Annotated in this window: 49 protein-coding genes and 1 pseudogene (1 of these 50 running past the window's edge); 24 read left to right on the top strand and 26 right to left on the bottom strand. The window is 42.1% G+C overall.

Annotated elements, in window-relative coordinates:
• From H6G86_RS27055 to H6G86_RS27035, 5 genes are all read right to left on the bottom strand, one after another.
• Positions 1 to 512, bottom strand: the 5' portion of a protein-coding gene (locus H6G86_RS27055; RefSeq protein ID WP_190936906.1) for a WD40 domain-containing protein. The gene continues 4,414 nt to the left of window position 1, outside the view; 512 of the gene's 4,926 nt are visible here — the first part of the coding sequence; its start codon is at positions 510 to 512; its stop codon lies off the left edge, out of view.
• 43 nt (positions 513 to 555) lie between these two features.
• Complete coding sequence (locus H6G86_RS27050; protein WP_190936905.1) at positions 556 to 762, bottom strand: hypothetical protein; 207 nt, start codon at positions 760 to 762, stop codon at positions 556 to 558.
• Between the two features lie 368 nt (positions 763 to 1,130).
• Positions 1,131 to 2,435 (bottom strand): P-loop NTPase fold protein, encoded by a 1,305-nt coding sequence (locus tag H6G86_RS27045; RefSeq protein WP_190936904.1) that lies wholly within the window; start codon positions 2,433 to 2,435, stop codon positions 1,131 to 1,133.
• A 410-nt stretch (positions 2,436 to 2,845) separates the two neighbouring features.
• Positions 2,846 to 4,201: a (Fe-S)-binding protein gene (locus H6G86_RS27040; protein WP_190936903.1), complete on the bottom strand. Its 1,356-nt coding sequence runs from the start codon at positions 4,199 to 4,201 to the stop codon at positions 2,846 to 2,848.
• Positions 4,202 to 4,255: 54 nt separating this feature from the next.
• On the bottom strand, positions 4,256 to 5,593 hold the full coding sequence (locus H6G86_RS27035; RefSeq protein ID WP_190936902.1) for an FAD-binding oxidoreductase: 1,338 nt from the start codon (positions 5,591 to 5,593) through the stop codon (positions 4,256 to 4,258).
• A gap of 437 nt (positions 5,594 to 6,030) precedes the next feature.
• Between H6G86_RS27035 and H6G86_RS27030 the strand changes: the two genes are divergently transcribed.
• Complete coding sequence (locus tag H6G86_RS27030) at positions 6,031 to 6,456, top strand: META domain-containing protein (protein ID WP_190936901.1); 426 nt, start codon at positions 6,031 to 6,033, stop codon at positions 6,454 to 6,456.
• Between the two features lie 471 nt (positions 6,457 to 6,927).
• Here H6G86_RS27030 and ssuE read toward each other — a convergent pair whose 3' ends face one another.
• From ssuE to H6G86_RS27010, 4 genes are all read right to left on the bottom strand, one after another.
• Entirely contained in the window at positions 6,928 to 7,494 is a 567-nt protein-coding gene (ssuE, locus tag H6G86_RS27025) for an NADPH-dependent FMN reductase (RefSeq protein ID WP_190936900.1), read from the bottom strand.
• A 64-nt stretch (positions 7,495 to 7,558) separates the two neighbouring features.
• Positions 7,559 to 8,716, bottom strand: a complete 1,158-nt coding sequence (ssuD, locus tag H6G86_RS27020; protein WP_190936899.1) for an FMNH2-dependent alkanesulfonate monooxygenase — start codon at positions 8,714 to 8,716, stop codon at positions 7,559 to 7,561.
• Positions 8,717 to 8,984: 268 nt separating this feature from the next.
• Positions 8,985 to 9,563 carry an rRNA large subunit pseudouridine synthase E gene (locus tag H6G86_RS27015; RefSeq protein ID WP_190936898.1) on the bottom strand — a complete coding sequence of 193 codons (579 nt, stop codon included), beginning with the start codon at positions 9,561 to 9,563 and terminating at the stop codon, positions 8,985 to 8,987.
• Positions 9,564 to 9,844: 281 nt separating this feature from the next.
• Positions 9,845 to 10,519 carry a LuxR C-terminal-related transcriptional regulator gene (locus tag H6G86_RS27010; protein ID WP_190936908.1) on the bottom strand — a complete coding sequence of 225 codons (675 nt, stop codon included), beginning with the start codon at positions 10,517 to 10,519 and terminating at the stop codon, positions 9,845 to 9,847.
• A gap of 107 nt (positions 10,520 to 10,626) precedes the next feature.
• On the opposite strand from H6G86_RS27010, the gene H6G86_RS27005 reads away from it, so the two are divergent.
• Positions 10,627 to 11,283, top strand: a complete 657-nt coding sequence (locus H6G86_RS27005; RefSeq protein WP_190936897.1) for a DUF3386 domain-containing protein — start codon at positions 10,627 to 10,629, stop codon at positions 11,281 to 11,283.
• 185 nt (positions 11,284 to 11,468) lie between these two features.
• On the opposite strand, the gene H6G86_RS27000 is transcribed toward H6G86_RS27005, so the two are convergent.
• From H6G86_RS27000 to H6G86_RS26985, 4 genes are all read right to left on the bottom strand, one after another.
• Positions 11,469 to 11,759: a hypothetical protein gene (locus H6G86_RS27000; RefSeq protein ID WP_114085735.1), complete on the bottom strand. Its 291-nt coding sequence runs from the start codon at positions 11,757 to 11,759 to the stop codon at positions 11,469 to 11,471.
• Between the two features lie 5 nt (positions 11,760 to 11,764).
• Positions 11,765 to 12,271 (bottom strand): hypothetical protein, encoded by a 507-nt coding sequence (locus H6G86_RS26995; protein WP_190936896.1) that lies wholly within the window; start codon positions 12,269 to 12,271, stop codon positions 11,765 to 11,767.
• A 391-nt stretch (positions 12,272 to 12,662) separates the two neighbouring features.
• On the bottom strand, positions 12,663 to 13,304 hold the full coding sequence (gene tmk / locus H6G86_RS26990) for a dTMP kinase (RefSeq protein WP_190936895.1): 642 nt from the start codon (positions 13,302 to 13,304) through the stop codon (positions 12,663 to 12,665).
• Positions 13,305 to 13,364: 60 nt separating this feature from the next.
• Entirely contained in the window at positions 13,365 to 14,546 is a 1,182-nt protein-coding gene (locus H6G86_RS26985) for an RNA-guided endonuclease InsQ/TnpB family protein (protein WP_190936894.1), read from the bottom strand.
• 391 nt (positions 14,547 to 14,937) lie between these two features.
• Here H6G86_RS26985 and H6G86_RS26980 point away from each other — a divergent pair, with 391 nt between their 5' ends.
• From H6G86_RS26980 to H6G86_RS26955, 7 genes and pseudogenes are all read left to right on the top strand, one after another.
• A complete protein-coding gene (locus H6G86_RS26980; RefSeq protein WP_190936893.1) occupies positions 14,938 to 16,506 on the top strand; it encodes a GMC oxidoreductase in 1,569 nt (522 codons plus the stop codon).
• Positions 16,507 to 16,672: 166 nt separating this feature from the next.
• Positions 16,673 to 19,486, top strand: coding sequence for an ATP-binding protein (locus tag H6G86_RS26975; protein WP_190936892.1), 2,814 nt, complete (start codon positions 16,673 to 16,675; stop codon positions 19,484 to 19,486).
• A 105-nt stretch (positions 19,487 to 19,591) separates the two neighbouring features.
• Positions 19,592 to 19,729 (top strand): hypothetical protein, encoded by a 138-nt coding sequence (locus tag H6G86_RS26970; RefSeq protein WP_190936891.1) that lies wholly within the window; start codon positions 19,592 to 19,594, stop codon positions 19,727 to 19,729.
• Between the two features lie 97 nt (positions 19,730 to 19,826).
• On the top strand, positions 19,827 to 20,516 hold the full coding sequence (locus tag H6G86_RS26965; RefSeq protein ID WP_190936890.1) for a leucine-rich repeat domain-containing protein: 690 nt from the start codon (positions 19,827 to 19,829) through the stop codon (positions 20,514 to 20,516).
• Between the two features lie 12 nt (positions 20,517 to 20,528).
• Positions 20,529 to 21,140, top strand: a pseudogene (locus H6G86_RS39670) (leucine-rich repeat domain-containing protein); the annotation flags it as partial.
• A gap of 183 nt (positions 21,141 to 21,323) precedes the next feature.
• Positions 21,324 to 23,639, top strand: a complete 2,316-nt coding sequence (locus H6G86_RS26960; RefSeq protein WP_313931462.1) for a COR domain-containing protein — start codon at positions 21,324 to 21,326, stop codon at positions 23,637 to 23,639.
• Between the two features lie 59 nt (positions 23,640 to 23,698).
• Positions 23,699 to 25,789: a hydantoinase/oxoprolinase family protein gene (locus H6G86_RS26955; protein ID WP_190936888.1), complete on the top strand. Its 2,091-nt coding sequence runs from the start codon at positions 23,699 to 23,701 to the stop codon at positions 25,787 to 25,789.
• A 5-nt stretch (positions 25,790 to 25,794) separates the two neighbouring features.
• Here the strand turns inward: H6G86_RS26955 and H6G86_RS26950 are convergent, their stop codons facing one another.
• Positions 25,795 to 26,277, bottom strand: a complete 483-nt coding sequence (locus H6G86_RS26950; RefSeq protein ID WP_190936887.1) for a GNAT family N-acetyltransferase — start codon at positions 26,275 to 26,277, stop codon at positions 25,795 to 25,797.
• 54 nt (positions 26,278 to 26,331) lie between these two features.
• Between H6G86_RS26950 and H6G86_RS26945 the strand changes: the two genes are divergently transcribed.
• Positions 26,332 to 27,918, top strand: a complete 1,587-nt coding sequence (locus H6G86_RS26945) for a hydantoinase B/oxoprolinase family protein (RefSeq protein WP_190936886.1) — start codon at positions 26,332 to 26,334, stop codon at positions 27,916 to 27,918.
• A 322-nt stretch (positions 27,919 to 28,240) separates the two neighbouring features.
• Here H6G86_RS26945 and H6G86_RS26940 read toward each other — a convergent pair whose 3' ends face one another.
• Positions 28,241 to 28,456, bottom strand: coding sequence for a hypothetical protein (locus H6G86_RS26940; RefSeq protein ID WP_190936885.1), 216 nt, complete (start codon positions 28,454 to 28,456; stop codon positions 28,241 to 28,243).
• Between the two features lie 153 nt (positions 28,457 to 28,609).
• On the opposite strand from H6G86_RS26940, the gene H6G86_RS26935 reads away from it, so the two are divergent.
• Entirely contained in the window at positions 28,610 to 30,193 is a 1,584-nt protein-coding gene (locus H6G86_RS26935; protein WP_190936884.1) for an aminotransferase-like domain-containing protein, read from the top strand.
• Between the two features lie 207 nt (positions 30,194 to 30,400).
• A complete protein-coding gene (gene ygfZ / locus H6G86_RS26930) occupies positions 30,401 to 31,396 on the top strand; it encodes a CAF17-like 4Fe-4S cluster assembly/insertion protein YgfZ (protein WP_190936883.1) in 996 nt (331 codons plus the stop codon).
• Positions 31,397 to 31,401: 5 nt separating this feature from the next.
• Here ygfZ and H6G86_RS26925 read toward each other — a convergent pair whose 3' ends face one another.
• The 3 genes from H6G86_RS26925 to H6G86_RS26915 all read right to left on the bottom strand — a co-directional run bounded on the left by H6G86_RS26925 (position 31,402) and on the right by H6G86_RS26915 (position 33,845).
• On the bottom strand, positions 31,402 to 32,346 hold the full coding sequence (locus H6G86_RS26925) for a DUF5331 domain-containing protein (RefSeq protein ID WP_190936882.1): 945 nt from the start codon (positions 32,344 to 32,346) through the stop codon (positions 31,402 to 31,404).
• 56 nt (positions 32,347 to 32,402) lie between these two features.
• Complete coding sequence (locus tag H6G86_RS26920) at positions 32,403 to 32,735, bottom strand: (2Fe-2S) ferredoxin domain-containing protein (protein ID WP_190936881.1); 333 nt, start codon at positions 32,733 to 32,735, stop codon at positions 32,403 to 32,405.
• 135 nt (positions 32,736 to 32,870) lie between these two features.
• A complete protein-coding gene (locus H6G86_RS26915; protein WP_190936880.1) occupies positions 32,871 to 33,845 on the bottom strand; it encodes a cysteine synthase A in 975 nt (324 codons plus the stop codon).
• A gap of 248 nt (positions 33,846 to 34,093) precedes the next feature.
• On the opposite strand from H6G86_RS26915, the gene H6G86_RS26910 reads away from it, so the two are divergent.
• A complete protein-coding gene (locus H6G86_RS26910) occupies positions 34,094 to 34,288 on the top strand; it encodes a DUF433 domain-containing protein (RefSeq protein ID WP_190936879.1) in 195 nt (64 codons plus the stop codon).
• On the opposite strand, the gene H6G86_RS26905 is transcribed toward H6G86_RS26910, so the two are convergent.
• The 5 genes from H6G86_RS26905 to H6G86_RS26885 form a co-directional block, all read right to left on the bottom strand.
• Positions 34,256 to 34,489: a DUF433 domain-containing protein gene (locus H6G86_RS26905; protein ID WP_190936878.1), complete on the bottom strand. Its 234-nt coding sequence runs from the start codon at positions 34,487 to 34,489 to the stop codon at positions 34,256 to 34,258. The genes H6G86_RS26910 and H6G86_RS26905 overlap by 33 nt on opposite strands.
• 120 nt (positions 34,490 to 34,609) lie before the next feature.
• Positions 34,610 to 35,008, bottom strand: a complete 399-nt coding sequence (locus H6G86_RS26900; protein WP_190936877.1) for a type II toxin-antitoxin system VapC family toxin — start codon at positions 35,006 to 35,008, stop codon at positions 34,610 to 34,612.
• A 17-nt stretch (positions 35,009 to 35,025) separates the two neighbouring features.
• On the bottom strand, positions 35,026 to 35,277 hold the full coding sequence (locus H6G86_RS26895) for a hypothetical protein (protein ID WP_190936876.1): 252 nt from the start codon (positions 35,275 to 35,277) through the stop codon (positions 35,026 to 35,028).
• Positions 35,265 to 35,549 (bottom strand): DUF433 domain-containing protein, encoded by a 285-nt coding sequence (locus tag H6G86_RS26890; RefSeq protein WP_190936875.1) that lies wholly within the window; start codon positions 35,547 to 35,549, stop codon positions 35,265 to 35,267. Before H6G86_RS26890 ends, H6G86_RS26895 begins: the two co-directional genes overlap by 13 nt.
• 89 nt (positions 35,550 to 35,638) lie before the next feature.
• On the bottom strand, positions 35,639 to 40,081 hold the full coding sequence (locus H6G86_RS26885) for a tetratricopeptide repeat protein (RefSeq protein ID WP_190936874.1): 4,443 nt from the start codon (positions 40,079 to 40,081) through the stop codon (positions 35,639 to 35,641).
• A 541-nt stretch (positions 40,082 to 40,622) separates the two neighbouring features.
• Between H6G86_RS26885 and H6G86_RS26880 the strand changes: the two genes are divergently transcribed.
• The 11 genes from H6G86_RS26880 to rppB all read left to right on the top strand — a co-directional run bounded on the left by H6G86_RS26880 (position 40,623) and on the right by rppB (position 55,763).
• The gene (locus tag H6G86_RS26880) at positions 40,623 to 41,015 is read left to right on the top strand and encodes a hypothetical protein (RefSeq protein ID WP_190936873.1); all 393 of its coding nucleotides are present in this window, start codon (positions 40,623 to 40,625) and stop codon (positions 41,013 to 41,015) included.
• A 216-nt stretch (positions 41,016 to 41,231) separates the two neighbouring features.
• Positions 41,232 to 41,558: a DUF3040 domain-containing protein gene (locus H6G86_RS26875; RefSeq protein WP_190936872.1), complete on the top strand. Its 327-nt coding sequence runs from the start codon at positions 41,232 to 41,234 to the stop codon at positions 41,556 to 41,558.
• A 16-nt stretch (positions 41,559 to 41,574) separates the two neighbouring features.
• Positions 41,575 to 43,656 carry a dynamin family protein gene (locus H6G86_RS26870; protein WP_190936871.1) on the top strand — a complete coding sequence of 694 codons (2,082 nt, stop codon included), beginning with the start codon at positions 41,575 to 41,577 and terminating at the stop codon, positions 43,654 to 43,656.
• 506 nt (positions 43,657 to 44,162) lie between these two features.
• On the top strand, positions 44,163 to 46,385 hold the full coding sequence (locus H6G86_RS26865; protein WP_190936870.1) for a dynamin family protein: 2,223 nt from the start codon (positions 44,163 to 44,165) through the stop codon (positions 46,383 to 46,385).
• 108 nt (positions 46,386 to 46,493) lie between these two features.
• Positions 46,494 to 47,192, top strand: coding sequence for a DUF305 domain-containing protein (locus tag H6G86_RS26860; RefSeq protein ID WP_190936869.1), 699 nt, complete (start codon positions 46,494 to 46,496; stop codon positions 47,190 to 47,192).
• A 333-nt stretch (positions 47,193 to 47,525) separates the two neighbouring features.
• Positions 47,526 to 49,091 (top strand): efflux RND transporter periplasmic adaptor subunit, encoded by a 1,566-nt coding sequence (locus tag H6G86_RS26855; RefSeq protein WP_190936868.1) that lies wholly within the window; start codon positions 47,526 to 47,528, stop codon positions 49,089 to 49,091.
• 58 nt (positions 49,092 to 49,149) lie between these two features.
• The gene (locus H6G86_RS26850; RefSeq protein WP_190936867.1) at positions 49,150 to 52,266 is read left to right on the top strand and encodes an efflux RND transporter permease subunit; all 3,117 of its coding nucleotides are present in this window, start codon (positions 49,150 to 49,152) and stop codon (positions 52,264 to 52,266) included.
• Positions 52,267 to 52,326: 60 nt separating this feature from the next.
• Positions 52,327 to 52,812: a hypothetical protein gene (locus tag H6G86_RS26845; protein ID WP_190936866.1), complete on the top strand. Its 486-nt coding sequence runs from the start codon at positions 52,327 to 52,329 to the stop codon at positions 52,810 to 52,812.
• A 277-nt stretch (positions 52,813 to 53,089) separates the two neighbouring features.
• Positions 53,090 to 53,566 carry a hypothetical protein gene (locus H6G86_RS26840; protein ID WP_190936865.1) on the top strand — a complete coding sequence of 159 codons (477 nt, stop codon included), beginning with the start codon at positions 53,090 to 53,092 and terminating at the stop codon, positions 53,564 to 53,566.
• Between the two features lie 114 nt (positions 53,567 to 53,680).
• Entirely contained in the window at positions 53,681 to 54,385 is a 705-nt protein-coding gene (gene rppA / locus H6G86_RS26835) for a two-component system response regulator RppA (RefSeq protein WP_190936864.1), read from the top strand.
• Positions 54,372 to 55,763 (top strand): two-component system sensor histidine kinase RppB, encoded by a 1,392-nt coding sequence (gene rppB / locus H6G86_RS26830; RefSeq protein ID WP_190936863.1) that lies wholly within the window; start codon positions 54,372 to 54,374, stop codon positions 55,761 to 55,763. The genes rppA and rppB overlap by 14 nt, the downstream gene beginning before the upstream one ends.
• A 7-nt stretch (positions 55,764 to 55,770) precedes the next feature.
• Here rppB and H6G86_RS26825 read toward each other — a convergent pair whose 3' ends face one another.
• The 3 genes from H6G86_RS26825 to H6G86_RS38410 all read right to left on the bottom strand — a co-directional run.
• Positions 55,771 to 56,355, bottom strand: coding sequence for a Uma2 family endonuclease (locus H6G86_RS26825; RefSeq protein ID WP_190936862.1), 585 nt, complete (start codon positions 56,353 to 56,355; stop codon positions 55,771 to 55,773).
• Between the two features lie 116 nt (positions 56,356 to 56,471).
• Positions 56,472 to 57,110 (bottom strand): peroxiredoxin, encoded by a 639-nt coding sequence (locus H6G86_RS26820; protein WP_190936861.1) that lies wholly within the window; start codon positions 57,108 to 57,110, stop codon positions 56,472 to 56,474.
• Positions 57,111 to 57,475: 365 nt separating this feature from the next.
• Positions 57,476 to 57,671, bottom strand: a 196-nt coding sequence (locus H6G86_RS38410) for a hypothetical protein (RefSeq protein WP_206758448.1), incomplete at its 5' end; no start/stop codon positions are given.

The following is a 57,671-nucleotide window of genomic DNA, read 5'->3' as shown; positions in this document are numbered from 1 at the left end:
ACTTGAGCAAAAACTGATTCAGCAGTTTGTTTGATAAATTGAACTAAATCAGCAGTTGCGATCGCAAAATGAATTATTGTGGCCCAATTCTCAAAATCTGTCGCTAATCTGATCAGCTTTTGCAGAACTTGGTCATTAACCAGTAACATGACTGGGAACGGGAAGTTTTTTCTAAACTCCTCCCGTACTTGGTTAGCTGAAGTTAGAACTGTATCAATATCTTTAACCGATTCCAAACCAAAAACCATTAACGCTGATGGCTGTTCATCTCCCAATTTTTCACCTATAGACGTGTAAAGAGTTTTCACGGACACGGGTAAGGTAATTTCACGGATTTTAACAGGAGATAGTTGGTGTAGACGTTGTACTATATCTTGACGGAAAGCTGCATAGTTACAGCGCAGCAAAGTTAATGAAAATTCTCCCTGAGAAAGGTTAATTGCTCGCACCAAAGTTTGCAATGAACGTTCATTGTCAAAGGGTAAATTTTCTGGCTCTTGCTGATTACTCATAACATAAATAATTTACCTTATAATAGCCGTTTGTATAATTACATCATCTAAGTAGAGGGCAGTAGGCAAGAGAATAATTTTTGCTAATTTTAAAAGCTGTAGCTGCTCCCGTCACGATTGACATCGCTCCCATCACTACTGACATCGTTCCCGTCACGACTGACATCGTTCCCGTCACGACTGACATCACTCCCGTCACGATTGACATCACTCCCGTCACGACTGACATCACTCCCGTCGCGATTGACATCGCTCCCGTCACGACTGACATCGTTCCCGTCACGACTGACATCACTCCCGTCGCGATTGACATCGCTCCCGTCACGACTGATATCGCTCCCGTCACGACTAAGATGCTTAACGTTATACAATTTTACAAAATACTTGATAAGTAAGTCGGTGCAAACATTTCAAGCTATGTTAATAATTTTAATGTAGGGTGTAAGTAGAACTACTGAAAAAAACCAAACTATGTTAAGCAATGTAAAAATAATAGGATTCAGTTCGTAGTAAGGACTTTAGTCCTTTTATGAGAACTAAAGTTCTCACTACAAACCTTTAATTATTTACCTTGTTCTACTTATTGTCGCGTAGGGCAACGCACATTAATACCCCGATTCATAACCTAAATTCCTTGGCTTCAGCCAAAATCGGATTGACATCAAACCAAGAACCATCTTCATTCCGGTATTCAAATACAAACATACTGCGGAGCAAAAGTTCGTATCTTTCGTGACCTCTCAAGCTTTTCTCTTGCGTCACCTCACGTAGTAATTCCCATTCATCGGGCGTAATTGCCAAAGTTAGCTCATTGCGGCGTTGTTTTATCACCCTATCCACACATTCCCGCGACAGAGGTGGGTCTTCTTGCTGAAGACAGCGAAATAATAACATCAGCAAATTACGCAAATGACCGCCGCTAACTCGGCAAAGTCGCTCTAAAGTATCAGGACTATCAAAAACCTCGGTAATTAAATTTTGACTTTGTTCCCAACTGACACCAGGAAAAGCCCTCGTCATAACCATCTGTTGCAGTAGCGTGATTCCTTGTGAAAATTGCGAACCATCTTGCAATTGCACAGGAACCATCGGCAAAACCTTGGGGTCTACGCCAAAGCGATTTGTTAACCTTCCTAAAGCGTTGGAAAAAATCAACACTAGGGGAATTGTATAAACAACATGACAATTTAGCTGGTTTAACTGTTCACCACGTTCTACAAAAAGATATTCTGGCTGGTAATAACCCGAAGGCTTCAAAGAATTATCCACTCTGTCGAGATTATCTATAATTACTACCAGTCCTTGTTTACTTTGCTGCTTGAGTTTTTCTATAGCAGGCTTGAGCAATTCTTTGTTAATTGATTCTAAAATGCCATTGGTACGTGGTTCTAAATATTGCCGCAACTGACCGCGAAGTTTAGGACTATCTTTAGTTTTGGCAGTAATTTTGGCAATACCTACAGATAATTCAGCCTCCACCCCAATGTCTAGCGGCGTTTGCAAAAACTCTGAAATTTCGGTAAATAGATTTTTAAAGTATCCTGGTTTAAGGTTGATTTTTATTGCTTCTAGACTTTGACTGACTTCACGAGCTACTGCTAGTAAAATATCTGTAACATCAATATCAGCCATATCCAGGCTTTGGCTAGACTCAAAATAAACCACATGAAATCCCTGCTGCTCTAACTCTGCCTTTAGCCGCAGTAACTCAGTGGATTTACCACAGCCAATATGTCCGGTAAATAATTGACAGGTAGGTTGTTCTGGTGCAAGGCGGGTGATAGTTCGCCCAAGTTCTTCAATAATCTTGGCACCACGAACTTTAGAGAAATCAATATAATATTGTCTATCCTCCGGTTTGCTCACAACCAGAGTTTTACTGGGGTTGCAAGCTTGAAAAAACCTGACTAAATCTAGTTTCATCACAAATCACCTGAAATTAGCCTGATACTCTTGCCATTTCAGTGATTATACAGATGATAAAGCGGCTATTTCGGAAAAAACTTCTTTAAGGCTACTGATTAAGGACTTCCATAAAAAACGTGAGTTCGACAGACCTCTCCCTGGTTTTGCGTAGTAAAACCAGGGAGAGGTCTTTTGGATGGATATGATATGACCCAATACGGTTCAGTTAATGCTAAAACTCTTTGTCAAAGTCAATTTTTTTAACGAACCACAGAGGCGCAGAGGGCACTGAGAGAAGAAAGAAATGCTGTATTGTGATATTACCATTCGAACTCACGTTAAAAAAATATCCAAATAGTAGAGGCGCACAACTGTGCGCCTCTACCTGTAATTTTCTGGCTTTACCAAAAGATGACAAAAGCAAATGTCTACAATTTCAACTTTTCACCCCGAATTGAATAATCTAACAACTCCATCGGGTGAATGACTGAAATATTCTTACCTTGTAACTGCAAATGCTTTGTAATTTGCAAAGTACACCCCGGATTAGCAGAAGCAATTAACTCAGCACCAGTATTCAACAAATTCTGTACTTTTTGCTGACCCAATTCTTCAGCAACTTCTGGTTGCAGCATATTATAAACCCCAGCACTACCACAACATAAAGCCGCATCTACAGGTTCTCTCAACTTCACCCCTGGAATTTGTCGCAATACCTGACGCGGTTGGACGCTAATCTTTTGACCATGCAATAAATGACAGGCATCTTGATAAACTAAATTCAAGGGTTTATCAGTGAGTGGCGACAGTTTCGCTGTTATACCAACAGTTGCCAAAAACTCTTGAGCATCTTTAACTTTAGCTGCAAAATCCTTCGCTTTTTCCCGATATTCGAGGTCATCTTCTAAAATATGACCGTATTCTTTTAAAGTATGACCACAACCAGCAGCATTGATAATGACAAAATCGACATCAGTGTTAGCAAAACTATCAATCATCTGTCTTGCTAAAGCTTTCGCCTGTTCTGTTTGTCCTTGGTGTTCAGGAAGCGCTGCACAACAACCTTGAGATTTGGGAATCACTACTTCACAACCATTCGCTGTTAAAACCCGCACCGTTGCTTCATTAACTGGGGAGAAAAACAGTCGTTGCACGCATCCCAAAATTACCCCGACTCGATAGCGCTTCTCACCTTTAGCAGGAATCACACTAGGCAGATTATCTTTAAAAGATTTGAGGGTAATTTCTGGCAGAATTGATTCCATTGCTGCCAAACGGGGCGATATTTTATTGAGTAAACCTGTAGCGCGAAAGAATTTAGCAAACCCCAACTTTTGATAAACCAACAACGGAACTAATAAAAACCGTAAAAGATTGGGATAGGGAAACAAAGAAAATATCAGTTGACGAAAAAATTGGTCTGGCAAACTGCGGGGATAATTTCGTTCAACTTGGTGGCGAGTTGCAGAAATCAATTTGTCATACTGCACACCAGAAGGACAAGTACTCACACAAGCAAGGCATCCCAAACACGAATCAAAATGTTCTACGGTTGCCGTATTGAGAGCAATCTCACCCTCATTAATTGCATCCATTAAATAGATGCGTCCTCTAGGTGAATCCATCTCCTTGCCAAGCACTCGATAACTTGGACAAGTCGAAAGACAAAATCCACAATGTACACAACTATCAATCAACTTTGGGTCAGGCGGATGACTCTCATCAAACCCCTTCAAATTCTTTAAACTAGCCGTATTATTAACAGCATTTTCTGAAACTTGCATAATTTTCTTTCCCCTCTCTATCTCAGCGCACTCAGCGTCTCTGCGGTTTCTTTCTTAAATTCCAACCACAAACCGCCCCGGACTTAAAATATTCTTACTATCAAACTGTTCTTTAATACGGCGCATCAACGGCAAAGCATTCCCCGTATAACCCCAAACATCTATTTGTTCTTTAACCGCTATTGGTGCTGACAAAATTGTTAAAAAACCACTATAAGCTTGAGTGCGATTGCTTCCAACAGAGTGTAGCTCATCGCGGATTTTCAAAACTTGATTTTTATCCTCTAATTGTAACAAACCCAAACCACTACTAATATGAATTAAACCCAACCCCACCTGAGTCAAAATCTCTACAGCAGCAGTAGGCAACACTCCTATTTTGCAGGTAATTACAGATTCTGTGGCAGAAAAATGTATTCGTTCTTGCAATCTCTGCCATAGACTAGCTTCATCAGCGTCAGCAAAAATTGCCCCATTTAAACCTAACTTTTGACCTACTTCCAAAACTCGGTTTGACTGTTCTTTAACACTCTCACTAATACTCTGAAAACGGGCAATTAATCCCAGTCCTTGACCCAAACCTAAGCTAGACACCAATTTAGTTGATAGCAAATCAGCCTGAACTGGTGTTAATGCCGAACCTCGAAGGATATCAGCCGCTTGGGATACAGCCTCGGCACTACCAGTTAGTACCACCGTTCCCGATGCCTCTGATAGCGGATACACACGGAAAGTCAGTTGACTAATCAAGCCTAATGTCCCATAAGACCCAGTAAGCAACTTCATCAAGTCATATCCGGCAACATTTTTAACTACTCTTCCCCCAGCTTTGGCGATTTCTCCATCAGCACGGACAAAGGTAACACCTAGTAACTGGTCGCGCACACTACCATAACGTTGCCGCAGAGAACCTGTATCACCTGTGGCGACAATACCGCCAATGGTTGCTGACTCCGGTGCTGTGGGGTCAAGGGCGAGAAATTGCCGCGATTTTGCCAAAAGTGCCTGGAGATCCGAGAACTTCATTCCAGCTTCGACTGTGACAGTCAAATCGCCAACAGCGTGTTCAATCAGTTGGTTGATGCGTTCTGTGCTAACTACGACATCAACGCCCTTAGCTAAACCACCCCAGCTAAGTTTACTGCCACTACCACAGGGTAGGACGCGCCAGTTGTGACTGTGAGCTTTGGCGATGACTGCGGCTAGTTGCTGTTGGGTGCGGGGATAGACGATACAAGTGGGAGGTTTGCCAGAAGTTACAGCCTGTTGGATACGTTTTTGCTGGCCTATTTCGATATTTTCCCAAAGGCAAACAGCATTTTCTTCGCCGATAATAGATGCAAAATCAGTAGCGCACACGCCTTGCGGCTTGTCGTTAGATATCGCTTTCATTGAGTTTATTTTTTTACGCTCTATCTCTAATTTACTGGCTAACCTGACCAAAAAAGCGTATTGCCATTAATATACGGTGGCTGTAGATGCCTAGGTTGGGCTGCGCCAACACGAACCACGCTACTCATTTGCGATAAACAACGCTTGTAACGAATGATTTACTGATATTACCAACCTAATAAAATATTAAAATTGTATTAAATGTTTACTTAATTGCCTAAACAGTCTTAACTGCCCTTGCATTTTCATTAAAAGAGTAAGAGTATGTTTATAGAAAATTACTTTAATTTTCCTTAACCATTAAGTTGATCTAAATACATAACTTCTTCGCACTCTACTTAATGGTTAAGTTTGCTTTTTTCTCATTGATTCAATAAAGCGGAACCGAAAGATTAGACAATCCATTCTAAAACTAGAATTTCAGGTGGAATGAAACCATGAATATATTTAAGTACATCAAAAAGGTGATCGTTTTTGCCCTGGTTGTGTTTAGTTTGAGTTTGGCGCTTCAAAGCCCTAGCTATGCGGCAGCTTTAGAAGGAAAATGGAAGCTTACCTCCTTAAACAATTCTCCTGTTCCCGAACAGTTTAACATTACAGTCGCCTTTGATCCTAATGAAAGCAGAATCACAGGTAATGCAAATACAGGCTTTGCACCCGTGCCATATTTTGGCTCTTATAAATCGACAGAGAATACAGTCGAACTACTAGGGCCTGTAATAAAACCACTTATATATCTTGGTGAAGAGGGGGAGAAATATTTTTCTACACTAAATTCAGCCGAGTCTTATGATATACAAGATCAAAAGCTAACAATTACCGACTATTTCGGTAAAAAGTTGAGCTTTGTTAAAGCTGAATAAACTTATGATGTTCTTGTAAGCGGTTCCACATTTAAATTGCATATACTGGGCGGGCAGGATGCACACCCCACAAGAGTTATTTATATTTAATTCGATTATGCAAATTAGATGTTTTTTAGCTTATTAAGAGCGATCGCGCTTTGGTTGAGTAAGGTGTTAGCCTTATCCAACCTATTTTATTGGGAACTTTCTTATATCTTGACGGCAATTTTAAAATCTCAAAAGAAAAAGTAGTAGATTAGTTAAATTAACTAATCTACTACGGGTAGAGTTAGGAGACAATTTTGATATCTATAGCAATCCTAAATTAGTTGTAAAAATTATTTTTTAAACTTAGAAGCAAAGTTGTGAGACAGTCAGGTTGTTATTTTAATAGAATTTTATGCTAATTTGATTAACTTTTAAAAAAGGTAGCAGATGGGGAGAAATTACCCGTCTGCTACAAGTAAACGGAGGTATAAACTTGATTATTTAATTGGCATGAACCAATTCTTGAGGCGCGGCGGCATCATAAGCTACAGCTTTAACAAATTCTTTGAGGACATCTTTGAGCCTTTGGTCAATTTCTTCATCTAAGATGACACTGTTATCGGCTTGCCGTTGAATTTGTTTGTCTACTGCATAAACAGTAGCTAAGATATGCCGCGCTCCTAATTCAGATAATACAGGTTTTAGAGCATATTCAATTGCCAATAAATGAGCGATCGTTCCACCAAGGGCAATTGGTAATACGGGTTTACCTGTCAATGATTTTTGTGGGAGCAAATCTAGAAATGTCTTCAGCACTCCTGTGTAAGCAGCCTTGTAAATGGGGGTGGCAATAATCACACCATCTGCCTTTGCTAATAAAGCTTTTGGCTGTTCTAAAGCAGGGCTATCGTATCGTCCAAAAACTAAATCTTCAGCAGGTAAATCCCGAACTGAAATAATGTCTACATGCAAGCCTTCTTGTTGTAAAAGCTTGGCGCTGTATTCTACCAAACCATAAGTTCTAGATGGATGGGTTGGGCTACCTGCGATCGCTAAAATATTTGTCATTCAATTAAACTCTTATGTATTAATGGGAATAAGGAATGGGGAATAACCAATAACCTAAACTTTACTAGGATATGGATGTGGCTTTCTCTTTATGCTGCTTAGGGAAATCTTCATTTGCTACAATCTCGCCAAATGGACTCAAGACATGTTGCTTCTCTACTGCTGGCAGATTTTCTAAGGGCAAATGGGGAAATAGAAGTTCTGCGACTCGATAAGCTTCTTCTAGGTGGGGATAACCAGAGAGAATAAAGGACTCAATACCTAAATCTGCATATTCCAACATTCTGGCCGCTATGGTTTGAGGATCGCCTACTAAGGCTGTTCCCGCACCACCCCGCACCAAACCAACTCCTGCCCAGAGGTTCGGACTAATCTCTAAAGCCTCACGATTCCCGTGGTGTAATTGAGTCATCCGTTGTTGTCCAACTGAATCCATCCGGGCATAAGCTTTTTGAGCTTTAGCGATCGCTTCGTCATCGACATATTTAATTAAATCATTGGCTGCATCCCAAGCCGCACTCTCGGTTTCGCGCACAATCACATGTAAACGAATCCCAAACCGCAAAGTCCGGCCTTCTGTTTCTGCAAGTCTGCGAACTAATGAAATCTTCTCGGCTACTTGCGCCCGTGGTTCGCCCCAAGTCAGGTAGACATCTACGTGCTTTGCAGCAATTTTTTGAGCAACAGGAGAGGAACCGCCAAACCACAAAGGTGGATATGGCTTCTGAACAGGTGGAAACAGCAGCTTACCATCTTGAATATTGAGATAATCGCCCTGAAGATTGGCTTGTTCTCCACTAGCGATCGCTCGCCATACTGTCAAAAATTCATCTGTTAATTCATAGCGCTGATCGTGATCCAAATGCAAGCCATCTCCCGCCAACTCTACGGGATCGCCTCCTGTCACGACATTAATCAGCAAGCGTCCTCCAGAGAGACGATCAAAAGTTGCCGCCATCCGCGCCGCTACTCCAGGGGATACTAAGCCGGGACGAATTGCCACCAAAAAACGCATCTGTCGTGTCAGCGATACCAGCGTTGACGCTACAATCCAAGCATCTTCGCAAGAACGTCCCGTGGGCAGCAATGCCCCTGTATAACCAAGGTCATCCACCGCTTGGGCAATCTGCCGCAGATAAGGAAAGCTTACTGCCCTTCCACCTGTAGCAGTTGCAAGGTAACGTCCGTCGCCGTGGGTTGGGATGAACCATAGTAGCTGCATGAATCCTGTCCTTTTAAACTACGGTAAAACGATAGAACTACCGTGCTTTGTTTATAGATGTAGAGTATCACATATTCTACAAAAGCCCGCAAGAAGTTTTTTTAGAAACTCCGGTATTCCGATCAAACCAATGTATATTAAGCTGTGTTCAATAATATAGCGATCGCAAAGATTGGAAATCGGGAATTGGGTATGGTTATTTTCCTTGCCCCCTTTTCCATCTCATTCCCTGATATCCCCTTGCTCCTTAGCCCTCTTACTGTCGTCTCTAAACGGAAATAAATTGGAGTTCAGATGTGGTGAGGTCGCGCCATTGACCCAATTGTAAGTCATCTAATCGTAGGTGGGCTATGCTGACCCTAACTAGTCGCAAAGTTGGAAACCCAACAGCCGCAGTCATGCGCCGGACTTGACGGTTTTTTCCCTCTGTCAAAGTCATTTCCAGCCAAGCTGTCGGTACATTTTTGCGAAATCTAATTGGCGGAGTGCGTTCAGGTAGCTCTGGCTCTTTTGATAAGAGCCTAACTTGTGCTGGTTGAGTGCGGTAATCTTGAATTTTTACGCCTGTTTGCAACCTTTTGATCGCATCTTCATCTGGAATTCGCTCTACCTGTACCCAGTAAGTACGTTTGTGACCAAAACGCGGATGGGCAAGGCGATGTTGCAATTGTCCATCATTCGTTAACAGCAGTAATCCTTCACTATCCCAATCTAAGCGTCCTACAGGATAGACATCAGGTACATCTATATAATCTTTCAGGGTGCTATGTGTGGGAGCATCTTTTGTAAATTGGCTGAGAACGCCATAGGGTTTGTAAAAAATAATATATCGGTGATGATTTGTCATTGGGCATGGGGCATAGGGCACTTGTACTGAGCGTAGTCGAAGTATGGGGCATGGGGCATTATTTTTCTCTTGCTCTTCTGCCCCCTGGTTTTATTTTCTAACGAGATTTAAACATTTTTGAGGGGAAATTTGGTCGCTATCGTCGTCTAAGTAAAGATTACGAATATCATCCTCAAACAAGCGAAACCATGATATACGCCGCTATGACGCATCTAATGTTACGTCGATTAGCCCGCAATCATAGTTGCTCAACTGCTTAAGATTTATTTTATAAACATCCTCTAAGAAACTTTGATATCTTGCAGTTTTGCCACCATTTCTGCACGCGCCGAAACCTTCAATTTACGAAACATCCTCTTCAAAGCTTGTTTGACAGAATTTTGCGTAATCCAAAGTTTTTCCCCAATTTCTGAGTTTGTTAACCCCTGCGCTACTAACTCGGCAATTTCTAACTCACGCGCTGTTAGAGGACTTACTAAAAGGGAATTGGATATTTGTGGTTTTGTCGTCCGTAAAGTCGCCATTTTTGCTGATAAATGGATACATAATGCACTCAGATCAGCCAGATCGTTGCCATTAAAAGCAGGATTTCCCTTATCACGAGCCAAGTTAAGTGTTCCTACAAGACGACCATCGCAAACAATTGGCCCAGTCATTACGTGTTCGTGATCAGAACGCGAGCAAAAATGCTTCCAGTCTCCTGGTGATAATAATAACTGCTCATGGGCGGGAGCGTGACGCTCAACCACGTAGCGCCCGACTGGATTGCTTTCTAAGCATACTGCCGGAATACCCTGAACATCGATTTGGGCCGTTGGCTGATCGTCTAGGAGATAAATACCCCAATTTTGCACACCAAAATGCTCACCAATTTTATCCGTGAGAGCTAGCCTTAATTCTTGCTCATTTCGGACATTGGCGATCGCATGAAATATGGCGTGGAGAGAATTAACCATAAGCATAAGTGTACCCAGTTGGGGACTATCCAAGCCTCAACAATTACTTCTATGCTAATACCAACGAAACTAAAACGCTAATTTACAGTAGCGACTAGGAGAAGCACATGACAGTTACACAACTCTCTGCTCAGGAACTTTTCCGGGCTGCTTATGAGAACCGCTATACTTGGGACAAGAATTTTCCCGGTTATACCGCAAATATTACCTTTAAGCAAGATGATAAAGTATTTACAGGTCAAGTTCGCATCAGCCCTAATCTCAAAGCCGAAGTTTTGGGTGTAGATGACGAGCCAGCCCAGAAAGCAATTCATGGTCAAGCGTGGGAGATAGCAATTCACCGCGTTCGCCGCAGCTTTGAAGACACCCACAGCGCCAATACCTTTAGCTATGGCAAAACTGACGAAACTGGTGCGGTTGAGCTTTTAATGGGTGGTAAGGCTGAGGGCGATAAATACAAAGTCCGCAATAATGAAGTGTGTCATGTTCACCGTCTAATCCACGGTACTTTCGTGACAATTGACACCTTCAGCAGCCACGACACCGGAGAAGGCTACTTGTCTCACCGCTATGACTCTGTTTACCATGACCCCAAAACTGGTGAACAAAAGGGCGGTAGAAGCGAATTTGTCGATGAATATGAAAAAGTTGGTGATTATTTTATCCTAAATCGTCGGGAGATTCGTACCGAGACAGCAGGAGAAATATCGATTCAGGAATTTATCTTCTCTGACATCAAATTGTTAGAACCTGTTGCTGCTTAATCTCTATTTTGTAGTTAAAAAATTAGCGATCGCTTTTTCTTAGTTTAAGGATGCGAACGCTTTTTTTTACATTCTGATTGATGAATATGAGGTTTTAAAAAGAGAGCTTGATATGCAAGAATATCGATAGCTGAGTTGATATTGGGCTAAAGGGCGATCCGCTTTACTTATTAAACCTGTAGTATTTAGAGATATTTTTGGTAATATTCCTCTATCGTGCCTACAGCTTTTAATAATGGCGAATCTAACGGCTCAATCCAATCAGCCACTTCACGAGCCAGCCCAAGGGTTGAGATTCCTCCTGATGCTTCAAGTTTACCAATCAGCGTCTTACTTTTAATAGATTCTAGGGCACCGATCAGATTGTTTAAACGCTCTGAATGTTTAAATTCTGGTTGTTTATCTCTACGAATCTGTTCGGCAATCTCAAGAGCTTTATCGAGCAATTTGATGAATTCTTCTGTCTTGTTTTCCATAATTTTTACGGACAACTAAAATCTTTTTCGATGATATTTTGTCCCTCAGACCACTTAATGTTTGGATCTCTTGTATCTTTAATAAAAGTCTGTTGACCACCGCCAGGATAGCATTGAGTGGGAGTTTGAGGGGCAACAATACCTTGATAAACTGTCGTTCCTGCCGGCAAAGTAACTGGTTGAATCATAGTGGCTTTATTGCCCCATGATTGATTGAGAGCTAAATTCCTAATTACTTCTACATTTATTTCGTATTTATCAGTTGTTAAATACCTACCATATCTATTCTCGCTGCTACTATAGTAACGATAAAAAGTCTTAGGCTCCTCTAGTTTGACTTCTTCACATTTAGAATTTAGGAAGGTAACGGCAATATCAGATGGTAGAGGACATGAAGAACTAACTTCTTGGGCAAGGACTCGTGGTGAATTGAATACAGTCCGTGGGAATGAACTAACTGAAAAACTAAGAATGCTTAAACCAATACCTATGGAAACAGACTTAAATTTCATACAAACTCTTCCTCCCAAGCTTTTATTGAAATATATAAAAAATGGCAAATTAAGCTTCGTTTCAGTGTAGTGGGTTTGTTAGACCCCTGAAGATAACGATGCCTGCGGCTGTCTGCGCCAACGCTTTTGTGAGCAATGCAATGGTCTTAAATTCGGGTGTGGAATCGGAAAATGCCACGTCTTTTATATTCTCAGGCTTAAAGCAAGGATGCAAGGACAGTTAAGACAGTTAAGTAAACACTTCAAAATTTGAGACGATACCTATGGCAACCCCTTCAGATGCAATACGGTTAGGTTAAAGGGTAAAGGGGAAAGGGACTCATGTTTTGAATACATCCTTTCCCCTTTACCCCTTACCCTTTACCCAGACCACAAGGAAAGTGAAAAATGCTTATCCGAACTGTATTGCCTTCAGGTGTACGCGCAGAATTCCTTGAATTACTTGTTGCACAGCTTCTTTACTCAAGCTGCCATCTACCCGCACAATTCTTGAAGGATAAGATGCTGCTAACTCTGCGTATCCTTGCTGAACGCGCCGATGAAAAGCGATTGTTTCTTGTTCAATGCGGTCTAATCCGATTCCATCTCCCCGTTTGCGGGTTAGTCCAACTTCGACATCGATATCTAGCCAAATAGTTAAGTCACTCTCTAAGCCAGCAGTGGCAATATAGTTAAGCTGATTGATTAAACTCATATTCAAACCGCGACCATATCCTTGGTAGGCAATGGTAGAGTCAGTGTAGCGATCGCATAAAATATATTTCCCTGCTGCGAGATTTGGTTTAAGTTCTTGTTCCACGTGTTGCGATCGGTCAGCAGCATACAATAAAAGTTCTGTCACTTCTGCAACTGGTTTATCCTCTGCCTTCTCTAGTAGTAAGCGGCGAAGATGTAAGCCTAACTCTGTTCCCCCTGGTTCACGAGTGACCACCACAGAAACACCCAAACTTTCCAACCACTGAGAACAAAGCTGCATTTGGCTGGTTTTGCCGCAGCCTTCCACCCCTTCAAATACAATTAATTTGCCACCCATGCTTTTTAAAGTTCGCTGCAATAAACTTGTTCGCTGACGTTTGATCAAGAATAGCGTAAGCTAACCCCAGCCCTTTAGGGCGGGGCTTTGTAGTAGCCCTGAGCTATCCGTGCTGAGATTACAACACAAATAACCCGAACCTCCAGGCAAGCTTACAGATTGCCCCAATAAAGAAATCATCTTTGCACCATTCAAATCAGCGTCGCCATGCCACCCACAGTTACCACATTTGAAACGCTTATCCGACCTCAACCCAATATGCAAGCATTGGTGGCAGGTTTGGCTTGTGTAGGCAGGTGGTACTGCAATCACCTCAACTCTTTCCTTAATCCCTTTGTATTCCAGGAAGGAGCGCAATTGATAGAACGACCAAGAGTTAGACCTTCTGCGCTCAACCTTATTTCTGGGTTGCTGGTTGGTGCGCTCCCTAATTCCAGTCAGATTTTCAATTGCCACAATCGCACTACTAGATTTTGCTTTTTGAATAATGCGATAGCTGATTTGATGATTAAGCCATTGCTGGAATCTTCTCTCTCTGCCCGACAACCGTTGCAAAATCTGCCTTGCCCTGCGGCGAGTAGACCTTGTGCCTTTCGTAGCTTTTTGTTGGAGAGAAGCTCTAGTTTTGGCGTATCTATCTCGAATCTCGTTTATTTGCTTACCGTCCCATTTATCCCCGTTGCTGGTTACAGCGATATCCCTACGCCCAAAGTCTACACCAATAACGTTGGTGGGTTTGAGTGGTTCAGGAACCTCATCTTTGATTTGAATATGAATGTAGTAGGAACCATCCCGATGCTTACACAATTGCGCCGATGTTGGTTTGCTCCCTTTGAGCTTACCTCGCTGGTAGTTGCCCACATCAAGTTTGATATGCTCCCTGCCTTCAATCAAAGTAAGGCTAACAGTCCAGTTTTTCTCTCTAAACGCAAAAATTCTAGCGTCGTAGTCGGCGCTAGTAGGCTTGAAAAATTTAACTGGTCTGTTCTTCTGTTTGGCAGTTTTGCGGTTTGCCCCTACTCTGGCACAAGCCCTGACTGCCAAATTAGCAGACAACCCAAACAAAGAACGCACGTCTTGATAAACAAGGTTTTGAATGGTTGTTTTACTAGTTATATGGGGCTTAACCTGCTCATTGGTATAGTTGCAAGCATCCGCAAACGCCTTCAATATTGCCTCAATTTGGGCAACTTGTTGAGGGGTAGGGTTAAGCTTGCAAACCAATGTCAGTAGTTGTTCCATGAGAAATTTATATCACATGTGAATTACTCACGGCGAAAAATAAAGCCTGCGCCTTACCCCCATGTCTGTTCGCGCAGCGTGTCGAAGACAAGCCAGGGGCTTCCACGGCGCGAGGTGTTTGGTGAAGTGTTACAGGTGGGTGAGACAACTACCCCGCAATTCACCAGTCTCTAAATACACAAAAACAAGTTTTTGGCAATTTGGCAGATCAACGATTTTTGATACTGATATTTTTGGGATTGTGCAACGAATGTAACAGAAGTTGCCATAACCAGGTGGTCTAGATTTTTAAGTTACTTCTGTAATTCCTTAAAGACATCAATTACAGCTAGTTATTTCAACTGGTATGTCAACGTGTCGGTGCATAATCAACTCGTACAGGAAATCAAGTATGTCAGGCGTAATTAAACGTCGTCAATTTATTCGGGCAACACTGGCAGCAACTGCAAGCATAGGCGTATCTAAGATTGCTTCTGCAACCTATCGTGGTGAAGAATGTGTAGAAGCGCTGGTGATTGGTAGCGGTTTTGGTGGAGCAGTTGCAGCATTGCGCCTTGGTGAAGCTGGAATTAAAACCATAGTATTGGAACGGGGACGACGATGGCCAATAACCAATGCAGGTAATACTTTCTCCACATATCAAAACCCAGATGGTCGGTCTACTTGGTTAAGTCCGACTACAGTTATATTCAACCAAGTTCCAATTGATATTTATACTGGTGTCCTGGATGTTAAGGTAGGCGATGGCATTATTGCTTATCGTGGAGCAGGGGTGGGAGGCGGTTCGCTAGTCTACAATGCTGTCAGTTATCAGCCAACTAAAGAACTTTTTTATCAAGTCTTTCCACGCAGCATCAAATATGAGGAACTGGATAAAGTTTACTATCCAAGGGTGCGTTCCGTCCTCAAACCATCTCCCATACCGGATGATATTCTAAAAACTGACTACTATTTAGCAAGCCGTATTTTATTAGAGCAAGCAGCCAAAGCTGGTTTAAAAGCCCGCAAACTTGATGTAGCTGTTGATTGGGATATCGTTCGCCAAGAAATTGCGGGTAAGAAGGTTCCTTCGGCGATCGCAGGTCAAGTTTACTATGGTCTTAACAGTGGTGCGAAAAATAGCTTAGATCGAAATTATCTGAGCAGGGCAGAAGCTACTAAAAAGGTGGAAATTCGACCCCTACATGTAGTCAACACGATCGAAGAATACCATGCTGGGCGTTACCGAGTTACCTGCAATCAAATCGATGAGCGGGGAGTTGTGCTGGCTAAAAAATTCTTTATCTGTCGTTATCTGTTTTTAGCAGCCGGTTCCATTGGCACCACCGAATTGCTTTTACGTGCCAAGCATAATGGGACATTGGGTCGCCTAAACAATCAAGTCGGAAAATTGTGGGGAACTAACGGTGATGCGGTGAGTGCAATCGTTACCTCTGGTCAAACTAATGCCACATTGGGCGGGCCAGCATCGGTAGTAATTGAAGACTTGGACAATCCCATCGCGCCATTAGTCATTGAGCAGCTTCCTTTTCCCATAGTTCCCCAAGGTGTCTTAGCTCCTATTAGCCTAGCGATCGCCAAGCCAGAGGGCTATCTGACTTACAATACTTCTACGCAATCAGCTAATCTATTCTGGCCAAAAGACTCAGCCAATAATCAGAAAATTACCCAGGCTAATCAGTATACTTACCAACGGCTAAATCAAGCGAATGGTACAACTTTTGGCGCACCACTTGACTTTAGCGCGACAGCGCATCCCCTTGGTGGTGCAACTATGGGTGCTGTATGCAACACTTACGGCAAAGTCCACGGCTATTCTAATTTGTTTGTTGTAGATGGTTCTCTGATTCCTGGTTCGACTGCCTGTACTAACCCATCGCTAACCATCGCGGCTTTAGCGGAGCGGTGCATGGATCGCTTTCTCAATAAGAAGCTTCCTGAAAGCATGGAGTGGGAGTAAAGATAGGCTACTATAAGCTACACCTGAAAGACTAAATTATGGTGTAAAGAAATGCTGGTGTTGTGAATATGTTATGATTTCGAGCAAAAAGTCTCTGTTCAGAACATTTAGAAGATGGGAACTCTAGCTAATAAGTTTAATTACAGTATCCCACCCAACACAGCCAATGATGTCCCATCCTGCTCATCCCACTTTGGGCCAATCTTCTTACCCGCGCTTGACTAGAAGCTTAAGTGCTGTTGAAAGTTGGGGTTTTGGTTTAACAGCTCATATTTCCTGGACAGCATTGGTTCCAGCAATTCATGCTGCTCTCGGTCCCCAAGCTATTTTTGTCTGGATACCTGCGGTGATTTTTGGAATGCTGCTCAACTACCAGGTAAAACGCTTGGGTATGCATTTTATAAATGTGGCTGGAGGAACGCCTAACTATGCTACTAAGTTGCTGCAAAACTATCCAGGAATAGCTTGCTATGCAGCAATTGGATACTTGCTCAACTGGGTTTCCTACCTGTCAGTTAATACCATCGTTCTCAAAGATTTAATTAAGGTGAATTTGGAGGCGCTGGGTATTGCCTGTCCAGAAATACTTTTAGATATTGGCTTTACACTGTTGCCATTTATAGTCGCGTTTAGTGGAACTCGCGCCCTAAGTATTTTACATTTATTTTTTGTAATTCCAGCCTTTGGATTGCTAATTACCTTCTGTGTACAGGGTCTTGGCTGGTTAGCTTTCTCTGGTGATAGTCCTGGGTTTTTTCCTAGCAATTGGTCATCTCTGGGTTTTGTCGATTGGGCCAAGTGGTTCTTTTTCGTCACTTATGCCACCTACAGTTGTGAAACGGCTTCTTCTTTTGTCGCCGATAGCCGCCAACCCACCCAGACGCTACGTTTTCTAGATGTTGCAGCATGGATGATGCCACCTATCTTTTTGGGGGGATCTTGGGTAATGATGCGGTTAGCAACCGATCCCAGCCTCAAAGACAATGCTTTTATGAATCTTGTGGCAGCTTCCCAACCTTTCTGGGGAAAATCAGCAGCTATAAGTGTTTCCTTTTTGCTAGTAGCTGCTTGTCTTTTAGGTTCGGCAACGGTTGTTTCTAATTGTCCTCGGATTTTGTATCAGTTGGCTTTAGACAAACACATCTCACCTGTATTTTCCGTTGTTTCACGTCGGGGTGTATTTGCGCCAGCACTGACATTAACACTGGTGTTGTGCCTGATTTATTTGATTTGGGGAGATGTCGCACGAATCGTAGCCGTTGGTAATGTTGGCTGGTTTGTCTCCTTTATGTTATTGCATTTGGGGCTTTGGCTGCGGCGCGATCGCTCGGAAGTTTTGTTCCCTCGCATATCTCTGGTGATTCTGCTGTTAGAAGTTGTGGTGCTAGTGGTGGGCGGACTTGCCTGGGGTTGGCTCAACTTGCTAATTGGGCTATTATTTCCCATTGGGGTTATGGGAATAGATGCAGTTATTCGCCGGGTGAAATTCCCTCCATTTCATCCCAGTTGGTGGAGGCAGCGATATCGCACACGCTCTCAGGTAATTATCAAGGACTCGGTAGTTCTCCAGGTGATCATCCTGATTTTTTTACTATGCAGCGCAGTGGCAGTTGGCTGGTTGTTTGGTGACAAACTTAATAAAGCGACAAGTGCAGGGGGTGAAAACCTATTTGTGGTGCTGCTGATGACGGTGGCATTTGTGGGAGTAGCGATCGCTTGTTGGACAAGTTTACCGCAAGTGGTTGCGATCGCAGAAGCCCGTGAAGCTGCCGAACACCTATTTACTGTTGCCCAAGATGGTATTTTAGTTGTGGACGATCAAGGTATTATCCAGCAGGCGAATCCAGCCACTGAATCTTTCTTTGGTGTCAACCCATCTGAGTTAGAGGGAAATCACCTCAACAAATGGCTAACTGCATTAGTCTACTATCCAGACGAGTGGACAAAACGCAGCGAACAAACCTTACTCCGCAATGCCAAAAACAAAATCCTAGAAGTTTCTATCTCAGACAGGCCGCATCAGGATTTTCAAGAGTATGTCGTCATTCTCCACGACATTACCCAGCGCAAACAAGCAGAGCAGATATTGCGATATTCAGAAGCACAATTACGCCAAGAGGCAAATCATTTAGCATCTCAACTCGTGCGTAGTGAAAAAATGTCCAGTTTGGGGCAGTTGGTAGCAGGTGTAGCGCATGAAATCAACAACCCAATCAATTTTATTTATGGCAATGTTAGCTATGCCAATCAATATATCCAAGATTTATTGAGACTACTGCAATTATATCAGCAAAACTATCCTAATCCAGTAACGGAAATTCAAAAAGAAACAGAAGCCATCGACCTAGATTTCTTGATGGCAGACTTGCCAAAGTTGTTAACTTCTATGACCGTTGGTGCCGAAAGAATCACAGAAATTGTCCTATCTCTGCGAAACTTTTCTCGGTTAGATGAAACAGAGATGAAAGCTGTAAATATCCATGATGGTATAGATAATACATTGCTCATTCTAGAACATCGACTCAAGGCTAAATCTAACTCTCTAACAATTGACATCATCAAAGAGTACGGCGATTTGCCATTAGTAGAATGTTATGCCGGACAACTGAATCAGGTATTTATGAATCTTCTAGCAAATGCGATCGATGCTTTAGAAGAGGCAGTGGAGAATGGTGAGTGGGAAGTAGGGGAAAAAGCGCTTTCTACTCCCCAGATACGCATTCATACTAAACTCACTAGCGATAATCAGGTAGTCATTTGCATTGCTGATAATGGTACAGGCATTCCAGAAAAAGTACAAAAACAGTTGTTTGAACCATTCTTTACTACTAAACCAGTTGGGAAAGGTACGGGATTAGGTTTATCTATTAGTTATCAGATTATTACTCAAAAACATCAGGGAAAATTAGAATGTATTTCTGCTCCTGGCAAGGGGACAGAATTTGTAATTGTAATTCCGCTAAATCAGCAAACTATCTAATTATCAACATCATCTGACGTAATTAAATTTTTAACTAAAATAAAATAAACAGGTACAGTTTTACGTAAAAGCGTAGCGTTTTTAATACAAAATAACGCATTAACAATGCAGGCTGATGCATTAACAATGCAAGCCAACGCATTAACAATGCAGACCGATGCACTAACAATGCAAGCCGACGCATTAACAATGCAAGCCGATGCACTAACAATGCAGGGTATGGCCAAATTTAATTCGCTATAAATTAATGAAATTCTGTACCAAGCTGAATCTACTTTTGACATTAGAATAAGAGTCTGGCTATTACTCCGATTTTGGTAGTTAAAGAAAGGATTTGCTCATGGCAAGAGATAAAGCTTATCAAAAAGCAGAGCAGCGCATTGAAAAGGCACGGCAAGAGGGAGCAATAAAACTCGATCTCAGCAACAACCAACTGACCGAACTGCCAGAAGCGATCGCATCCCTGACTCGGTTGCAACAGCTTAATCTCTCCAACAACCAACTGACCGAACTGCCAGAAGCGATCGCATCCCTGACTCAGTTGCAAGAGCTTAACCTCCGCAACAACCAATTGACAGAACTGCCAGAGGCGATCGCATCCCTGACTGGATTGCAACAGCTTTCCCTCTCCGACAACCAATTGACAGAACTACCAGAAGCGATCGCATCCCTGACTGGGTTGCAAGAGCTTTACCTCCGCAACAACCAACTGACCGAACTGCCAGAAGCGATCGCATCCCTGACTGGGTTGCAACGGCTTGACCTCCAGAACAACCAACTGGCCGAACTGCCAGAAGCGATCGTATCCCTGACTGGGTTGCAAGTGCTTTTCCTCCAGAACAACCAATTGACAGAACTGCCAGAAGTGATCGCATCCTTGACTGGGTTGCAAGTGCTTGACCTCGACAACAACCAACTGATCGAACTGCCAGAAGCGATCGCATCCCTGATTGGTTTGCAAGTGCTTTTCCTCCAGAACAACCAATTGACAGAACTGCCAGAAGCGATCGCATCCCTGACTGGGTTGTAAGAGCTTTACCTCCGCAACAACCAACTGACCCAACTGCCAGAAGCGATCGCATCCCTGATACAGTTGCAAACACTTAACCTCTCCTACAACGTACTGACGGCACTGCCAGAGGCGCTCGCATCCCTGACTGTGTTGCAACAGCTTGACCTCCGCAACAACCAATTGACCCAACTGCCAGAGGCGCTCGCATCCCTGACTGGGTTGCAACAGCTTTACCTCTTCGACAACCAACTGACCCAACTGCCAGAAGCGATCGCATCCCTGATACAGTTGCAACACCTTGACCTCTCATACAACCAATTGACCCAACTGCCAGAGGTAATCGCATCGCTGATACAGTTGCAAAATCTTAACCTCTCTGATAACCAACTGGCCGAACTGCCAGAGGCGATCACATCCCTGACCCAGTTGCAACAGCTTGACCTATCGTATAACAAACTGACTCAACTGCCAGAATCAACCAAAAATCTAACGAAACTAACTGTATTGTCACTTTCTGGAAATGAATTTGTCTCGTTTCCGAACGTAATTACAAGCTTGCAAAAATTGAGAGAACTTTATGTGATCGACAATAAAATTGAGCAGCTTCCTAATGAATTCGGTAATTTAACACAGTTAAAAAAACTTTGCTTAGGAGGAAAACAAATTTCCTCTAATACATTTTATAAAGACGTGACTCATGGGAATAATCTGACATCACTGCCTCACAGTTTTACTCAACTTGCTCAGTTAGTTGAACTTAATCTTGACGAAAACCCCTTGAACCCTGAACTAGCGGCGGCATACGAGCAGGGACTCGACGCTGTTATGGCGTATCTTTGGGCAAAGACAGAAGCACAGGTGATGCTGAACGAAGCCAAGCTGATCCTGATTGGCGAGGGCGAAGTGGGCAAAAGTTGTCTGTTGGGGTCATTGCGGGGTGATGAATGGGTGGACGATCGCCCCACGACTCACGGAATTGAGATTAAGCCTGTAATTGTCACTGATCCTGACAGTGGCATAGAAATCACGTTGAATGGTTGGGATTTTGGCGGTCAACGGGTTTATCGACCAACGCACCAGTTGTTTTTCAGTGCGCCAGCCGTGTATCTCGTGATCTGGAAACCACGGGAAGGCCCCCAGCAGGGCTTTGTCAAAGAGTGGATTACGCTGATCAAAAATCGAGAACCAGATGCAAAGGTGTTGGTCGTCGCAACCCACGGCGGTCCCGGACAGCGACAACCGGATATTGACAGACAAGAAATTTTGGATCAATTCGGCAAAGATACAGTAATCGATTTCTTCCATGTAGACAGCAAACCCAACCAGGATACGACGGATTGCGCTGGTCTTGCAAAATTAAAAGATACTATTGCTCGTGTCACTGCATCTCTTCCCGAAATGGGGCGTTCCGTTCCTGCAAAGTGGCAACGTGTGCGGGAAACCTTACAGACAAGTGACAAAGCCTATCTCCCCTACAATGATGTCATTGCCATCTGCACTGAACAGGGAATCGATGAGGAGCAAGCAGAACTGTTCCTTCGCATCTCCCATACACTAGGGCATTTCATCCATTATCATAACGACTCAACACTACGCAATATCGTCATCCTCAAACCCGACTGGCTGGCAAAAGCGATCAGCTTCGTGCTAGATGATAGAATGACACGTAGACGCAACGGTTTGGTGGAGTTTGAGCATCTCAGCCAGTTGTGGAGCCATCCGCCATTTGCAGGCAAAGAAGGCTACCCCTCAAAATTGCATCCAATCTTTCTGCGGCTGATGGAACGCTTTGATCTATCCTACAAAGTGGTATTCGATCCGTCAGAAACTAGCAATACCACCCTGATTGCTCAACTTGTTTCCGACACACGCCCGGAGCCATTGCCCAATTGGGGAGAGAAACCGGAAGCGGGAGACAGGCAACAGATACAAATCTGCCGCATTGTGGATAGTCGCGGACAGTTTGCAGTAGCAGAAGGGTTATTTTATCAATTGATTGTCCGGTTGCACAAATACTCACTGGGGCGGACGAATTACGAAGACAGCATCCACTGGCAACGGGGCTTAATGCTTGACAATGACTACAACGGTCGGGCATTGCTGGAGTATGTTGGTACTGATGTAAAAATCACAGTGCGGGCAGCTTATCCAGAACGGTTCCTGTCTTATCTCACGGAAGAGATTAAATGGCTATTTAATCCCAAGAATCCTTATTCATGGAAAGGTTTGCAATGTAACGAGATGGTACCTTGTATTACACCTTGCGGTATGAATACACCTGGACACGGACTGTTTGAAGTACAAAAACTGATTGACAGTAAACGTCAGGGTATGCCGAAATTTCCCTGTATGATTTCTGGTTGTAATCAATGGCTAGACATTGATGAGTTAATGCGAAATGCACCAACCTCACAGCAAACACCTATTGAGAAAATGCTTGTTGAAGAGTTTGGAGAGATGAAGGACAAACTATATACCCTTGGCGCACAACTGCAAACAGGCTTTCAGGTGTTGGATAAGAACGATCAGCGTATCTTGAGCCAAGCGGACGAGCGGTTTGCAGAACTAATGCAGATGCTCACCGATGAAGCGAAAGATGGGCCGCGCCTGTTCAGCTTTAAGCCCATTGAACCAGGATTTTTCGATCGCCCCAAATGGATTAGTGCGAAGTTTCAACTCACCCTTTGGTGCGAACACGCACGTCAACCACTTCCAGCCTTAAATCTCAACGACAAGAAAAAGGGAGTCTATGAATTAGACTTACCGCGTGAGTGGTTCACCAAGGCAGTCCCCTATCTCAGAATTTTGACCGGAACCCTGAGCTTAGTCTTACCTGTGGCAGGTTCAGCAACTAAATTTATACTGGATGATACTACCTACAAAGCCATTGAAGAACAACTCGATTTAGGACAGAAAAGCATCGAGTCTACTTTGAAGGGAAGTGATATGGCTTTGGCTGGAAAGTCCAAGAGCGATGCTTCCTTCTTGGAAGGCGATGCAATCCGCGCTCAAGGCTCAATTTTGCGAGAATTACACGCCTTATTAAAAGAGAAAGATCCTAGTTTTGGTGGTCTAGTGCGGGTGCAAAACAAACGCCGTGAATTTCTTTGGGTTCATCCTCAATTTATAGATGAATATTAATTGACAAGGGATATTAAAGCTATTTCCTAATTTTTCATGATTATACAGGAAACAGAATAATGTTAAAAGTTTTTGCCGATCGCGGTGGTACATTCACAGATATTGTTGCTGTTACTAATAATCAGGCAATTATAGACGGACTATCAAGATATCCTGAACGTTTTTTAATTGTTTCCCTACCTAAAGGGCAATGGATTATAGTCTACAAACTACTTTCAGAAAATCCCGAACAATATCAAGATGCAGCCATCCAAGGTATTCGAGATATCATGGGTATTGTTAGCAACGAACCTATTCCCACTGAAGCGATAGAAGTTGTAAAAATGGGGACAACAGTAGCAACAAATGCGCTGTTAGAAAGAAAAGGCGATCGCGTCGTTCTTCTGATCACCAAAGGATTTAAAGATGCACTACGAATTGGCTACCAAAACCGTCCTAATATCTTTGCCCGTCATATCGTTTTACCAACCATGCTTTATGAGCAGGTGATTGAGATTGACGAGCGTTATGATGCTCATGGGAATGAATTAATACCTGTAAATATTGAGCAAGCAAAAAATGACTTACAAGTAGTTTACAAAACAGGGATTCGGAGTTGTGCGATTGTTTTTATGCACAGCGATCGCTATCCTGAACACGAACAACAAATCGCCAAAATCGCGCAAGAAATCGGCTTTACACAAATATCTATATCTCATCAAGTTAGTCCGTTAATGAAATTAGTCAGCCGAGGAGATACAACAGTAGTTGATGCTTATTTAACTCCTATTCTACGTCGCTATGTCAACCAAATAGCGAGTCAGTTACCTGGAGTAAAATTGATGTTTATGAAATCTGACGGCGGTTTAGTTGCAGCCGAACAATTTCAAGGCAAAGATAGTATTTTGAGTGGCCCGGCTGGTGGTATTGTCGGCGCAGTTCAAACTAGTAAAAGAGCAGGTTTTGAGTTAGTTATCACCTTTGATATGGGAGGGACAAGTACAGATGTCGCCCACTTTAAAGGAGAGTATGAACGACAATTAGATTCAGAAATTGCTGGGGCGCGGATGCGAGTTCCCGTATTAGCAATTAATACCATTGCGGCTGGAGGCGGTTCAATTCTCTATTTTGATGGTTCTAGTTATCGTGTTGGCCCTCAATCTGCTGGTTCAAATCCTGGGCCTGCTTGTTATCGATGCGGGGGGCCATTAGCGGTTACTGATGCCAATGTGATGTTAGGCAAAATTCACCCACAATATTTTCCCTCAGTTTTTGGAATTGATGGCAATTTACCTTTAGATAAAGATACTGTCATTCAGCAATTTACCCAATTAGCCCAAGATATTCAAGCTGCCACATTAAATTATTGTACTCCCGAACAAGTAGCGGCTGGATTTATTGCGATCGCAGTGGAAAATATGGCGAACGCAATTAAAAAAATAAGTCTGCAACGAGGTTATGATGTCAGCCAATATGTGCTTTGTTGTTTTGGCGGCGCAGGCGGACAAGTTGCTTGTTTAATTGCCGATACTTTGGGAATGAAAAAGATATTTCTTCATCCTTATGCTGGTGTTCTTTCTGCTTATGGAATGGGATTAGCTGATGTCCGGGCGATTAGAGAAGTAGGAATAGAACAGGCTTTAACCCAAGCATTAATTCCTAAATTACACCAGTTAATGAAATATTTAGAAACTCAAGCTAGAACTGAAATAAATGAAGTTAATACTCAAACAGAAATAGTCCAAAAAATAAACTTAAAATATGAAGGAACTAACTCTACTTTAACCGTTAACTTTGCCGATGATGTGTTACTAATGCGGCAAGAATTTGAGGAGGAACATAAATCCCGCTATGGTTTCATTCAATTAGAGAAAACTTTAATTGTTGAATCAGCCTCAGTAGAAGTAATTCAGAAAATGGAGACTCCCGAAGAACCCTTAATTACTCGTACACGTTCTATAGTTGAAGCCCCCGAAGCAGTTGAGATAGTAAGGATGTTTACTGCTGATAAATGGTATGATACGCCTGTTTACCGACGGGAAAATTTACAACCAGAAGATAGTATTAATGGGCCTGCGATAGTTGTTGAAAAAATTAGCACAATTGTAGTGGAACCTAACTGGCAAGCAAGATTAACTGAATGTAATCATTTAATTCTACAGCGTCTATAAACTGCTTATATAACAAGTGTTTGTGGTGTCCAAGTTAAAAAACAACGATTTCCTTTCCGTTCCGTAACTTTTGCACCTAGCCTATCATAAAAACTAAGTCCGCGACTGTTGCGAACATCAGCATTCCAGGCAAGATGGGTGCAGTCATTGTCCTTTGCAACTTGAGCTAAATAACTCATTAACGCGGTTCCTGCTCCCTGACTTCTCATACCTTCGTCTACATACAAATCATCAAGCCAGATACTCGGTTGCCCTACAAAAGATGAGTATCTGAATCCATATAAAGCAAACCCAACCACACACTCTGAGGTTTCTGCAAATAAAATGTAAGAAAAAGGTACTGTTCCAAAAATCGTTTTACGTATTTTCTCCTCAGTAACTTGAAGTACACCAGAATAAGCACCAATATTTCTATCAAACTCAGACTTTTTTTGGATAAAGGAAAAAATTAGTAATACGTCATCAGGTGTAGCAGGCCGAATCTTCATTAAACTACTTTAATCACTTTAGTAGATAATTTTAGCAAAAAATAGGAATCAAACATGTACACAACAACGCAACCAGATCCAGTCCGCTTAGAAATATTCAAAAATCTCTATCAATTTATCGCCGAACAAATGGGAATTGTTCTCCAAAATACAGCAACGTCTGTGAATATCAAAGAAAGGTTAGATTTTTCCTGTGCTATTTTTGACTCATCGGGATTATTAGTAGCAAATGCCCCTCATATTCCCGTACATTTAGGTTCTATGAGCGAAAGTGTTCGCAGTTTAATTAACGATAAAGGCGACACCCTAAAACCAGGAAATGTCTATCTATCTAATAACCCTTATAACGGCGGAACCCACCTTCCTGATGTCACTGCAATTACCCCTGTTTTTTTGGAAAGTAGTGAAAATAATCCATGCCCAATGCCCCATGCCCAATGCCCCCTGCCCCTATTTTTTGTTGCTTCTCGTGGACACCAAGCAGATATCGGTGGAATTACCCCTGGTTCAATGCCTCCTCACAGCACCACAGTAGAAGAAGAAGGAATTCTTTTTGATAATTTTCTCTTGGTTGAAGATGGCTGTTTCCGAGAAGCCGCAGTAAGACAGCATCTTTCAAATCATATTTATCCTGCTCGTAATCCTGACCAAAACATTGCTGATTTTAAGGCACAAATTGCCGCAAATGAACGAGGAGGACAAGAACTTTATAAAATGGTTTCACAATATGGAATTGAAACTGTTCAAGCTTATATGAAGTTTGTGCAAGCTAATGCTGAGGAGTCAGTCAGGAAGGCTATCAATCTTCTCAAGGATGGCTCATTTAGTTATGAGATGGATAATGGGGCAAGAATTAAGGTAAAAGTGACAATTCATCAAGAAAGGCGCAGTGCTACTATTGATTTTACTGGAACTTCTGAGCAACTAAATAGTAATTTCAATGCTCCGAAAGCTGTAACTCAAGCAGCAGTATTGTATGTCTTTCGGACTTTGGTTGATGATAATATTCCTCTGAATGCCGGGTGTCTTAATCCTCTAGAAATTATTATCCCAGTCGGCTGTATGCTGAATCCAACCTATCCAGCAGCAGTTGTAGCGGGTAATGTAGAAACTTCTCAAACAATTGTTGATGCTTTATATGGCGCTTTGGGTGTGATGGCTGCTTCTCAAGGAACGATGAATAATTTTACTTTTGGTAATGAGCAATATCAATATTATGAAACTATCTGCGGCGGCTCTGGAGCAGGAATTGATTTTGATGGAACTGATGGTGTTCATTCTCACATGACTAATTCCCGTTTGACCGATCCAGAAGTTTTAGAAACCCGTTATCCTGTACTTTTAGAAAGCTTTAGTCTTCGTCCCGATAGCGGTGGTAAAGGGCAATATTCCGGTGGTAATGGAGTTGTCCGCCGCATCCGTTTTTTAGAACCTATGACAGCTAATATTCTTTCTGGACATCGAGTTATTCCTCCCTTTGGATTAAATGGTGGGGAAGCCGGAATTGTTGGACGCAACTGGATACAACGTCAGAATGGAATTGAAGAAAATTTAGACAGTACAGCAACAGTAGAGATGAAACCTGGGGATGTTTTTGTGATAGAAACTCCTGGCGGAGGAGGATTTTGTAAAGTCTCCTAGTGGTCTGTCAAGTTTAAATTTATGGGTAAGTGAGTTCGTAGCAAGGACTTAAGTTCTTATTTTTCAAGCACTAAAGTGCTTACTACAAACCCTCAAAACTAGTGGTCTGTCCCATTAAATTTGAGGGATAAGAGAACGAACCGCAAAGGACGCAAAGAACGCAAAGGAAGAAGGAAAGAAGAGAAATTTAAAACTGATTCACCTATCAGAATTAATGGAACAGACCACTAGTACCAATGATTTACGCTGATTTTAAAAGCTATCAATAAATTTCACCGATTGTTCCGAAGTGTCTATTTGTGATATTGATTGACAAAAGATTTTATCTGTAATAACACTTGTCAATCCAAATTCGCATTTCTTCTTCAGAACCAAAACAGGCAGAGCGTCCTGTCATCGGATCGTAGGCGTGCCAAGAAGAAACGTTACCACGCCAGTCAGATTCGTGCCACACTTGGAGGTCAGAACTACTAGCCATCCAGATGACAAAATTTTGCCAATATTTTTGTAAATTTAACAAAACATTAAATTTATTCATAGTGAAAGCACCTGATAAACAGTGAACTATTACTTTTACTTTCACGTAATACTTTTCAACTGAGAAGGTACAGTTTTGGACAATTTGATCTAGTACAGTTAAGGCGCATTACAACTGGTATAGTAAAAAAACTCTCAACTGTACTAGGTAAAGTTGGTAGAAATAGTTTATATTGCCAGTATTGATGATTATTTAGTCATTGACGAGTGCGCCAAAATGAACATTTTATTAGAACGGCAATCACCTAAACCGATTTATTTACAGATCCGCGATCGCATCAGTCATCTGATTAAATCTGGCGCACTCAAAAGTGGCGATCGCCTCCCTTCTATTCGCTCTCTAGCAGAAAGCTTACAAGTTAATAAACTCACGGTTATTGAAGCATATAACGTTTTAGAAGCAGATGGGATTGTTTCTGCTCGTCAAGGTTCAGGATATTTTGTCAGTAGCATTCCTCTTAAAAGCACTAACCTAGAATCTAAATTTGCTCCAGCCCAAAATGTCATAATTACAAAACCAGGAAAGTGTTCTTTTTATGATATGTATACTCCACTGGTGCAAGCACAGACACAGCCAGGAATAATTAATTTTGGCTACGGTTATCCTCGTCCACCAAAAGATATTAACCTCATTGCTAGACGAGCATTAAGACAAGATGATGCTGATATTTTCTTTCCTCATGAGATGCCGCAAGGACAACTAACTCTGTGTAGACAAATTGCTCAGATGTTAGTACATCAAGGATTAGAGGTTTTTCCAGAAGATTTAATTATTACTAATGGCTCTCAGCAAGGGTTGTCATTAGCGATGAATTATTATGTACAACCTGGTGATTGGGTGATTGTGGAAGCTCCCACTTATTATGGTGCAATTTCTATCTTAGAAAACTTAGGAGCCAAGATTATTGGTATTCCCATGACTGCGGAGGGAATGAATTTAGATTTATTAGAGCAATATCTCCGCAGCCACCGCCCGAAATTAATTTATACAATTAGTACTTTTCATAATCCAACAGGATTGACGACAACACAAAATCATCGTCAACAATTACTAGCATTAGCAGAAAAATATGAATGCCCTATTTTGGAAGATAATGCTTATGAAGGAATAAATTTTGATGCTGTGCCAGCGCCAATTAAAGCTTTAGATAAAAATAATTTGGTGACTTATTTAAGCACCTTTTCTAAAACTTTAATGCCTGGTTTACGAGTTGGCTATATGGTAGTTACAGGTAAGCATTATCAAGCAATTATTGAGCAGAAGTTGCTCCATGACTTGCACACATCCAGTATTTCGCAAACAATAGTTAGCGAATATCTCGCTTCAGGACATTACCGCCGTCACCTCAGCCGACTTCGCACAGATAATCTGCAAAGTCGTAATATCATGCTGCAAGCTTTGGAGCGTTATTTCCCTGAAGAAATCCGGTGGACAGTTCCCACGGGAGGATTATTTCTCTGGGTACAGTTACCAGATGATATTCCGATTGGGACAATTCGTAACGAAGCTTTTGCAGAAAATGTCTACCTGGCGTGCGGTTCGGCATTTTTCCCCAATAAGCAAGGTTATCCGGCGATGCGTCTAACTTTTTGTCTCTCGCCAGAGGAAATTGAGCAAGGTATTTCGATTGTGGGTAAGTTGCTGAAAAAGTATATTTCTAGAGGATGTGTAGATACAGAGCGGCTTGTTGTCAAACACCGTATATCTAATTATCAACCTCTGGTTTACAGTTCATAGGTTATGCATGGATAATTCTTGGCCATTCTGGAGCAGAATCAATTAACTTCGGCAGCAAATGAATAAATGCCTGAAGAGGTACTTTCTGTAATTTAAACGATCGCTATCACCATAATTCCTTTCATCCCTTCGCCATTGAAGCCGGAAACGCTTATTTGCTAAGATTTCCAGTGCAACAACATTAAAACAGGGCAACTTCTCATCACCATGCCAACATCTACACTTGACGATAAAGACGCAGCAGCAATCCAAGCTGCCAAAGTTGGGGTTGCAATATGCGATCGCACCGCCTGGGGACGTATCAAAGTAGCTGGCGACGATCGCCTTACTTTCTTACACAACCAAAGTACTAACAATTTCCAAATACTCAAGCCAGGACAAGGTTGTGATACGGTTTTCGTCACTTCTACAGCGAGAACAATTGATTTAGCAACCGCCTACGTTAGAGAAGATGCGGTAATCCTGCTAGTTTCACCCAACCGCCGCCAATATCTCATGGAATGGCTGGATAAATATATTTTCTATGCCGACAAGGTGGAATTATCCGATATCACAGAATACACCAACACCTTCAGCCTCATTGGCCCAGGAAGCGACGCTGTTTTAGAAAAATTGGGTATTGGCGAACTCATTGGCCAACCTTACGGTAATCACCAAGTATACACGATCGCTCCGGCTGAGGGAGTGCGAATTGCTGTGGGTAGTGGGTTAGCTGCTCCTGGCTACACCTTCACTTTCCCTTATACTGACAAAGCAACAGTGTGGAACAAATTGTTAGAAGCTGGGGCGGTAGAGATGAGCGATCGCGCTTGGGATGCTTTGCGAATCCTACAAGGTCGTCCTGCCCCAGATGCTGAACTCACAGATGATTACAATCCTCTGGAAGTTGGTTTGTGGCAGACAATTTCTTTTACTAAAGGTTGCTATATTGGCCAAGAAACCATTGCTCGGTTAAATACATATAAAGGTGTAAAACAACACCTTTTGGGTATCCGCCTCAGTGCCCCTGCATCAGTTGGAAGTGCGATCGCAGTGGGAGATGAAAAGGTCGGCAAACTTACCAGTTACACAGAAACGGGTGATGGTTATTTTGGACTAGGTTACATTCGCACCAAAGCTGGTGGCGTAGGTTTAAAAGTCAAAGTGGGAGAAACTGAGGGTGAAGTCATAGAAATCCCCTTTGTTTCTCACGAGTACCCATAAGTAATTCAAGTCAAAATATCTTCTTCTTTATTCCTAGTGCCGTAACAAAATTCATCTACCCAAGAAGCTAAACTACGGGCATTAGTGGTTGGTATCACTTTGCTTTTAACATCTTGTGGTTGAATATTCGGTTGCTTGCCGTTACTTTTAACCTCAGTAGTAATTGCTAGCGATCGCACTGGTTTACCATTACTGTTAATCTCAGTAGTAATTGCCAGCAATGCGCCTACAGGGATTCGGACAGATGGCGCGTTGCTTTTAACCTCGGTAGCTAATGCCACAGATGGCATAGTTTTGGCTTTGCTGTTAACCTCACTGGTCATTTCTGAAGGGAGGCGTTCAAGGAGTGATGTCTGACGAGAAGTTGCAAAGTAGCTACGTAGTGGTTGATATTCGCTTAGAAAACCAGAATTTGGCGTTTTAACCGGAGTATCTGGAGCGATTTTAGTAGCAAATGCAACAGCTAACTCAGGTTTGCGTGTGCGAACTACCTCAGCAGTAGCCGTAAAGGATGGCACAAGTGCATCAGTCTGTGACAAGTTGGAGTCTAAAGTCTTGGCAAGAGAATGAAGCGCAATCTTGCTGGCAGTTACAGCTGATGACAGATGTTTATCCTCATAATGCTTCTCATCTGGCAACTCACTTTCAACTTGGCTCGTAGCCATAGAATGGTCTGATTTTATTAAACCTAACTCTTCATCAGGATTGAAGTTAAGACCTAAAGCGGCGACTATTTTATCTGGATCGTTATTCAGATCCAGCATAAAAGCAAGTATTTCATCAAACTGGGGTTCTAAAACAGACAGTGTTGCCAAAATAAAACCGGACAAAGGACGGCGCAAACCATCGTAAGTGCCCCAAATTCGCATTCTGACCAGCCAGGTAATATTTTGCTTGTAGTAAATAAGCCATTTTTGCTTTAAGGATTGACGCAGCTGTTGGATATTCATTGGATGCCTCGCTTCAGTCAACAAGATTACAGACCCTGATATTGAAATATTTAGCTTTATTTCTGGGGATGAAACCGATAATAGAGCATCTGTTTGACTCTTTGACCACCTAGCAAATGATTTTCTATTAGTAGAGATACTTCATCGGGTCTAACACCGCTATACCAGACCATATCGGGTAATACCAGCACCATTGGCCCATTGCCACATTGCCCCAAACAGCTGCTAGCCGTTACTGTTACATCAGGAATTGGCAAAGCTGTAAAAGCTGCTAATACCTTGGCTGCACCTTGCTTTTTGCAGGTGCGATTTTGACAAACCCGCACACACTTAGGAGAAGAAGGTTGGTCTATTGTCGGAAAGTTTGATGGTTGAGTTATGTTGGTCATTTGTCTTTTGTCCTACCCTACGGGAAGCCGCTGGCGCGTCTATGTCATTTGTCATTCGTCAGTTGTCCTTTGTCAGTTGCCCTTTGCTAATGACTAATGACCAATGACTAATGACTAATGACTAATGACTAATGACTAATCTATTGAAAGTCCTTTGGAGGCTAGCCATTCAGGGTTGAATATCCGCGACTGATACCGGGAACCACTATCACACAAGATGGTGACAATGGTATGTCCTGGCCCTAACTGCTTTGCTAGGGCAACAGCTGCGCCAACATTAATACCTGTTGAGCCGCCCATTAACAGCCCATCTTTTCTCAGCAGTTGGTAAACTACCCGTAAAGCTTCTTTGTCATCGATTTGGATGGCATCATCAGCAGGTGCGCCTTCCATATTGGCTGTGACACGACCATTTCCGATACCTTCGGTGATGGAATTTCCTTCTATATTGATTTCGCCGGTTTTGACATAGCTATAAAGTGCGCTACCCAGTGGATCGGCAACAACGCATTTAACTGCTGGATTTTGTTCTTTTAAGTACAACGTCACACCAGCATAAGTACCACCAGTACCAGTTGCAGCTGTCCATGCATCTATTTTACCATCTGTCTGTTTCCAAATTTCTGGCCCTGTGGTTTCGTAGTGGGCGTGGCGGTTGGCTAGGTTATCAAACTGATTCGCCCAAATAGCATTTTCCAACTCAGCAGCGACTCTGCCTGATAGCTTGACGTAGTTATTTGGGTCTTTGTAGGGTACGGCAGGAACACGACGGACTTCTGCGCCTAATGCGATCAGTGCGTCTATTTTTTCTTGTGATTGGGTATCGGGAATAATAATTAGGCATTTGTAGCCTTTGGCGTTGCAAATATGCGCCAATCCAATGCCAGTATTACCAGCAGTTCCTTCTACAACAGTACCACCAGGTTTGAGTAAACCTTTTTTTTCTGCATCTTCGATGATGTAAAGTGCGGCGCGGTCTTTGACGGAACCACCAGGATTGAGAAATTCAGCTTTTGCGAGAATTTCACACCCTGTTTCTTCACTGAAGCTGTTTAAGCGAATCAGGGGTGTGTTGCCAACAGCGCCGACGAAGCCATTTTTAATATCCATTTTGACTATACCTGTGTGAGTATCTATAAAAATTTTGGCTTATAGCGATCGCATTTCCCTACTCAGCAATCCAATAATAATCATAGTTACCTAAGCGATCGCATCTGGCAGTGTGATATTTAGGGATTGCATAAACTGGTTATATTGTCGCCAATTAATTTAAGATTAACGCGATCGCATTTCCCTTCAGCAACTCAACAAAAATCATACTGTGCAACAATAGCTGTAGCTTAGTCGGAGTATAAACTATGGGCTGGCAACAGTACATTCATTCAGATCCTAAAATTCTGCTGGGTAAGCCGACTGTCAAAAGAACTCGTTTATCTGTAGAGTTCTTATTGGGTTTATTTGCTGCGGGATGGACAGAACAACAAGTGCTAGAAAACTATCCAACTCTTACCTTAGAAGCATTAAGGGCGGTATTTGTTTTTACAGCAGAGTGATTCGAGAAACGCTGTTGTCTGTACGCTGCTCACAGTGGGAAAATCTTCTAGAAAGTCGTCAAGGCGTTCGCGAAGCGTGTGCGAAGCACTCTCGCCTGCTTTGAGATAATCAATCAATGTTTGTACTGGTACGCGAGTTCCATAGAAAACGGGTGTACCAGAAAGAATTTCAGGAGAACTCTGTATTAGTTGAGGTTCCATATCGCATCTGGCAGTGTGATATTTAAGGATTTCATTAAGCTGGTTATATTGCCAGCAACTAATTTAAGATTAGCGCGATCGCATTTCGTCTCTGAGCAATCCAACAATAATCATAGTTGTTTACCGCCATACCTGAGCCAGCATCAGATCAAAATGAAAGTCATACGTCCACACTGGTAGCTTCATTTCTTCTGACAAAACGGCAGTGACAGCATCGCAGACGGTAATCCGTTGATCTGGAAAACTTGCAGCTTTTTCAACTGCTGCCATATATTGTTCCTGTGAAGGATTGACGAAATGAACTGCTCCTATACATTGTCTAGCAAAGTTAATCGCTTGTTCAGTTCCGAGACGATATAGCAAAAGATTATATGTTTCCAGGTAAACAGGAAAGGGAACTAAGATTATTAAATTTTCTGTATTTATACGTTGTAGTTCGGCTTGGGAGCGCTCATGATATTGGTCGTCTATATCTACAGCAGCATATAAAGGCCCAGTGTCAGCAATTACGGCTCTCAAGGTGTGTTTGGTGGCAATTACTGCAAAAACGTTTGTTCAGCTAGAATTTTATCGTGATTTACTGACGTATCTTTAAATCCGCTTCCCTTGGGTGCAGGAGTAAGGCGTAAACCTTGCTTTTGTGGAGGTAAATAACCACGTTGGCTGAGGAATTCTTCGAGGGCATTTTCTACGATAGCGTTAGCAGGTAAGGAAACTTCTTGATCGCCGATGTAAGCACTGAGAGCATTAGCGATCGCATCTGGCAGTGTAATATTTAGGGATTGCATAAGCTGGTTATATTGTCAGCAACTAATTTAAGAGTAGCGCGATCGCATTTTCCTTCAGCTTTCAGGGCTAGCTTGAGAAACGCTGTTGTCTGTGCATGGCTCACAGTGGGAAAATCTTCTAGAAAGTCGTCAAGGCGTTCACGAAGCGTGTGCGAAGCACTCTCGCCTGCTTTGAGATAATCAATCAATGTTTGTACTGGTACGCGAGTTCCATAGAAAACGGGTGTACCAGAAAGGATGTCGGGAGAAATCTGTATTAGTTGAGATTCCATATCGCATCTGGCAGTGTGATATTTAGGGATTGCATGAGCTGATTATATTGTCGTCAATTAATTTAAGATTAACGCGATCGCATCTCTCCTTATTCCTCCACCTCAAATTGACTACGGTTAAACAACCACCCATCGCCGACTATTTCCTCTAGACGTTGATTGAGTAGGGGGAGGAAATATTCTGGATCGTTTAGCCTTTGCTGAGTAAACCAATTACCAAACGCTTCCTCTGTTTCAATTCCTTGGGCACTTGCCGCACCTAATATAATTTTGAAACTATCCTCTTGAAGTTCCTCTAACTGGGGATGACCTTCACCTCGGCTGTTGCAAAAGAACATTGCCGTTGCTCCTAACACAGCTTCTAGTTCATCACCTTGAGACACTTTATTATATAAAACACGGATTAACTGAATGGTATCTACTAAAGGTGCTTGAATTCTCAGCGTTAACCAGATTGCTTGAGCTAGGTAAACTAAACCATTACTTTCATCCGTTACACCTAAATTACCCAGAACTGTTACCAAATCACTGTATGCACGAACCTGTGTAAATGCTGAAACAGCTTGCAGATTAAGCTCTAATTGCCTAGCTTTATCTCCAGTTTCACCAGCCATACAAGCCATATTATTGAGGGTAGCGGCTTTACCTTTGACATCGCCAATCTGCTCCTTTATTTCCAAGGATTGCTTCCAAAGTGCAATCGCTCTAGGTATGTCCCCTTGTTGGGCAATTACCCCTGCCATGTTGTTGAAGGTAGTGGCTTTACCTTTGACATCGCCAATCTGCTCAAATATTTTCAAGGATTGCTCCCAGAATACCATTGCTTTTGGGATGTCCCCTTGTTGGGCGATTACCCCTGCCATGTTGTTAAGGATAGTGGCTTTACCTTTGACATCACCGATCTGCTCCTTTATTTCTAAGGATTGCTCCCAGAGTGAAATCGCTCCAGGTATGTCCCCTTGTTGGATGATTCGCAATGCCATGTTATTAAAGGTAGTGGCTTTGCTTTGGACATCGCCAATCTGCTGAGATATTTCCAAGGATTGCTCCCAGAATACCATTGCTTTTGGGATGTTCCCTTGGTCGGCGATTACTGTTGCCATATTGTTGAGGGTAACTGCTTTACCTTTGGCATCGCCAATCTGCTCAAATATTTCCAAGTTTTGCTCCCAGAGTGAGATCGCTCCAGGTATGTCCCCTTGTTGGGAGATTCGCAATGCCATGTTGTTGAGGGTAGTGACTTTGCCTTGGATATCGTCAATTTGCTGAGATATTTCCAAGGATTGCTCCCAGAATACCATTGCTTTTGGGATGTCCCCTTGGTCGGCGATTCGCAATGCCATGTTGTTGAGGGTAGTAGCTTTGCCTTTGACATCGCCAATCTGCTCAAATATTTCCAAGTTTTGCTCCCAAAATGCAATTGCTTTTGCTATATTCCCTTGGTTGGCGATTCGCAATGCCATGTTGTTGAGGATACCTGCTTTACCTTGAATATCGCCAATCTGCTGAGATATTTCCAAGGATTGTTCCCAGAATACCATTGCTTTGGGGATGTCCCCTTGGTCGGCGATTCGCAATGCCATGTTGTTGAGGGCAGTAGCTTTGCCTTTGACATCGCCAATCTGCTGAGATATTTCCAAGGATTGCTCCCAGAATACCATTGCTTTTGGGATGTCCCCTTGGTCGGCGATTACCGTTGCCATATTGTTGAGGGTAGCCGCTTTACCTTGGACATCGCCAATCTGCTGAGATATTTTCAAGGATTGCTCCCAGAGTGCGATCGCTTTTGAAATGTCCCCTTGTTGGGCCATTACCTGGGCCATGTTGTGTAGCGTCGCAGCTTTTGTTTGCAATTCCTCTTCAGGGCAAAGGTCTATAGCTTGCTGATAATGAGCAACAGCCTCTTGCACAAAACCTAAAACCTCTTCGGCACGGGCAACAGTTCCCAAGATGCGGTAATCTTGAACAACTGCCAAGATTTGCTTACATAGCTCTAAAGCTTCTATAAAGCGGGAATTGTTCACCCAACGGTTTGCAATTATATCCCCAATGCTGACAGCGATTTTCTGCTCTTTCGCCAGTAATCCCAACCGCACAATTTCCAGTGCTTCTGCTTCCGTGAGGTTGTCATTTTCTTCCCACCAAACTTTATGGATTTCCTTCACCGCTTGCTGTTGCGTTGCTTGCCATTCTTCCTGAATCAACACTGTTTCTAGCAACGATTCTAAAATTGTCGTCACTCGATAATTAGCTGGCTGGGTGGGGTGAGTGGTAGCAGACTCAACTAAGCTAAGACTAACAAGCTTGCCCAAAACCCCCAGGAAATCAATTTCCTGGCTCATAGCTAAAGTCCATTCAAGCGGACTAGAAATTCCCTTTCCTAAATCCTCAGTCCTCTTCAGAGGACTTTCGCTATTAGCCTGGGACTTCGAGTCCCAGGCGTTAGGGTGGGAAGTCCAAGAAATAGCTCTCACAATCTCCTCCGTCACGGGCAAGTGAAACACACTCAAGCGTGCGAGAAACTTTTGTTCTTCCAATTCCAAAGCATCCAGCAGAGTTTGTGCCAAGATATTTTCGCGGAATTTTTGCTCAGTCGTCTCCAGCCGATTCAATAATTCATCCGCCGCTATTCCTGGTTGCTGAATCACCTCTAACAGCCACTTCAGCAACCGGGGATTACCATCGGCAATGTGGATAATCCTCTGAGTTCTTAACTGTTGCCTAACTTCTTTATCTAAAGGAAAGCAGATTTTATCAATATCACTACTGCTCATCGCTGCCAAAGATTCCAAGTGCAGGCGATGAGGTGGCAAGGTGTCTTCATTCAAATAACGACAGGTGACAATCAGCCGACTTTCTGCCGCGTTTTCCTCCAATGCTGCACAAATCGCCCCTAAAATTTCGTAAGCCTCTGCTGTCATCCGCAATGAGCCATCCTCAATATTAGCTGTGGGGATGTTTTGCTCAAAGTCATCCAGCACCAGCAGCAAAGGTTGGTTGTGTTCGTTTTCAATTGCTTCAAAAAAGTTTTGCAACCGTCCTTTCAGAGACACCTTTGGTTCGTTCAAAAGTGCAGGCACATCTGCAAATCGCTCATACTTATTAGAAAGCTTAGTCAGCAAACCTATCTCATCCAAAGGCCCAATCAACACGACTCGCGCAAAATTGGGACGCTGCGCCTGCACCCGCGTACATAACCGCGCCGCCAAGCTACTTTTACCCAGTCCACCCATCCCGGCAATAAACACGCCGATTTGGTCGCTAGTTTCCTGCAAAGCTTTGAGACACCGTTGCAAAGGTCGTCTGCGTCCCACAAACTCAAACCGACTGGCAACTTTAACTTGATTATTCTCATCCAAAAATTCTTGCTCTGACGGTGTAAACTTCAGCTTTTCACGATTTCTTGTTCTCAGAGGTGTTACCAGTTCTGCAATGGGGCGCGTATCCCGATACATCCGCAACAGATGCCAATCGGTGCATTTTTTCTCAATCATCTCCTCCTGCGCCGCTTTGACAGCCTGTTCAACAGTTGCCCCCGTCGCCAAAGCTTGATAAAGTGCCTGTGCCGCTACAATACCCGTGCGGTCATACACCGGACGCGCCCAGCCTAAAACTATACCTGCCCCCGCCTTCACCAATGCTTGCGCCATCGAGGGTACTGTCCCTTTGTTAGCAACCTGTCCCGTATGACAACCAGAGAGAAAAGTTACACGCGGCCAGCGTCCGCGAAAGGCTTTAGCTAAATCATTGACGGTAGTAAGTTGCATATTCCCCACCTCATCTTCAGTGATGAAACATGGGGTATTGTCTGCCAGTTTTGTACCTGTTGGCAGCAAATAGCCGTAGCTTTGTTGGGTATAAATTATCCCGTGTCCCGTGAGGTGAAAGATATCAAAATAGTCTTCTTCGTAGGATTTCACCAAATTGGCTAACTCTGCAACGGAGCCGCTTTCCTCGACAATCAAATCTATGGTCTGATTCTGATCTTTGATTGCTTGCAAAATATTCGCTTCTTCCCGCTCAAACCCTAGTGGCGGAACTCTGGGATCTTCAGGAGAAGTCGCCATAAACAGCAACCGCAACGGGCGATTTTGCACGCCAATTACTTGAGTTTGACGCTGCTGCACAGAACGCACTGGTAAGACGGAAATATTCTGGCGTTCTATTAAAAACCCTGCACCATCATGTAGCAATTCCCAAGGCAAATGTGCCAATCCCAACGCCACCCGTTCTGTTTCTGGGTTCAACCCCTGCGCTTCGCTGGTTTTAATCAAATCTAGATTAATCGTTTGCTCATCCGCCTCATCCAGGGACTTTCTCAGCCATCCTTCTCTACCATCCAGCCATCGATAAAGTTGCCGTCCCAACTGGATGAGATAGGGTAGATGATCTCTTTGTTGAGCATAATAATTTTGCTCACACAAATCAATCAGCTCTGCCAACTGTGCTTTATCCAAGCGGCGTGAACCATAATCACAGCGCAGTTCAAAAGTTTGCTGTTGACTGAGGGCGAAGGCAAAGTTTAGCGGCATGGTTTGCAAGGGTAGATTGCACAATAACCTTCACCGTATTATCAGTAAATTCAATCGTCAACAAAGCCAATGCCTTAATGGTTATCGGCGATAAGCTGGTACAGATCGCGTGACTGGCGAAGATACTGCATTGATGCGATCGCAGTTCAACTATAAAATCAGGACATTATTAGGGCTGTGGCTGTATTGATTGTTATATTCTGTCAAAACACAAGTCCATTCTGTCAAAACACAAGTCCATTCTGTCAGAACACAAGTCCATTTTGTCAGAACACAAGTCCATTCTGTCAGAACACAAGTCTATTCTGTCAGAACACAAGTCTATTCTGTCAGAACACAAGTCTATTCTGTCAGAATACAAGTCCATTCTGTCAGAACACAAGTTCATTCTCAACGATTTCTTGTCTAGCATCGTGCAATTACTGAGCTAGCAATCTAATCTTATTAAAAAAAACACCTCTTTTTGCAAGCTTTACTGAACCGCTACATTGTCCCATTGAGACACTCTAGAAAGATAAAGTTTAGTAAAAAGCATAGATTGATGCCACGCAAAACAAGAAGCTCTTTCGTGCTAGAAAAAACCGAAAAGAGAGTAATCGGATTTAAATCGATTGATTCTAGCCTTGACTTTGGTGATTCTATCAGTTTAAACAATTTAATCCAGTTAACCGGACAACTCCGCAACCAGATTGACCAGTATAATATGATGCTAACTGCCCTTGACTCGGCAAAGGCAAAAATAGAAACCCTTGAAAAGAGCATTTGCGAAACCTCTGAACGCTTAGTTAGTGGTGTGGTGTTGAAGTATGGCAAAGATAGCCGGGAATACGAAATGACAGGCGGGGTACGCAAAAGCGATCGCATTCGGAAAGCCACCATCACCCGGTTAAAATCTACCGCAGACTCAAAAGCGGCTGCTACACAGACAGTCTAATGAGCGACAAGTAGGCATAATTACACCGTGAATGATGCCTATTGCCTTGCATAGACGTAGCCCACCGCAGGCATCGCACGATCGCACCTTAATAGGCAATGGAAATTTAAATAGTAATTTTACTGGTGTTTTTAAATATTAATGTGAATTAAGATACAGCATGATTGATGAGTGAATGCTGATATCTTTTCATTGTCTTAGACGGGATGAATACCGATGACATCTGAGAGCGATCGCCAAAAAGAACTTGAACACCGGGAACGTTTATTACGGGAACGAGAAGTTGAATTGCGACTCCGGGAAATGGAAACCAACCTCCATGTTAACGATGCGGCTTTTCATCAAACTGTGAAGCATCAGCCAGAAAATTCCCAGAAACCTTGGATGAAAAAAGTGATTCTGGGTGGAAAGCTTTTTGCTCTTGGTGTAGTAGCACTAGTTGCAGTAAGAATAGCCTCAGTATTGGCTGGGTTTATTATTGTTGGTGCGCTGGGGTGGATGTCTTACAAATTATTTTTGGAATCTAAAAAAACCAATCTTTAATAAAGGTGTAACTTTTATGAGTAATCAGGTATCAACTGACAGATTTATCCAAGATTTAGAGCGAGTTGCTCAAGTGCGATCGGAGATGTCTGTATGTTTAAGTAAACTGGCTGAAACAATTAATCAAGCTGAGTTGGCTGGAGATTCCTCATCAGGAAAGCTCAGTTTAGAGCGAGATATTGAAGATATTACAATAGCTAGTAAAAACCTCCGCCAAGGTGTATTTCGCCTTTTGGTATTGGGCGATATGAAGCGGGGAAAAAGTACGTTTCTCAACGCCTTAATTGGGGAAAACTTATTACCTAGTGATGTTAACCCTTGTACCGCAGTCTTAACAGTTCTACGCTATGGGCCAGAAAAGAAAGTCACCATTCATTTTAATGATGGCAAAAGTCCGCAACAGCTAGATTTTCAAAACTTTAAATATAAATATACCATTGACCCGACTGAAGCTAAAAAACTAGAGCAGGAGAAAAAACAAGCATTTCCTGATGTTGATTATGCAGTAGTTGAGTATCCCTTAACGCTACTACAAAAGGGAATCGAAATTGTCGATAGTCCGGGATTGAATGATACAGAAGCGCGAAACGAATTATCTTTGGGTTATGTAAATAACTGCCATGCAATTCTGTTTGTGATGAGAGCTTCTCAACCTTGTACCTTGGGTGAGCGTCGCTACCTAGAAAATTATATCAAAGGTCGAGGATTGACAGTTTTCTTTTTAGTTAATGCTTGGGATCAGGTGCGAGAATCATTGATTGATCCTGATGATGTTGAAGAATTACAAGCATCTGAGAATAGATTGCGGCAAGTATTTAACGCGAATTTAGCAGAATATTGTACTGTAGAAGGTCAGAATATTTATGACGAAAGGGTGTTTGAGCTTTCGTCAATTCAAGCACTCAGACGACGATTGAAGAACCCGCAAGCTGATTTAGACGGGACTGGCTTTCCGAAGTTTATGGAAGCGCTTAATACTTTTCTTACCAGAGAACGTGCGATCGCAGAACTTCGTCAAGTGAGAACCTTGGCAAGGCAAGCTTGCAATCATACCCGCGAAGCAGTTGCAAGGCGTATACCATTACTAGATCAAGATGTAAATGAATTAAAAAAACGGATTGATTCAGTAGAACCTGAGTTTAACAAACTCACAGGTATCCGAGATGAATTCCAAAAAGAAATTATCAATACCAGAGATACTCAAGCAAGAACGATTTCTGAATCTTTCCGCAGTTACGTTTTAAACTTAGGTAATACCTTTGAAAACGACTTCTTACGCTATCAGCCAGAATTAAATCTGTTTGATTTTCTCAGCAGTGGTAAACGAGAAGCATTTAACACCGCACTGCAAAAAGCCTTTGAGCAATATATCACTGACAAATCTGCGGCTTGGACATTAACTGCTGAAAAAGATATTAACGCAGCTTTTAAAGAACTTTCTCGCAGTGCTGCACAATATGGCGCATCTTACAATCAAATCACAGACCAAATTACAGAAAAGCTCACCGGAAAAGACGTAAAAGTACATACCACTACTACTGCTGAAGAAGATAACTCTCCCGGTTGGGCAAAATGGGCAATGGGATTGTTATCACTGTCTAAAGGAAATCTTGCTGGTTTCGCACTAGCCGGGGCTGGATTTGATTGGAAAAATATCTTGTTAAACTACTTCACTGTAATTGGTATTGGCGGGATAATTACAGCAGTGACAGGTGTTTTACTTGGCCCAATCGGGTTTGCGTTACTAGGTTTGGGAGTAGGATTTTTGCAAGCAGATCAAGCCCGTAAAGAGTTAGTTAAAACGGCGAAGAAAGAGTTAGTTAAACATCTACCTCAAGTAGCACATGAGCAATCTCAGGTTGTATACAGTGCTGTGAAAGAGTGTTTTGACTCTTACGAAAGAGAAGTGAGTAAACGGATTAACGATGATATTGTCTCTCGCAAATCTGAATTAGATAATTTAGTCAAACAGAAACAAACCCGCGAAATCAATCGTGAGGGTGAGTTCAATCGTTTAAAAAACTTACAGGAAGATGTAATAGGTCAGTTGCAAAAAATTGAGGCGGCGTATAGCAATTTATTAGCTTACTATAGCTAATAATAGTTTATTACTTTCATTCTTAGATAAAAGCTAAAAATGCTTATAGGGAGGCTCTAAACTATGCCTCCCCTAACTATAAGTCAATACGATTCAGTTAACTGTTTTTTTCTTCTCTTCGCGTTCTTTGTGTCCTTTGCGGTTCGTTCATAATTGACTTTGGGAATTAGGAACGAACCGCAAAGGGCGCAAAGGACACAAAGAAATAAATCAAGCAAGAAACTTTGACGCAACCTAACAAAAAATAATGGTGTCAGAAGTTTAGTCTTAATAAGCTTGCCTATAAACCAATACGGTTCAGTTAAGCATTTTTTTATTCTCTCTGTTTCCTGTGCGCCTCTGCGGTTCGTTAACAAATTTAACCTTGATAAAGAGTTTTAGTCTTAACTGAACCGTATTAGCCTATAAACGATAAATTGCTCACTACGAACTAAAATTTTATTATATGTTTAATTATGCCTAGCATAAACATAATAATCTGAGTCAAAGCCTAGGAATTAAGAACTATGCAACAACAGTATGAAGGTTATAAAGATTTAGCAGATTCTCTTAAATCTGCATCTGCATTACTGAATTTAGAACGTAAATCGCAACTGCATCAAGATATAATTACCATTTGCAATCATCTCGTTAATCCTAGCTTCCGCATTGCGGTATTTGGCCCCTTTAATCATGGCAAGTCTACCTTACTGAATGCCATGCTAGGGAATCGCACCTTACCAATTGATTTAATCCCCACCACAGGCGCATCGATTATTGTCAAGTATGGCTCTGATGTGCGAACTCGCATCATGTTGGTAGATGGCACAGAAATCTATCGCAGTGGCACAGAAATTTTACAACAATTTGCAATTCTTGATGGCAATAGGCAGATGCGGAAAGATGTAGCATCTGTGGAAGTTTTTTGCCCGCATCCCTTCTTGGAAACGGGAGTAGAATTTCTTGATTTACCAGGAACTAATGATAGAGATGAACAAGATAATTTAGTTCGAGAACAACTTTTAGGTGCAGATTTAGTTATTCAATTATTAGATGCACGGAAGTTAATGACTTTAGGTGAACGAGAAAATTTGCGAGATTGGCTATTAGATCGCGGTATTAAAACAGTTATATTTGTTGCTAATTTTCTGAACTTACTCGAACCTGACGAGCAAAAACAAGTTCAAAATCGCTTGCTGTTTGTCGCAGAAAGCTTTCGAGCCGAATTACCTCCAGGTTTTAGTAATTTATATCGCGTCGATGCTTTACCTGCTTTAAGAGCTAGATTAAAAGGCGATGTTGCAGCTGCCAATAGTAGCGGGTTAGCGGCTTTTGAAACAGCGTTGCAAAATATTGTGGGGATTTTGCAACCAGATCGTGGTAGCGTGCGTTTGCCAAGAGTGCAAGCGATCGCTTCTCAAATCCAACTATCATTAAAAGCTAAAATTGACCCGATTGCTCTTGAAATAAAATCTTTTGATGATAAACAAAATAGTAAAATTGAAATTAAACAAAAAGCAGCTAACTTAATTTATAAAGGTTTCACTACCAGCATCGAAGAATTACGCGATTGGCTAGAATTACCCAAGCTACTCACCAAATATCAAGCTGATGCGGCAGTTGCCTTGGCAGAAAATAAATTTAAGGATTGGCAAACAAATATTCTTAAAAAAGACCTGAATCAATTACAATTATCTGCTGTGAAATGGCTTTATCAAGCTTACGAGTTTTTCCAAGAAGAACGACCGCAAGATTTATTAATTCCCTTTCCTAGCGAACCACAAGTAATACTACCCCCAAAGCCAAACAATAATGATGATTTGAGTGAACCTGGTTCCATCGCTGTTGGTGGTGGTATCGGTTGGTTGTTAGGCGGCCCAGTTGGCGCTGCTGTCGTCGGGAGTATTTCTTATTTATTAAACAAGAATATCCAAAAACAAGATGATCAATTAGCAAAGGAATCTTATCATCAGGAAGTTGCTAAACTTTGTATAACTGCAATTGAAGATTATTTTTCTAGTTTTAGCAGCCAAGGTTTATCTATTTTGGCTGAATATGAACGGCAAGCTGAAAAATTAATTTGCTTTCAATTCAGCCAAGAGGCAGGGGAAATTACTAATAAACGTGAAAATTTGCAGCAATTACAAAATGGTTTTAATCGGTTGCTACGAGAGTTAGAAAAGGTCAAAATACTCTCAAATCATCAACCTTATAAAGAAATACCAAAATACACAAATACCAATAGAAAATATTCACCACAGCCAGAAAGAGTTAAACTTTCCCCTGAAAAAGATCCTGTTATTAAGCAACAACAGGAAAAGACTGCTAAAAATAGTGGCACAAGGGTAGAATCTTTTTCTCCACCACCATCGCCAAAAGCTTCTCCGTCTCCGCGTCCCGAAGAAGTGGAGGCGAAATTTCGTGATTGGGAACTCAATGAGGAAATAGCGCGGATGAAAGCAGAGATGCAATCGCCTGGTTCCCGAACTAGCAAACAGCAAAATACAACTCAAAGCAATAAAGCACCCAGCCAACCAAAAGCCCAAACGGAAAAAGATAAGATTACTCGCGCCTACGGCATTTTAGGATTGCAAACAAATGCTTCTCAGGCTGAGGTAAAGCAGGCTTATCGAACTTTAGTAAAAAAATGGCATCCAGATTTGTTTGTGAATCAGCCGCAACTGCTCAAACAAGCACAAGAAAAAATGCACTTAGTTAATGATGCTTACACAATTTTGAGTGATAAATAAATAACAAGATACTGGACTTATTTAATAAGTTAGATTTCATCCTAATTTCATTTCTGGCTGCCAAGCTAATAAGTAAATATAGAATTAGGAAACTATGAGGTGAGACTTATGCAACTGCTATCTTTGAGGAATGGCTTTTTGGCGTTAACTTTTACTGCGATCGCTTCAACCAGTGCGTTAATGACAGGTTGTACTAGTACTGCTTCCCAAAACCAAAGCCAAGCAACAAAGGAAACCGCCACTAATGCTAACGACAAGCAAATGATGAACCACGGTGGTGGCATGATGAATCACAGTATGGGAATGGATTTAGGCCCAGCCGATGCTAATTTTGATTTACGATTTATCGACGCTATGATACCCCACCATCAAGGGGCTGTGGAAATGGCGAAAGAAGCACAGGTGAAATCAAAACGTCCTGAAATCAAAAAACTAGCAGACAATATTATCAAATCGCAAAACCAAGAAATCACTCAGATGAAGCAGTGGCGACAAGCTTGGTATCCCAAGGCGGGAGATAAACCAATGGCTTACAACAGCCAAATGGGCCACATGATGGAAATGTCATCTGACCAAATGAAAACTATGATGATGAGTCAAGATTTAGGTGTAGCTGATGCTGAGTTTGATTTGCGCTTTATCAATGCGATGATTCCTCACCACGAAGGGGCTGTAACAATGGCGCAAGATGCCTTAAGTAAGTCTAAGCGCCCTGAAATTAAGAAATTAGCCCAAGAAATTGTTAAAGCCCAAGAGATAGAGATTAAAGAAATGCAACAGTGGCGAAAAGCTTGGTACAACAAGTGAAACTAAGTCTCTGGGTGGGTATAGCAATCTTATGTAAGTTGGGAAAAGGAACGAACCGCCAAGTCGCCAAGTACGCCAAGAGAAAGAACAGAAAGAGCAACTATATATATTTGCGGTTGTGAATTTGGGGTAAGTGTTTGGTTGTTTTAGGAGTGATGTCTTTGACGGGCTACGCCTACGCAGCATAATTTCATCTTAATTTCATTTCTTAATGCCAGACTGGGTGGGGAGTGTATCTCAGATTGCAGAAGGTATTTTTTTTGAAAAATGCCTCAGCAGTGCAACGAATTATTGTATTTTCTCTGCCTCTGTATCCAAAGACTTTTGATAGCGATGCCTAACTCCTATTCCCAACGACTTACAGCTATCCTCTGTGTTTCTGGGACATTTTTCAATTTTTTGTTACTTACTATTCCCGCAGTTGTTTTAGCTCACGCTGGACACGGAAATGAATTTCAAGGGGGAAGTGAAACAACTGGTGCTAATGGTTCTATTCAAGTTGATGCCGAAACAGCTAAACGGCTAGGAATTAAAGTTGAATCTGTCAAACGCCAGCAGCTAGCTGTTGGAATTAAAACTACTGGACAGATTGAAACTCTACCCAGCCAAAAAGTGGAAGTAAATACGCCAATTTCTCAAGCAAAAGTGGTTGAGTTATTGGTGGAACCTGGTGTCATGGTGAAAAAAGGTCAACCAGTTGCCGTTATATCCAGTCCTGAACTGGTGGAACTGCGGGTTAACTCCCAGGAAAAACTTGCTCAAGGTCAGGCTGATTTACAGCAAGCCCAGGCTGATTTAAGGCTAGCTCAACAAAACCGCGATCGCTATCAACGAATAGCCGCAGCTGAAATAGCTCAAGCACAGAGCCAAGTGGCTTTTGCTCAAGAAAAGTTTAACCAAGATCAACGGTTAGTTAATGCTGGCGCTTTACCACGTCGTAATGCTCTTGAATCCGAAACTCAGTTAGCTCAAGCCAAAGCCGACCTTGCGAAAGCTGCTAGTCGTCGGGACGTTATTGAGGCAGAAAATCAGCTAAAACGCGCTGATTCAGCCGTTCAGGTCGCAAAGTCTCGTATCCAACTAAGTAATAGTATTTATCAAACTCGGCTTTCTCAATTGGGAACCCGCGCCAATGCTCAAGGACTTGTTACCGTGACATCTCCAATTTCCGGCAAAGTTGCCGACAGGGAAGTTACCCTCGGTCAATCATTTGAGGATGCGGGTGGGAAGTTGATGACGATTATCAATGACAGTCGCGTTTTTGCCACCGCGAATATTTATGAAAAAGATTTGAATCAGGTAAGAAATGGTCAACAGGTAAGGGTCAAAGTTGCTTCCATACCTAATCGTACCTTTATCGGACGAATTACCCGAATTGGTTCTGTGGTGGAAGGTGAAACACGAGTCGTACCGGTGCAAGCTGAACTAGAGAATTCTGGTGGAGTGCTAAAACCAGGAATGTTTGCAGAATTAGAAGTTGTTACAAACCAAGCATCACCAGCCATATTAGCAATTAAGAGCGCGGCTATAGTTGAAGCCAATGGCAAAAAACAGGTTTATGTACAAAATGGCAACGCCTATCAGCCTGTTGAAGTTACTTTAGGTCAAACCTTTGGGGATATGGTTGAGGTCAAAACTGGCTTATTCGAGGACGATTTGATCGTGACAGTGCGATCGCCTCAACTTTATGCTCAGTCTTTGCGTGGTAATACTAAGCCAAAAGTAGATGAACACCCAGAAAATCCTCGACAAACTACAAGAGAGCCAGTACCACTGTGGCTGTTGGGAGCAGGAGCCGCATTAACCCCGTTCGCTTTCATTGCAGGTGCTTTTTGGTCTAATCGTCGCACCAATCAACTTCAACCAGCACAGGACAACGTAAATAAACCACCCATTTGAAATGTCTAAAACCCTTACACCATCTTAATTACGAATTACGAATTACGAATTACAAATAATGCTGAGTGCGATTATTAAATGGGCGATCGCCCGCCGTTGGTTAATCATGCTGGGTACAATTGTCCTAACACTTTGGATATTTCGGACAATCATCCAAATGCCGTTGGATGTTTTCCCTACCTTTGCACCACCCCAAGTTGAAATTCAAACTGAAGCACCAGGACTAGCACCAGAAGAAGTTGAATCTTTAGTAACTTTACCAATTGAAAGTGCGATTAACGGTACTCCAGGAATTACAGCAGTACGTTCTTCTAGTGCGTCGGGAGTTTCCGTTGTCAAAGTAATTTTTAACTGGGGAAGCGATATTTATCAAGCTCGCCAATTGGTAACAGAGCGATTGCAACAGAGTTCTAGTAAGCTTCCTGAAGGAGTGGAAACGCCACAAATTTCTCCCACCAGTTCCCCCATCGGTACTGTACTGGAATACGCCTTTACTTCTGAAAATACTCCTTTGATGGAAGTGCGGCGCATTGTCGATTGGCAAGTAACAAATCGCCTTTTAGCTGTTCCAGGTGTTAGTCAGGTTGTAGCCTATGGTGGCGATACTCGCCAATATCAAGTATTAATTGATCCAGATAAGTTACAAGCCTTTAATGTCACTTTAGAAGATGTGCAAGAGGCTGTATCTGCTGCCAATGTTAATGCACCGGGCGGTTATTTAATTACCCGCGATCGCGAAAAATTAATTCGAGGTATTGGACGGATTGAATCTATTGAAGACTTACAGCAGTCAGTAATTACTGCGCGCAACGGTACACCTGTAAAAATATCTGATGTCGCTGATGTCCAAATTGGTGCAGCTATCAAACGGGGTGATGGCAGTTTTAACGGTCAAAAGGCAATTATCGTGATGATTAATAAACAGCCTCAAGCCGATACTCCTACTGTTACCCGTGCCATAGAAGCGGCGATGTCAGAAGTAAAATCTGGCTTACCCAAAGATATTAATATAACTCCTACCTTCCGACAAGAAAACTATATTGATTCTTCCATTGACAATGTTAGAGAAGCTTTGATTGAAGGCAGTATTATTGTTGCAATTATCCTGATTCCATTTTTGATGAATTGGCGGAATCTAGCTGTTTGCCTAACTACCCTGCCATTATCTTTACTAATAGGATTACTATTACTTAATTGGCTAGGACAAGGTTTAAATACCATGACTTTGGGAGGATTAGCAGTATCAATTGGTTCAGCCGTTGATGATGCAATTGTCGATGCCGAAAACGTCTATCGTAACCTGCGAGAGAATAAATACTCTGCCAACCCACGACCAGTTTTAGATGTAGTGTTTTCCGGTTGTCAAGAGGTGCGTGATTCACTTTTTGGAGGCACTATAATCACCCTAGTTGTGTTCTCCCCAGTTTTTGCTTTAGCTGGTGTAGAAGGTAGTATTTTTATCCCAATGGGATTAGGCTATATAGCGGCAGTTATCGGTTCTAGTATCACAGCGTTGACAGTAACTCCGGCATTATGTGCAATCTTATTACCTTACGGTAACTTGCCAGAAAAGGAGCCTTGGATAGCAAGATTTTTTAAGAAGCTTTATCATCCTCTCTTAGCATTTTCTATACGGCATTCTGGAATTATTTTAACCCTAGCTGCTGCCAGTTTAGTAGCAGCTGCTGTGATTGCTCCCTCCTTTGGAAGAGTGTTTCTACCAGAATTTCAAGAACAAACTTTGGTGAATACCCTAACTCTTTATCCTGGTGTATCTTTGGAAACTACCAATGCAGCTGGAGAAGCAATTCAAGACGCGCTGAAGGGAGACTCTAGATTTCCTTACGTGCAGTTGCGTTCTGGACGTGCGCCTGGTGATGCAGATGCAGCAGGGGTAAATTTCGGACATTTGGATATTGAATTGAGCAAAGCAGCGATGGAAGACAGGGAGAAAACTATTAAAAAGCTGCGGGAAGAGTTTGCTAAATTACCAGGGGTAGCACCGAATATTGGTGGTTTTATCTCTCACCAGATGGATGAAGTTTTGTCTGGTGTGAGAAGTGCGATCGCTGTCAAAATTTTCAGTTCAGAATTAGAGCAACTCCGCATCATTGGGAGCCAAGTAAATGAGGTGATGAAAAGCGTTAATGGAATTGTTGATTTGCAACTTGAGCCTCAAGTACCAGTCGAACAAATACAAATTAAGTTCAACCGCCAAGCTGCCTCTCGATATGGTTTAACAGCAGGAAAACTTTCCCAAATTATTGAAACTGCCCTCAATGGAAAAGTAGTTTCCCAAGTCTTGGAAAAACAACAAACTTTTGACTTAGTTGTGTGGTTAAAACCAGATGCACGTCAAAATTTGGATACCATTGGCAATTTATTAGTTGATACTCCTAACGGCCAAAAAATTCCCTTATCACAAGTTGCCATCATTAACAATGGTACAGGGCCAAATACGATTAACCGGGAAAATGTTTCCCGCTTGATTATTGTTTCTGCTAATGCTAGCGGTAGAGATTTGCGTTCCATTGTCAACGAAATTCGAGATAAAGTTAACCAACAAGTGCATCCTAGCTCTGGTTACTATATTCAATATGCAGGGCAATTTGAGGCGCAAGAACGAGCCACTCAAAATATCTTAATTTCCAGTGCGATTGCCTTTGTTGTCATTACGGTAATTATGTATCTCTCAGTCAAATCTATCCCTTCAACCATCATGATTATGATTAACTTACCTTTGGCATTAGTGGGAGGAGTATTTTCAGTAGCTTTGACAGACGGAGTTATTTCTATTGCTTCCTTAGTTGGCTTTATCACTCTATTTGGAGTTGCCACTCGTAATGGTTTGCTACTGGTAGATAATTACAATAGCAAATTTGCTCAAGGGATGCCTCTTAAAGAAGTGCTTATTAAAGGCTCAATGGAACGGCTTAACGCTATTTTAATGACGGCTTTTACCTCAGCTTTAGGGTTAGCACCATTAGTAGTTGACAGTGGGCCTGGTAAAGAAATTTTGCAACCCCTTTCGATAGTAGTGTTGGGTGGCTTATTTACCTCTACAGCATTGACTCTGTTAGTTATTCCAGCTCTGTATTCTCAGTTTAGGAAGTTTTTGGTTCCTAAAAATACTATGCTTTTACAAAATATTGATGTAGCCAAATACCCAGTATAATGAATAAGATTTTCTGTTTTTACGTCTTAGCTATTAATTGTTTTAATACGGAGTAAATCAATGATTTCACTAAAATCAAGCTTAATTGTTATAGGAAGTGTAGGGCTGCTTTTTTTGGGGGCTTGTAGTAACAGTAATCAAGCAGCTAATACAGAAAAAAGTCCAGCTATTTCTACCTCAAATGCCAATTCCCCAGCTTCACCTGTTGCCAAAACATCTAGTCAGCATGGTGAATCTAAAGGAGGCCAAGTTGTGGAAACAGGAGCCTATCATTTAGAGTTTGTACCTGAGAAGGAATTAAATGGAACTCACATGGATTTCTATTTGCTAAAAGGCGACAATCACGAAGCAATATCTAATGCTAAAGTGAAGGCTAAAGTTCAGACACCTGATGGAAGCCAGAAAACTTTAAACCTTACTTATGATAAAGAAGGTAAACACTATACTGTTTTGCTGCCAGAAAAATCTTCAGGTCAATATCAAGTGAAAATGCTTGTAGATATTGATGGCAAAAAAGTAGATGGTCGTTTTAGTTTTAATAAGTAAATCTGTAAGCATTTGCTTGCTTCTTTTTGCGTCCTTTGCGTCCTTCTCCCTTGGCGTTAGCCTCTCCCTTTGGGAGAAGGGTAGACGCTAACGTGAATGCGGTTCGTTAATAAAAATTCACTTTTACAAAAAATTTCAACCTTAACTAAACCGTATTAGGAGGCACCCAAATTTCATCTTGATTTCATCTGTCTCTGTCAAGCTAGTTAATAAGAGATTTATTTTTAAAAATGAGTCTGAGACTAGATTAACAAGATTGATTTATGAGAGATTTGAAATGCTGAAAAAATTCATTTTTACAACTGTGGTTAGTTTGACACTTACAGCTTCATTTTCTGCTGTCTATGCAAGTCAAATACCAGATACTAAGAGTTTTCCTCATATTCTTAGCACAGTGCAATTTCCTCAGACTAAATGGGGAATTATTCGGCATACTTTCAAATTGGAAATTCCTCAAAATAGTAGTGCTATTACCCAAATAAATATCGATGTTCCACCGGGTTTAACTGTAAAAAATGATTTCAGTATTTCTGACCAATCTGGTCGAAAAATTCAGGCAAATACCACTGTTAACGGTAACAAGATTGCGATCGCTTTTGTCCAAGTTGTTGCCCCTGCGAATATACTCAATATTGATATGAATAGGGTCAACCGAAGGGGAACTTCAAATGCTTGGCTCTACCGAGTTTCTGCTAAATTTGTTGGTAGTGATGCAGAAATTCCCGTAGGTGTAGCCCAGTTTCGGATCTACTAATCTACAATTTTTGATGGTAAATCATAGATTTTTAACCCTTGCTTTGAGGAGGTGAAGGTGGTTCTTAGGATATCAATCTAGGAGATACAAATTAATAGTTGGCCGATAAATTATATGAGAGTACTGCTAATCGAAGATGAGCCAGATTTGGGTTCGGCAATTAAGCGTACCTTGAATCTGGAAAAGTATGTAGTTGACTGGGTTTTAGATGGTGATGAGGCATGGGATTATCTAGAAAACCAGTGGACGCAGTACACCCTGGCTATTATCGATTGGATGTTGCCAGGATTGTCTGGGTTAGAACTGTGTAGTCGGCTACGAACACGACGTAATCCTCTGCCAGTTTTGATGTTGACAGCTAAAGATCGGATGGAAGATAAAGTTGCTGGACTAGATGCAGGTGCTGATGATTATTTAGTGAAACCCTTTGGTATGGCGGAATTGTTGGCGCGGTTGCGTGCTTTGCAGAGGCGATCGCCCCAATTTCAATCCAAGGAATTAACTGTTGGCAATCTGACTCTCGATTACAGCAAAGGCACGATTGTCAGTCAGAACCATCAAGGGGATAAACAGGTTATTCCTTTAACTAATAAAGAATTCCAGCTACTAGAGTATTTTATGAAGCATCCGCATCAAATTGTCACAACTGAACAGATTCGCAATCAGCTTTGGGAGGTGAGTGCAGAACCCGTTAGTAATGTGGTGGCGGCTCAAATACGTTTGCTGCGCCGCAGATTAGCTAATAGTGGTTGTGGGAACCCCATTGAAACTATGCATGGTGTGGGATATCGTCTCAATCTCACCGATGAATCAAAATAAACTTTTTAACTTAACACGCCTGCGTTTGGCTCTATGGTATGCAATCGTCATGGCTGTGATTTTAAGTCTGTGCGGATTCGGCGTATACAAAGCCGTATCCCATGCCCATTGGGTAGCATTAGACCGAGAACTGGAATCTGTCGCCGGAACAATACACGACAGTATCGAACTGAAACTAAAGCAACCCGGACACATTGAACCAGTTGTACAGCAGCTTTTACCAAATATTTGTCTGATTGGTGAAAGATGTATTCAACAGCAATCAAGTTCTAAAAAGCATATCCTCAGCGCCATCCATCAAGGCTACTACTATGTACGTTTTTTTGATAATTCAGGACGCTTGATTGCGATCGCAGGTTCGCATCCAGATGAACTTTCTCTAGTCTTTAATAAAAAACTTTGGCAAACCCTCAAAGATAGCAAAGGCAAGCCATACCACCAAATTTCTTTTGGACTGCACACTCAAGATAATCATGATTGGGGATATATCCAAGTCGGGCGAAGTCTGGAAGATTTCAATAGTTATCTGGATGCTGTGAAATTAATTTTAGTCGTGGGATTACCTACAACGATGGTTGTGGTTAGTATTGCTAGTTGGTGGTTAGCAGGATTAGCAATGCAACCTATCTATCAATCTTATAGACAAATCCAACAATTTACAGCCGATGTCGCACATGAATTGCGAACACCTTTAGCTGCAACACAAGCAACGGTGGAATCAGCTTTGTTGATACCGAAATTGGATGAAATCGAAGCGCGGGACATTCTACAAACTATAAACCGTCAGAATCATCGACTTACTTCTTTAGTTGTAGATTTACTCCTGTTAGCTCGTTTAGATCGGCAAAATATCCCATTACGACATGAAGTATGTTGCTTGAATGATATTGTCAACGACTTAGTAGAGGAATTTGCAGCGATCGCCTTTTCTGCTCAAGTGTCACTCACATCTGCAATCAGAGTCGAGCAACCTCTAAATATCATAGGCGATTCTGACCAACTCTATCGTCTGGTTTCTAATTTAATCATCAATGCAATTCAATACACGCCACAATCTGGAAAAGTGACTGTTGTCTTAGATCGCAGTGAAAATTATGCTGTGATTCAGGTTAAAGATACAGGTATTGGTATTCCTCAGCAAGAACTGACTCAGATTTTTGATCGCTTTTACCGAGTGAATAGCGATCGCTCTCGTAAAACTGGCGGTTCTGGATTAGGGTTAGCGATCGCTCAGGCAATTATTCAGTCACACCAAGGTAGTTTAAATGTGCAGAGCCAATTAGGTAAAGGTAGCACTTTTACTATTCAATTACCCTTAGATGTCACACCAATTTCCCAATTTAAATTGCTGTATCGTCGCCAGCCTAAATTTAAATAAAATTTTATTACCAAACTTTACTCATATTCAAAATAAACCCAGGTAATACCGACTCGCCGTTTACACTAGCAGGATTATCCAAACATTCCTCTGGCAATCCAGGACGATAAATATAAACTTTACGTTGCTTACGGTCAATCAACCAGCCTAACTGTATTCCCGACTCATTCATATATTCCTCCATTTTTTCCTTCAAAGTCTGGAGGTTATCGCTAGGAGATTTGAGTTCGACTACAAAATCTGGACAAATGGGAGCAAACTTTCGCTGCTGTTCTGGAGACAGAGCATTCCACCGTTCTAGTTTAATCCAGGAAGCATCTGGAGAGCGTTCTGCACCTGTTGATAGCTTAAATCCGGTACTAGAGCTAAAAGTTATACCTGTACCATCTTGTTCTGACCAAACCCATAGCTGTCCTGAGATATTAACTTCTCGGTTTCCTGTCTCTGAACCAGTAGGAGGCATAATTACCAATTCTCCGAATTTATTTCGCTCAATGCGTAAGTCACGATTCACCTGACAGAACTCAAAAAATTGTTCGTCTGTCATTTGCATTGATGATGGAATTTGCAAAACTAAAGGGGATGAGAACATAGGGATTTCCTCCAGGTTCGGATGCCTAGCCGACTAACTATATTCTCACGCAAAGAAACAAAGACGCAAAGTTATATCTTTGCGCCTTTGCTTTTTATCCGAAATCATTCTCAGATTTACTTGTTAGGCTGAGGAGTCATCCGCAAATAGGGTTTGATTTCCTCGTAACCTTTGGGGAATTTCTCTTTAAGTACTTCTGGATCTTTGAGTGAGGGGACAATTACAACATCCTCTCCATCTTTCCAGTCAGCTGGTGTCGCCACGCTGTAATTATCAGTCAATTGCAGAGAATCAATTACCCGCAAAATTTCGTCAAAGTTACGTCCCGTACTGGGAGGATAGGTGAAACTTAGGCGGAGTTTCTTATTGGGATCAATCACGAAAACCGATCGCACTGTCACAGTCGCATTAGCATTGGGGTGGATCATATCATAAAGCTCAGAAACCTTACGATCCGCATCCGCCAAAATTGGGTAGTTAAGGCTGGTGCTTTGAGTTTCTTCAATGTCTCCAACCCAGCCTTTGTGAGATTCTACGTCATCAACGCTGAGTGCGATCGCTTTGACATTGCGCTTGTCAAATTCTGGTTTGAGCTTGGCAACTGTGCCGAGTTCTGTTGTACAAACAGGTGTAAAATCAGCAGGGTGAGAGAACAGCACAACCCAGCTGTCACCTGCCCATTGGTAAAAATCGATGTCGCCGTGTGTTGAGGCTTGCGTAAAGTTGGGTACTGTGTCACCTAGACGGAGAGCCATGTGAGATTCCCTGTAGTTAGAAAGGCATATATATTCTAGTATGTCATCATGACATAAAACCCCGATTTCCCAATCGGACTTTAGCAGTTTGAAACAAAATTTTAGGTTGTCAGCGCTCTCAGATCAGTGATTAAAAGGAGGTCAAAACTATTGACTAAAGTACACATATATGCTTTGGTTTATTATTTTTTCCCTATAGGTTTTTCTTTACATAGAAGATTGCAAATATCAGGGTGATAAGTATCTAGGCATAAATAAATTTATTGTTTGTAGTAAGGACTTTAGTCCTGATAATCCTTGCTCTGAGCGATAAATCGCTCACTACAAACTAAAAGTTTATTTTATATTTAATTATGTCTACCTACTTAGCTGACTATAGGCTTTGTAGGTTGGGTGCAGCGATAGCGTAACCCAACATAAAATTTGGTAGTAATGTTGGGTTGCGTTTCATTCCTCAACCCAACCTTGTATCTTAGAAATAGTAGTAGACCGTCCCAACCTTGGTCAAGAAAGACCGCTTCGTAGCATGGGTCACTACAACAATCTCTTTGACAGAACTCG

It is taken from the genome of Nostoc sp. FACHB-133 (genome assembly GCF_014698055.1).
GTDB lineage: Bacteria > Cyanobacteriota > Cyanobacteriia > Cyanobacteriales > Nostocaceae > Nostoc.
Note: the sequence above shows the minus strand (reverse complement) of the source record. Positions and strands in the feature narration are given on the sequence as shown.

What these genes read in the sequence shown, in the direction of transcription:
- H6G86_RS26945 (WP_190936886.1), top strand. Translation starts at nt 26,332, where the DNA reads ATGTACACAACAACGCAACCAGATCCAGTCCGCTTAGAAATATTCAAA.
- H6G86_RS26950 (WP_190936887.1), bottom strand. Translation starts at nt 26,277, where the DNA reads ATGAAGATTCGGCCTGCTACACCTGATGACGTATTACTAATTTTTTCC.
- H6G86_RS26855 (WP_190936868.1), top strand. Translation starts at nt 47,526, where the DNA reads ATGCCTAACTCCTATTCCCAACGACTTACAGCTATCCTCTGTGTTTCT.
- ssuE (WP_190936900.1), bottom strand. Translation starts at nt 7,494, where the DNA reads ATGACAAATATTTTAGCGATCGCAGGTAGCCCAACCCATCCATCTAGA.
- H6G86_RS26965 (WP_190936890.1), top strand. Translation starts at nt 19,827, where the DNA reads ATGGCAAGAGATAAAGCTTATCAAAAAGCAGAGCAGCGCATTGAAAAG.
- ssuD (WP_190936899.1), bottom strand. Translation starts at nt 8,716, where the DNA reads ATGCAGCTACTATGGTTCATCCCAACCCACGGCGACGGACGTTACCTT.
- ygfZ (WP_190936883.1), top strand. Translation starts at nt 30,401, where the DNA reads ATGCCAACATCTACACTTGACGATAAAGACGCAGCAGCAATCCAAGCT.
- H6G86_RS26875 (WP_190936872.1), top strand. Translation starts at nt 41,232, where the DNA reads ATGACATCTGAGAGCGATCGCCAAAAAGAACTTGAACACCGGGAACGT.
- H6G86_RS26845 (WP_190936866.1), top strand. Translation starts at nt 52,327, where the DNA reads ATGATTTCACTAAAATCAAGCTTAATTGTTATAGGAAGTGTAGGGCTG.
- H6G86_RS27000 (WP_114085735.1), bottom strand. Translation starts at nt 11,759, where the DNA reads ATGGAAAACAAGACAGAAGAATTCATCAAATTGCTCGATAAAGCTCTT.
- H6G86_RS26980 (WP_190936893.1), top strand. Translation starts at nt 14,938, where the DNA reads ATGTCAGGCGTAATTAAACGTCGTCAATTTATTCGGGCAACACTGGCA.
- tmk (WP_190936895.1), bottom strand. Translation starts at nt 13,304, where the DNA reads ATGGGTGGCAAATTAATTGTATTTGAAGGGGTGGAAGGCTGCGGCAAA.
- H6G86_RS26910 (WP_190936879.1), top strand. Translation starts at nt 34,094, where the DNA reads ATGGGCTGGCAACAGTACATTCATTCAGATCCTAAAATTCTGCTGGGT.
- H6G86_RS26940 (WP_190936885.1), bottom strand. Translation starts at nt 28,456, where the DNA reads ATGAATAAATTTAATGTTTTGTTAAATTTACAAAAATATTGGCAAAAT.
- H6G86_RS26880 (WP_190936873.1), top strand. Translation starts at nt 40,623, where the DNA reads ATGCCACGCAAAACAAGAAGCTCTTTCGTGCTAGAAAAAACCGAAAAG.
- H6G86_RS26840 (WP_190936865.1), top strand. Translation starts at nt 53,090, where the DNA reads ATGCTGAAAAAATTCATTTTTACAACTGTGGTTAGTTTGACACTTACA.
- H6G86_RS27015 (WP_190936898.1), bottom strand. Translation starts at nt 9,563, where the DNA reads ATGACAAATCATCACCGATATATTATTTTTTACAAACCCTATGGCGTT.
- H6G86_RS26865 (WP_190936870.1), top strand. Translation starts at nt 44,163, where the DNA reads ATGCAACAACAGTATGAAGGTTATAAAGATTTAGCAGATTCTCTTAAA.
- H6G86_RS26920 (WP_190936881.1), bottom strand. Translation starts at nt 32,735, where the DNA reads ATGACCAACATAACTCAACCATCAAACTTTCCGACAATAGACCAACCT.
- H6G86_RS26860 (WP_190936869.1), top strand. Translation starts at nt 46,494, where the DNA reads ATGCAACTGCTATCTTTGAGGAATGGCTTTTTGGCGTTAACTTTTACT.
- H6G86_RS26960 (WP_313931462.1), top strand. Translation starts at nt 21,324, where the DNA reads ATGGCGTATCTTTGGGCAAAGACAGAAGCACAGGTGATGCTGAACGAA.
- H6G86_RS26820 (WP_190936861.1), bottom strand. Translation starts at nt 57,110, where the DNA reads ATGGCTCTCCGTCTAGGTGACACAGTACCCAACTTTACGCAAGCCTCA.
- H6G86_RS26925 (WP_190936882.1), bottom strand. Translation starts at nt 32,346, where the DNA reads ATGAATATCCAACAGCTGCGTCAATCCTTAAAGCAAAAATGGCTTATT.
- H6G86_RS27005 (WP_190936897.1), top strand. Translation starts at nt 10,627, where the DNA reads ATGACAGTTACACAACTCTCTGCTCAGGAACTTTTCCGGGCTGCTTAT.
- H6G86_RS26890 (WP_190936875.1), bottom strand. Translation starts at nt 35,549, where the DNA reads ATGGAATCTCAACTAATACAGATTTCTCCCGACATCCTTTCTGGTACA.
- H6G86_RS26870 (WP_190936871.1), top strand. Translation starts at nt 41,575, where the DNA reads ATGAGTAATCAGGTATCAACTGACAGATTTATCCAAGATTTAGAGCGA.
- H6G86_RS26885 (WP_190936874.1), bottom strand. Translation starts at nt 40,081, where the DNA reads ATGCCGCTAAACTTTGCCTTCGCCCTCAGTCAACAGCAAACTTTTGAA.
- H6G86_RS26825 (WP_190936862.1), bottom strand. Translation starts at nt 56,355, where the DNA reads ATGTTCTCATCCCCTTTAGTTTTGCAAATTCCATCATCAATGCAAATG.
- H6G86_RS26970 (WP_190936891.1), top strand. Translation starts at nt 19,592, where the DNA reads ATGCAGGCTGATGCATTAACAATGCAAGCCAACGCATTAACAATGCAG.
- H6G86_RS26955 (WP_190936888.1), top strand. Translation starts at nt 23,699, where the DNA reads ATGTTAAAAGTTTTTGCCGATCGCGGTGGTACATTCACAGATATTGTT.
- H6G86_RS27030 (WP_190936901.1), top strand. Translation starts at nt 6,031, where the DNA reads ATGAATATATTTAAGTACATCAAAAAGGTGATCGTTTTTGCCCTGGTT.
- H6G86_RS27045 (WP_190936904.1), bottom strand. Translation starts at nt 2,435, where the DNA reads ATGAAACTAGATTTAGTCAGGTTTTTTCAAGCTTGCAACCCCAGTAAA.
- rppA (WP_190936864.1), top strand. Translation starts at nt 53,681, where the DNA reads ATGAGAGTACTGCTAATCGAAGATGAGCCAGATTTGGGTTCGGCAATT.
- rppB (WP_190936863.1), top strand. Translation starts at nt 54,372, where the DNA reads ATGAATCAAAATAAACTTTTTAACTTAACACGCCTGCGTTTGGCTCTA.
- H6G86_RS27040 (WP_190936903.1), bottom strand. Translation starts at nt 4,201, where the DNA reads ATGCAAGTTTCAGAAAATGCTGTTAATAATACGGCTAGTTTAAAGAAT.
- H6G86_RS27050 (WP_190936905.1), bottom strand. Translation starts at nt 762, where the DNA reads ATGTCAATCGCGACGGGAGTGATGTCAGTCGTGACGGGAGTGATGTCA.
- H6G86_RS26895 (WP_190936876.1), bottom strand. Translation starts at nt 35,277, where the DNA reads ATGCAATCCCTAAATATTACACTGCCAGATGCGATCGCTAATGCTCTC.
- H6G86_RS26995 (WP_190936896.1), bottom strand. Translation starts at nt 12,271, where the DNA reads ATGAAATTTAAGTCTGTTTCCATAGGTATTGGTTTAAGCATTCTTAGT.
- H6G86_RS27035 (WP_190936902.1), bottom strand. Translation starts at nt 5,593, where the DNA reads ATGAAAGCGATATCTAACGACAAGCCGCAAGGCGTGTGCGCTACTGAT.
- H6G86_RS26850 (WP_190936867.1), top strand. Translation starts at nt 49,150, where the DNA reads ATGCTGAGTGCGATTATTAAATGGGCGATCGCCCGCCGTTGGTTAATC.
- H6G86_RS26905 (WP_190936878.1), bottom strand. Translation starts at nt 34,489, where the DNA reads ATGGAACCTCAACTAATACAGAGTTCTCCTGAAATTCTTTCTGGTACA.
- H6G86_RS26985 (WP_190936894.1), bottom strand. Translation starts at nt 14,546, where the DNA reads ATGGAACAACTACTGACATTGGTTTGCAAGCTTAACCCTACCCCTCAA.
- H6G86_RS26975 (WP_190936892.1), top strand. Translation starts at nt 16,673, where the DNA reads ATGATGTCCCATCCTGCTCATCCCACTTTGGGCCAATCTTCTTACCCG.
- H6G86_RS26915 (WP_190936880.1), bottom strand. Translation starts at nt 33,845, where the DNA reads ATGGATATTAAAAATGGCTTCGTCGGCGCTGTTGGCAACACACCCCTG.
- H6G86_RS27010 (WP_190936908.1), bottom strand. Translation starts at nt 10,519, where the DNA reads ATGGTTAATTCTCTCCACGCCATATTTCATGCGATCGCCAATGTCCGA.